Source organism: Vibrio sp. 10N.286.51.C3 (assembly GCF_003050065.1).
Lineage (GTDB): Bacteria > Pseudomonadota > Gammaproteobacteria > Enterobacterales > Vibrionaceae > Vibrio > Vibrio crassostreae.
On the sequence record NZ_PIGC01000026.1, the window covers coordinates 1 to 57,305 of the forward strand.

Consider the following 57,305-nt stretch of genomic DNA (forward strand, 5'->3'; position numbering starts at 1 on the left):
AGGCGGGTGGTTTAGGTAAATCCGGACCGCTACTAACGCTGAGATACGATGTCGAGCTACTACGGTAGTGAAGTCATTGATGCCATGCTTCCAGGAAAAGCCTCTAAGCTTCAGATTGTAAGGAATCGTACCCCAAACCGACACAGGTGGTCGGGTAGAGAATACCAAGGCGCTTGAGAGAACTCGGGTGAAGGAACTAGGCAAAATGGTACCGTAACTTCGGGAGAAGGTACGCTCTTATCAGTGAAGTCCCTTGCGGATGGAGCAGACGAGAGTCGCAGATACCAGGTGGCTGCAACTGTTTATTAAAAACACAGCACTGTGCAAAATCGTAAGATGACGTATACGGTGTGACGCCTGCCCGGTGCCGGAAGGTTAATTGATGGGGTTAGACTTCGGTCGAAGCTCTTGATCGAAGCCCCGGTAAACGGCGGCCGTAACTATAACGGTCCTAAGGTAGCGAAATTCCTTGTCGGGTAAGTTCCGACCTGCACGAATGGCGTAATGATGGCCACGCTGTCTCCACCCGAGACTCAGTGAAATTGAAATCGCTGTGAAGATGCAGTGTACCCGCGGCTAGACGGAAAGACCCCGTGAACCTTTACTACAGCTTGGCACTGAACATTGAACCTACATGTGTAGGATAGGTGGGAGACTTTGAAACCGCGTCGCTAGATGTGGTGGAGTCGTCCTTGAAATACCACCCTTGTAGTTTTGATGTTCTAACGTTGGCCCCTGAATCGGGGTTACGGACAGTGCCTGGTGGGTAGTTTGACTGGGGCGGTCTCCTCCCAAAGAGTAACGGAGGAGCACGAAGGTGGGCTAAACACGGTTGGACATCGTGTGGTTAGTGCAATGGCATAAGCCCGCTTGACTGCGAGAATGACAATTCGAGCAGGTGCGAAAGCAGGTCATAGTGATCCGGTGGTTCTGAATGGAAGGGCCATCGCTCAACGGATAAAAGGTACTCCGGGGATAACAGGCTGATACCGCCCAAGAGTTCATATCGACGGCGGTGTTTGGCACCTCGATGTCGGCTCATCACATCCTGGGGCTGAAGTCGGTCCCAAGGGTATGGCTGTTCGCCATTTAAAGTGGTACGCGAGCTGGGTTTAGAACGTCGTGAGACAGTTCGGTCCCTATCTGCCGTGGGCGTTGGAAAATTGAAAGGGGCTGCTCCTAGTACGAGAGGACCGGAGTGGACGAACCTCTGGTGTTCGGGTTGTCATGCCAATGGCATTGCCCGGTAGCTAAGTTCGGAATCGATAACCGCTGAAAGCATCTAAGCGGGAAGCGAGCCTTGAGATGAGTTTTCCCTGGCGCTTTAAGCGTCCTAAAGGGTTGTCGTAGACTACGACGTTGATAGGCAGGGTGTGTAAGTGCTGCGAGGCATTGAGCTAACCTGTACTAATTGCCCGTGAGGCTTAACCATACAACACCCAAGGGGTTTTGTGGACTCAAAGAAATACCAAACGCTTGAATGAGTTTGAAGAGATACTTTTATAGCTCTATTAAATAGAGAAGCAGCTTTCCGAATTTTAAAATTTGCTTGGCGACCATAGCATTGTGGACCCACCTGATTCCATGCCGAACTCAGAAGTGAAACACAATAGCGCCGATGGTAGTGTGGGGCTTCCCCATGTGAGAGTAGGACATCGCCAGGCTTTAAATTAAATCTTTAGGTTGACCAACCTGGAGATATGGACGCTCACTTAGTGAGTTGACCACTGCGGAGTGGTAGTTCAGTTGGTTAGAATACCGGCCTGTCACGCCGGGGGTCGCGGGTTCGAGTCCCGTCCACTCCGCCACTTATTAGAAAAGCCCTGCTAGAAATAGCAGGGCTTTTTTACATTTAAAGAAAAGTGTTTTGCCCTTCGGCCGAATGAGTTCCACAAAGGGTTTGCCAGAAGCCCACAATCTCGTCCATTCCGTTACTTATTAGAAAGCCTAGTCTGACGACTAGGCTTTCGTCGTTTCTGGGTTATGAGTTTTAACTCTTGGTTTTGATTTCCGTAAAAGGTTGTTTTGGTTAGTAATCGTTGAATCGACGATTGATTAGAAAGCTGTGTTAGCAATAGCCGGGCTTCGCGCTTATGGGCTCTAACATGACAAATTATTTTTAATCAATAAGTTAGCAGGGGTTTTCTAAGTAGCGGTGGCTTCTTAATTACTTCTGTTGAGTGATGATTAAGCCGCGCTTTAAACTTCGGAGTTTTGCTGTGTCTCAGAATTGATTTCGTCTAGAGTCTGAAACTCCGCTGCTATACATTCACTTCTTCAATCTTAAACCAATAGGTTGGTTACGGAGGTAGGCCAGATTTACGAGATCCAATACTTAGAGGTACATTACTTAAATGTAATTTTCATCTAATGATTCCAGTTGCTAAGCCCACTGTAATCTAGAGCTAATCTCTATCAAATGACAACTACTGCGAAACGTCTTTACTTTCTCTCGGTACAAATCCAACCAAGTTATCTGATCATTATTCCTTCAAAAATCTATATAAAGATTGTCAGTCAGCTCAAATGGATTCTAAACAGCTTGTTTTATAATTGGCTAAAACTACATACGGATAGCTCTAAAGTATCCCTCAGTGTTTTTTAGGAAACCTTGCGGGTGATTTCATGAGGATTTAACCTCATGACTTAAAATCAGTACTTATAAAGCATTAATAGCATTTGAAATCCAATGATCAAGATGTGTGACTTATGGATTGTTCCGAGCTAGGCAGGCCTTATTAAAAATGGACGGTGCTTCGGTCAGCAATAAGCTGGGTGTGGAGAAGGGATCTGGATGGAAGACCTTTACTACCATCTCTAGTGTTTGCTTATTGGTACTGAGGAAGTTATCCAAGGTAAACAGTAGATACAAAAAAGCCGATGCTTGGCATCGGCTTCATGATAGTTGTAACAGTTTAAGCTGGTTGAACGAGAGCGAGTGCCTTGCGAGAAACTTCGTGAGCAGCCTTCGTTAAGTTTTGCTTTTCTAGTGCATCAGATAAGTATCCGTAATCTGATACGTTTGAGCGAAGTGCTAGTGCTTTCTCGAAGTGGGTTTGTGCTTCTGACCACTTCTGTTCTCTTAGGTAGAACTGAGCCAATGCGCTGTGTGCTTCGGCATTGCCACCATCTTTACTGATGGCGCGCTCTAGCATCACAACGACTGGGTGGTGATCGGCAAGGTTAAGCTCTGGAAGCAACATGTAGAGCTCATTTGAACCACTCTTCGCAATGTTCTCTTTGATCACAGTGAAGGCTTCTGAGTCAGCTTTACGAGCGATCAGTTGCTTCACAAAGCAGGAAACAAGGTGAGAGCTTTGTTTCTGCTTTCTTGAAAGCTTGTTCCAATGGCTGATTAAACCTTCGCTACCTTGCTGCTGTGCCACATCGTGAAGCAAGCCGCATTGTGCTTTTTGTTCTAACTCAACTTGCTCATCAGCCGTAAGAAGCTTGTTTTTAGCTAGCTTAGGCGTTAACTCTAGTAATGGCTGCCAGAGTTTAAGCTGCATGTAGGTGGCTTTTAATAGGCCAAGTACAGCGGTGTTATTAGGGTATGTACCTTTTAAGGTCGAAAGTGTATCGAATGCGGCTTCGTAGTTCGACTCACTGATCTGTTGTTTTGCTTTAGTTAGCTCAACAGCCAGTAGAGAGTCGTCCTGCTGGCTAGCAAGCTCGATGTACTTATCACGCTCTTTCGTATTACCCTGTTCGTGAGCCGCTTGAGAAGCGACTAAATAACAAAGTAGAGGCATGTCGTGGTGATTCGCCCAGCGAGTTACCTTTTTCTCTGCGCCTTTCCAATCACCCTCAAGAAGCTTGATGATGCCTTCATTGGTATAACGACGCGAGCGTTTTAGTTTACGAACGCTGAACCAGTTCCAAGTTGTTGAGCTCGCGTACATAAGCTTCTTAAATAGGTACTCTAAGCCAAACAGTGCGGCCAAAAGGGCAATCACAAAGATAGCCATTGTTGTCACACTCATCTCAATCGTCTTATTGGCAATTGAGATCAGCACATAACCTTGTTGACCCGAGAACTGAGTACCGACAAACAGACCCGCACCGAGTACAAGGAAAAGAAAAATCAAACGAATCATTATTTCTCCTCCGAGGTCATTACCGTTACCTCACGGCGTAGACGTTCACGAATGACATCTGACAACTCATTTTGAGATTCAAGCTTTACAGGGTATTTCACAGAGATGTTCTGTTCACTTAACTGTTTAATTGCTTTCTCAAATTCAATCACTGAGTTGTTATCTTGGTTTAGATACGCTTTAGACCATTCGCTAGCGGTATTAAGAGCTGCGCTATAGAGTTCACCTTGTTCTTTGTAGACGGCGCGAATCGCGGTTTCTAATTTACCTTTGATGTTTTCACGCAGGTAGAAGTGCTGTTCTGGTGATAGTAGAGGGATAACTTCGCCATCACGACTGCGGAATGTGATGAAGTTTTCTGAGAAGTCTTTCATCGAAGTCATCAGGTTGTTCTGCCAATCATTAATATCTTGCGATACAGCTTTTTTCTCAACAACTGCGGCTTCAGGAAGAATCGCATTGGCAAGCGGAAGCGTATCGACTTGCTGTTGCAGACTTGTGATGCGGAGAACTAAACCGTCACGGTCGATCAGAGGAATTGTGCGAAGTTTAGTAATATCATTGGTCATTGATTGACGCAGTGACACTAAGCTAGGGTCGTTCAGTGCTGCGATACGTTGATCGGCACTTTCCATTAACTTGGTTGCGCTAACGGCATCATGCTCTAGGAACAGTTTACGTCCCGCTAGTTTCACAAGGTAATCGGCTTCGGCAAGTAACCAGTCATTCGGGCGGCGACCTTTAACGTCAGCCACTGCTAACTGTAGGCTTTGAATACTCTTCTGCTGTTGAGACTGTACGACCTGAGTTTTCTCCACCGCGTGTGACGCTTCTTGGATAGTCTCTTGCTTGATGGTTTGTAGGTCTTTATTTACTGCAGATTGGGTATTTTGAAGCTGTGCTTGAAGAGCGGCGATTTGAGCTGAATACTCAGCGCTCTTTTGCTGCATTTGAAATGCGATACCGCCACTGAAAATAATCGAAATAGCGATCGCAATAGCGCCTAGTTTGACACCGCGCTTACCTTGCTTTTCTGCTTTCTCTACTTGCTCTTTATGCTCAGTTTGAGGCTGTTCATTTTTAGCGGTCTTTGACGCAGAGGCGTCAAGCTTCTGTTCGGGCTGTTTTGTCTCTGTAGAGTCAGCTTTTTCGTTTTCAACAACTACTGGCTGAGTGTCTTGTTTCTTTTCAGGTTCAATATGCTCGTTATTTTTTTTGCTTGTCATGCTTATTTCCTGTTCTAGCTAGGGCCGGAGAGCAGCCAGTAATATTTGGTTCGTAGCACTGTGAGTATTGGTCACGTTCGAGAAGCCGAGTTGTTGTGCTCGTTCTACTATGCGCTGACTTGGGACAAATAGGTGTCTTGTTGAAAGCCAAGTCAAATACTCATCAGGGGTAATTGAGCAGAGATACTCCAATTGTTCCTGACTAGTGATGACAACTTTGGACGCTTTTTTGTTTATCCATGTTTGATAGGTATTGTGGTCGCTAATGGGAATATATTCTCTACGGTAGGTCTCACAATAAGAGACTTGTGCTCCTCGGTTGAGTAGAGAATCTCTAATGAGCTCACGCCCACCATTACCACGTAGTATCAAAATGGACTTATTTTCTACGCCATTAAGTTCAGTAAGTTTAAGAAGGTGTTCACTATCACTAACTTGAGGGTAGTTTACTTTTTGTTTACAGACTTTGCTTAAAACGTGCGCAGTTTTTTGACCAACGCCAAGATAAAGCGGCGAAGTAGGCCAAATGGATGAGGTTTTCGAAAGGATGTTTTGGGCAGCGGTCACGGCGTGGTGACTGACGGCGATGATGATATCGCTGTTACTGAGCTTGGTGCTTAAATCCGCAGAGTTTGGATTATCAACGATACGAATCAGCGGATGATGGATTGCTTGAATCCCTTCATCCGCTAGTTGTTGGCAAAGCGATTGCCCCTCTGAACCGGGGCGAGTCACCAACACTGTCATGATTATTCTTGGTCAGCGTAGAGCTTGGTTAGGATTTCTCTTGCACCATCATCCAGCAATTGATTTGCTAGAGTCACGCCAAGCGCTTCTGCATCCTTACGAGAACCAGAGATCTCACCACGAACCATCTTAGAACCATCCGGTTCACCAACTAATGCACGTAGCCAGATATTGTCGCCGTCTAATAGTGAATAGCTACCGATAGGCACCTGACAACCACCTTCTAGAGTAAGGTTCATTGCTCGTTCGCAAAGCACGCGATCGGCTGTGTCTTGGTGGTTTAGTGGTTCAAGAAGTTTAATCAGACGCTCATCATCAAGACGACATTCAATGCCAACAGCACCTTGACCGACAGCCGGTAGAGACTGCTCTGGTTCGATAAAGCTACGGATACGCTCTTCAAGTTCTAGGCGCTTAAGGCCAGCTGCCGCTAGGACGATAGCATCGTATTGGCCATCATCGAGTTTACCTAGGCGAGTACCAACGTTGCCGCGTAGCTCCTTGATGATTAAGTCGGGGCGAGACTCAAGTAATTGACACTGACGACGCAGGCTGCATGTACCAACGACAGCACCTTGTGGTAGCTCATCAATATTGTTGTAAGTGTTTGATACGAATGCGTCACGTGGGTCTTCACGCTCACAAATCGTTACCAGACCTAGACCTTCAGGAAAGTCGACAGGTACATCTTTCATTGAGTGAACGGCTAGGTCAGCACGACCTTCTAGCATTGCTACTTCAAGTTCTTTAACGAACAGTCCTTTACCGCCCACTTTAGCAAGAGGAGTGTCGAGGATGATGTCACCTTTGGTCACCATAGTTACCAACTCAACCTCTAAACCAGGGTGAGCAGCTTGCAGTGCATCCCTTACAAAGTATGCCTGCCAAAGGGCAAGAGGGCTTTTTCTGGTCGCGATACGGATTGGTGCTGAATTTGTCATGGTGGTTCCGATATAGGTTCTGTAATAGCCTAATCCTACCATTATGAGGCGAGAATTCTTACTGTTTGATCATTTGATACTTTGATAGCTCAGAGATTTTCATTAGTTCACCAAAATAGTGTGATTGGTATCTCATTTGAAACATGGGCTATTATTAGAAATAGTCAATAAAGAGGACACTACGGCGCCGTGAGTTTAACTTTCTGTCATCAAGGAATTGACCAGTATGACAGGTTCCTTTGCTTTACCATTAAGGCTAAAAGTGTTAAATTGATCACGTTTTGTTGCTGCTTTCGTTCAGTAACTAAACAGAACTGCACTTAACCTCAAACCAAGGACTTACCTTGCAGGCTTACACTCAAACTTTGATTCAACGATTAGACAATCTAAATCAGCAGCGCATTGATCGTGCGTTGGCGTTGATGAATGTGCAAGGCCAGCGAGTTTTCAACCTTATTCCCGCACTGCTTCACTTTAATCACCCGATGATGCCTGGTTATTACGACCAACAAGTTCCTTTTGGAATTCGTAGCTTCACGCTTAATGAATTCCAAAAGCAATTTGTCTCTGATACCGAATTAACGCTGGGTGGTAAACTTACCGAGGCTGCTGAACCTGCCATCCTTGGCTTGTACACCATGGGCAGTACTTCTTCTATTGGTCAAAGTACTTCAAGTGATCTTGATATCTGGGTATGTGTGTCTCCAGATATGGATGGCGCATCTCGCGACAGCCTAACCAACAAATGTCTGCTGATTACCGATTGGGCTGAAACCTTAGGGGTTGAAGCTAACTTCTTCTTGATGGATGAAGAGCGTTTTCGTTCGAACCATTCAGAAGAGATGACCGGTGATAACTGTGGCTCTTCGCAGCACTTGTTATTGCTTGATGAGTTCTATCGTTCTGCGGTTCGTTTGGCTGGCCAGCGCTTGTTGTGGCAAATCATTCCTCCAGAAATGGAAGAGTGTTACGACGAGTATGTTCAAGGCTTATGTCAGGATGGCTATCTTGACTGCTCACAGTGGATCGATTTCGGTAAGCTGAATCGTATTCCCGCTGAAGAGTACTTTGGTTCTAACCTGTGGCAGCTCTACAAGAGTATCGACTCACCGTATAAATCGGTGTTAAAGGCGATCTTGTTAGAAGCTTATTCATGGGAATACCCAAATACTCAATTGTTGAGTATTGATACCAAGCGCCGTTTCTTTGCGGATGAACCTGATCTGTATGGTATGGATAGCTACTATCTGATGCTAGAGAAGGTGACGCGTTACCTAGAGCGTATCAATGACCACACTCGATTGGATTTGGTAAGACGTTGTTTCTACCTAAAGACTCACGAGAAGTTGTCACGCGAAGCTGGCATTGGTTCTGTTGCATGGCGTCGTGAAGCCTTAACTGAGATGACTAAGTCTTGGGATTGGGGACAGGAAATCATTGCTGAGCTCGATAACCGCCGTAACTGGAAGGTTGAACAGGTTAAAGTGGTGCACCATGCACTACTTGATGCCTTGATGCTGAGCTACCGTAACCTGATTCAATTTGCGCGTCGTAATGACATCACTTCAGCCATCAGCCCACAAGATATCAGTATCTTGGCACGTAAACTTTACGCTGCGTTTGAGGTCTTGCCTGGTAAAGTGACGCTACTGAACCCACAAATCTCTCCTGATCTGCATGAACCCGACTTGAGCTTCATCGAAGTTCGTCAGGGTCAGTCGAATAAAGCCGGTTGGTACTTGTATAAACAGCCACTGGTAGCGCATCGTATTCTTGGTCAGCCTTCTCTGGAACACCATGAGTACTTGAGTAAGTTGGTTGCTTGGTCATTCTTTAATGGCTTGATTACTGAGTCGACACGTCTGCACTCTGTGGTGCGTGATGCCCATATTGATATCGATAAGTTCTATCAAATGGTGAGTGATCTGCGTAATACCTTCTCTTTACGTAAGCGTCGCCCAAGTATGCAGGCCCTGGCTAGCCCATGTGAGATTAGCCAGTTGGCGATGTTCATCAACTTTGAAAATGACCCGACTTCTGAATTAAGTGGTCGTGCATTAAAAGTGGATCTCAAGAATGCGGATATCTTCAGCTTTGGTGAAGAAGGTAAGAGTTTAGTCGGTAGTGTTGATTTGGTTTATCGTAACTCTTGGCATGAAGTACGTACGCTGCATTTCCAAGGTGATACGGCGATGCTGGATGCGCTTAAGACGGTACTTGGCAAAATGCACCAAGATGCGTTGCCGCCAGAGTCGGTCGATGTGTTCTGTTACAGCAAAAACCTGCGCGGTGTGATGCGTAACATGGTGTATCAACTGCTTGCCGAGTGTATCGACCTAAGATTGAAACCGATTGAACCAGAGAAGCGCCGTCGCTTTAAAGCCATTCGCTTAGCGAACAAGATGTTTGGCCTGTTTTTTGAGCGCCGTGGTGTGTCGGTTCAGATGTTGGAAAACTCGGTCGACTTCTACCGTAGTATCTCAACCAACAAGCTGAAGGGGTCGCCTTTACTGATGCTCGATAAAGAGCAAGAGTATCAACTGCCAGAAGTGGTGGATGGTTTTGCGAGTGAGGGCTTAATTCAGTTCTTCTTTGAAGATACCGATAAAGGTTTCAATATTTATGTATTGGATGAGTCGAATCAGGTAGAGGTGTATCACCAGTACAGCGGCGAAAAAGATGAGATGATCGCGAGTGTGAACTCTTTCTATACGTCGGTAAAAGATGAGTCGAAGATGTCGTCTAAGTTGATTAACTTTAATTTACCTCAGTACTACCAGATTGTTCACCCTGAAGAGGGTAGCTCCTACGTTGTGCCTTACCGTAACGATGCGACGTTAGCTTCTCGGAGTTCAAAGATAGTCAACATCTAGGCTTATTAAGACTGATTGATATTAAAAAAGGAGTGATTGATTCACTCCTTTTTAGTTTTGCTTACAAATGATTAGACCCAATCGATCTCTTCACCTGCATGCTTCACGCATTCTTCTTTCACCATCTCAAACAGCTCCATGCCCGTCTTTGAACATGTCCACTTGTCGTCAACTAGCTTGAAGTGAAAGCCACCAGATTTAGACGCTAACCAGATTTCTTTCATTGGTTCTTGGCGGTTGATAATGATTTGGCTGCGGTTCTCAAACTCGAGTGTCATTACGTTACCAGTCACTTCGTAATCAATATCTGCCTCTGATTCATCGATAGCTTCTTCGATGTTTTGCATCTGTATATCGACCAGTTGATGAAATTCAGTCTCGTTCATCCTTTCTATCCTATTGCTTTTCCTGAGTGTGGTGCGATTATAGGGGGCATTGAGTTAATAATCACGATATGCAAAATGAAAAAATTAATTACCGCTCTGTTTATGGTGTCCGTTATTGGACTTTCTGGTTGTGGTCAAACGGGTCCGTTATACGATCCTGATGAAGTTCAGCAGACTGAACAATCACAATAAGTGAAGCACGCAGAAATCGTTATTTATAAGGGATAAGAACTTTGGATTACTTCAACTATCAGGAAGATGGCCAGCTTTGGGCTGAGGACGTCGCACTTTCACAATTAGCAGAGCAATATGGTACACCGCTGTATATATATTCTCGTGCAACATTAGAACGCCACTGGAATGCGTTTGATTCATCGGTTGGTGAGCATCCACACTTGGTGTGTTATGCCGTTAAAGCTAACTCAAACCTTGGCGTATTAAACACTTTGGCTCGTTTGGGTTCAGGTTTCGATATCGTTTCAGGCGGTGAGCTAGAGCGTGTGGTTGCTGCCGGTGGCGATCCAGCTAAAGTTGTATTCTCTGGTGTCGGTAAAACAGCTGCTGAAATGAAGCGTGCGCTTGAGTTGAACATTAAGTGTTTCAACGTTGAGTCTGAGCCAGAACTTGAGCGACTGAATAAAGTGGCTGGTGAGCTTGGTGTTAAAGCACCGATTTCACTGCGTATCAACCCAGATGTTGATGCCAACACTCACCCTTATATTTCTACAGGTCTGCGTGATAACAAGTTTGGTATTGCTTTCGACCGTGCTCCTGCTGTCTATGCGTTTGCACAAACACTCGATAACTTGTCTATCCATGGTATTGATTGCCACATCGGTTCTCAGTTAACGGATATCGAACCTTTCATTGATGCGACTGACCGTTTGCTTGCTCTGATCGACCAACTACGTGCTGATGGTATTAACATTAAGCACCTTGATGTTGGTGGTGGTTTGGGTGTGGTATATCGTGATGAATTACCACCACAACCTTCAGATTACGCAAAAGCACTATTGGCTCGTTTAGACAATCATTCTGATCTAGAGCTGATTTTCGAGCCTGGAAGAGCGATTGCTGCTAACGCTGGTGTACTATTAACGAAAGTTGAGTTCCTCAAGCCAACAGAGCACAAGAACTTTGCCATCATAGATGCAGCAATGAACGACCTAATGCGCCCAGCACTTTACCAAGCTTGGCAGGATATTGTTCCTGTGAGCCCGCGTCAGGGTGAAGCGGTGACTTACGATTTGGTTGGCCCAATTTGCGAGACAGGCGATTTCCTAGGTAAAGATCGTGACCTTGTTCTTGAAGAAGGTGATCTGCTAGCGGTTCGTTCTGCGGGTGCTTATGGCTTCGCGATGTCATCTAACTACAACACTCGTTCGCGTGCGGCTGAAGTGATGGTGGATGGCGATAAAACTCACTTGGTTCGTCAGCGTGAAGAGCTTACGAGTCTGTGGGAACTTGAAAACATTCTTCCGGAGTAATTTTAAGCGTTATGCACTTCCACTTTTCTAAAATGCATGGTTTGGGCAATGATTTCATGGTCGTGGACTGCATTACTCAAAATATTTTCTTTTCTCCAGATTTGATCCGTCGTTTGGCGGATCGTCACACTGGCGTGGGCTTTGATCAGCTACTTGTGGTTGAGGCTCCCTATGATCCAGAAACTGATTTCCATTATCGCATATTTAATGCGGATGGCAGTGAAGTGGAGCAGTGTGGTAATGGCGCTCGTTGTTTTGCACGATTCGTTCGCATGAAAGGCTTAACGAATAAGTACAGCATCAACGTGAGTACCAAGAAAGGTAAAATGGTTCTCAAGATTGAAGAGAATGACTTGATCACGGTGAACATGGGCATTCCTGAGTTCGAACCTGGCAAGATTCCATTTAAGGCGAAGCAGCCAGAGAAGACGTATATCCTAAGAACGGATGTACACACTTTATTCTGTGGTGCAGTAAGCATGGGTAACCCGCATGTGGTGACTGTTGTTGATGACGTCGACACGGCTGATGTGGATACCTTAGGCCCGCTTCTTGAATCACATGAACGTTTCCCTGAACGTGTTAATGCTGGCTTTATGCAAGTAGTTAACCGTGAAGAGGTTCGCTTACGTGTTTATGAACGTGGTGCTGGTGAGACTCAAGCGTGTGGCAGCGGTGCATGTGGCGCGGTTGCGGTAGGCATTACTCAAGGCTTATTGGCTGAGAATGTAAAAGTTCGTCTACCTGGCGGTGACTTACACATTAGCTGGCAAGGCCCGGGAAAACCTCTGTATATGACGGGCCCAGCGACGCATGTGTTTGATGGTCAACTTTCTTGCTAATAATGATTTATAACCAATAGATTCATAAAATATAAAGGATAGGTTTTGTCTTACGTTGAAGCCGACGCACTCACCGCAGAAGTGGTCGCGGAATATTTACGTGATAACCCAGATTTTTTCCAAGACCGAAAAGATTTGGTTGATCGCCTTGCTATCAATAACGTTGAGCAGGGCGCTGTTTCTCTGGTTGAGGTTCAGCTTAAACGCCAGCGTCATCGAATCGAAGAGCTTGAAGAAGAGATCACTGGCTTGATGTCGTTGGCGGCAAATAACGATAAAACCTTCTATGAGTTTATGGATCTGCAAGCGCAAGTGCTGAAATGCAGTGACTTCATGCAGGTGATAAAAGCCGTTGAACAAAAAGCGTTAGATCTTGGGCTTAAAGCGCATGTTCGAATTCTTTCGCAACCGGGTTTTTATCAACTTAGTGCCGAGGGTTACTCGAAGTTTTCGCTTAACCATTTTAATGGCAAAGATGCTTATCTAGGACGCCTGAGAAAAGCCGATAGACACGATTTGTTTGGTGATTATCCAGTTCCAGAGCTAGGCTCTTATGTAGTACTACCGCTTGCTAAGCAGTCTCCATTGGGCTTGCTCGCCTTTTCTAGTGAAGATGGCGGACATTTCCAACCCCATATGGATACGCTCTTTTTACGCCATTTAGCACTTGTTGTCGCTCATTTGGCGGACACCTTACCTTGGCAGATAAATAATGAGCCTAGAGCCCAAAATACCTCTTCCTAACAGCCTTCAAAAGCCACTTTCTCGCTTCTATGAGTATCTCAGAAGCGAGAAGGGACTCAGCTTACACACCCAACGTAATTACAAACAACAACTTGAAACCATGGCCGGTCATTTAGTCACGCTAGGGCTAAAGGATTGGGGTCAAGTCGATGCGGCTTGGGTAAGACAACTTGCCAGTAAAGGCATGCGTGAGGGAATGAAAGCGAGCAGCATCGCAACGCGTTTGTCTTCACTACGCAGCTTCTTTGATTTCCTTGTGTTGCGTGGCGAAATGACCGCCAATCCAGCCAAAGGTGTCTCTGCACCTCGCAAGCAACGCCCTTTGCCTAAAAACCTCGATGTCGATGAAGTCGGTCAACTGCTTGATGTTAATGAGGACGATCCATTGTCTATTCGTGACCGGGCGATGATGGAGGTGATGTATGGTGCGGGGTTACGATTGGCAGAACTGGTCGGTATCAACCTGAAAGATGTGTTGGGTCGACAAGGCGAAATTCGAGTGATTGGTAAAGGCGACAAAGAACGCAAAGCGCCTTTTTCTGGTTTAGCTAAAGAGTGGGTCGATAAATGGCTCAAAGTCCGTGGTGAGTTGGCTTCACCGGGTGAAACCGCACTGTTTGTCTCTAAGCTCGGGACTCGTATTTCTCATCGAAGCGTGCAAAAACGTATGGAAGAATGGGGCAAGAAGCAATCTGTCGCGAGCCACATCAGCCCGCATAAACTGCGTCACTCCTTTGCAACGCATGTGCTGGAATCGAGCCAAAACCTTCGTGCTGTTCAAGAATTGCTTGGCCATGAAAACATCTCGACGACCCAAGTGTATACCCACTTAGATTTCCAACACTTAGCACAAGCTTATGATCAGGCTCACCCGAGAGCGCGTAAGAAGAACAAAGACTAGATTTAAGGGTTTATTATGCGAATTTATCGAGGGTTAAAGCCCATCAAAGCCATGACCTTTGACTTGGATGACACCCTGTATGACAACTGGCCTGTGATCATGAAGGTTGAGAAGGAGATGGCACAGTGGCTTTATCAAAAGCACCCAGTGTCGGCTTCTTTATCGCTCGAAGAGTGGCAGGGCATTAAGCAGCAAGTCGCATCTGAAAACCCAGCTTTGAAACATGATGTCACCGTGTGGCGTGAAACTCAGATTAAGAGTGGTTTGCTGCAATTGGGTTATTCTCAGCAGCAAGCAGAGCAAGCGGCTCGAGAAGGCATTGAGCATGCCTTGTGGTTGCGTAATCAAGTCGATGTGCCTGACGAAACACATCGAGTGATGACTGAGCTTAGCCAACGTATTCCTCTAGTTGCAATTACTAATGGCAATGTCGACCCGCACAAAATTGGCTTAGGGCTGTATTTTCAGTTAATCCTTAAAGCCGGCCCTGATGGCAGAGCTAAACCTTACCCAGATATGTTTGAAAAAGCTCAGCAGCACCTAGATTGTAATGCTGAGAATATTCTTCATGTTGGTGATCACCTCAAAACGGATGTCTACGGAGCCAAGCAAAATGGCTTCCAAGCATGCTGGTTTAATGACACTGGTTCCAATTTATACCACTCCCCGAAGGCGAGCCTGCTTCCTGATGTTGAAATAGACCAACTTAGCGATCTTATGCGACTAATTTAATGGCTAGGTAGGCTTATTGTGTCGCATTTATGATAGTGAATTGTTACATTAGTCGCCTATAAAAGCCTGATTAGGTTAGGATAATTGGCGACTACTTTTTAGCGATTCATTTCAGTCATAGCAGTGGTTGCGGGTTGTTACTTCACTCGATTTTGAACAAGGGTTGGCATGCAAACATTTACATTTCTCGCAAATACTGAGGCGTTATTTAGAGCTCAATTTGATCAGCGAGAATGGTGTGACAGCAAACAGTACCTTATTCAAATCTTCTCAGCTCAATCTTCAGATCTGGCTCGTCAAATCGCGAGTGTTGCCCTCAATCGCTTAAACAATGCGACGCTAATCGGTCAGAGTGCTCGTCATGTTATCTGTGACAACTGTCTTGAGAGTACATGTACTTTAGTCATCATCAGTGAGTTTAACGAAACCCATCTAACCTCTGCGGTTCAGCCGTTTACTGGCAATCCAACTCAAGACAGCCAAGCGCTTGCTTCTCAGCTAGGCCTAACCAAAGACACCAAAACCGTTATCAGCCTATGTGATCAGGTAGAAGGGCGTGATTACCCTATCTATAGCGCTTTTGAGAATTTGCCTTACGCCTTGCCGATCGCTGGTGGACTGTGTCATGAGAATGAATTTGGCCGTTGGGTTATGTATAACGAGCAAACCTACCAGCACGCCTGTGTTGCGGTGGCTCTGACTAACCCAAGATTGAAGGTTTGGTCGGACGCGTACTCTGAGTGGAACCCGATTGGGATGAAGCTACGAGTCACACACGCAGTTGGAAATCGCTTATACGCGTTGAATGACAAGCCGGCTATTGAGGTATTCAAACATTACCTTGCGGATGGCAAAGACCTTCCTTTTAGTCAACTGATGAGCTTTCCGCTTTATCGAGAGCTTGGCAGAAAGAAGGGTATCTCGACGCCTCTGCGTATTAATGATGATGGCAGTATCGAGTTTGATAGCCCTTGGCATGTTGGTGAAGAGGCGCAGTTTTGTTATAACCACCCCTCTTTGACCGCTGAAAAGGTACGTCATGGTGCCGAGATGCTTGCGATGCATCAGCCTGAATCGGTGATCATCTATAACTGTGTATCTCGACTTGAGTTTATCGACAGTAAACTTGAGCTCAAGCCATTTGAAGGGATAGTGAACACGTGTGGTGCCTACTGTATGGGGGAGCTATACCGTAATGAAGACCGTCAAGAAATACTGCATCACAGCCTGACTTATATTGCTATGCGCGAGTCTGACGAGATCAAAGAGTTTCATTGTGAAGACTTTCAGTGTGGCTCAACAGTGTCGCCATTACTTAACCTGGTCAGAAATGCAGTCGCTGATCTCGACAGTATGAATACTCAGATGGAAAAGAAGCTCCATCAACAAGCGCGTCGTTTAACCGAGAGCTATCGCATTGACTCACGCACTGGCTTGCCGAATCGTATCGTATTAAAAGAACGCCTCAATACGATTCTATTTAGTGAACACTTACTCACGTTAAAGCTAACGAACTTCCATCAAGTTAATGAAAAATACGGCTACCAAGTGGGTGACCAGTTACTGCTTGATCTGTCTAATCACTTTATCGAACGATTGCAGCTTCGTGTCGTGAAAGAGCCTCGCGTGAAGGTTGAGCTGTTCAGTATTGGTGTCGGAGAGTGGGCGATTATCTTTAATGCCAGTGTTGGTAGTGCGAGAATAAAAGAAGGTTTCGTTGAGTTCGCGGATGACATCGAACACATCAACTTTGAGCCGTATGGTTTGGCTGATATTGATTACCTGTCAGTTTCTTTGTGTGGCGGTTTTGCCAGTCGTTGTGATTTCTTAACCGACAGCGGTGACGAAATCTTATTGAAAGCGATCGAAGCTCGACGTTATGGGGTTCGGAACAATACCCACATCACCAATGCCAAAGACATCCAGGTGAGCGAAGAAGACCGCAAAGAGCAACTCGGTTGGTTGAGCTGTGTAAGTCGTGCGATTTTAGATCAGAACATCATCACCTACTCACAGCCGATTGTGGAATCGGGTACGCACGAAATGATTGGCCAAGAGTGTTTGGTCAGAATCATGGAGTCGGACGGTACCATTGTACCACCAGGAAAGTTCTTACCTATCATTGCTGACACCCATCTATACACGCGTCTTAGTCGACACATGATTAAGAGTACTATCGGCTACATGGCGGATAAGCAGAGCTCATTTTCTATCAATCTATCCCCACAAGATTTGTTGAGCGACAAGACGCTTGAGGTGCTCGAGGCTGCGATCAGTGGCATGAACGATCCCACTCGACTAGGTTTAGAGGTTCTCGAGTCAGAACAGATTAAAGATTATGGCCGCATGATCGAGGTGTGTGATCACTTCCGTGCACTCGGGGCGAGAATCATTGTTGATGATTTTGGCTCTGGTTACTCCAATATCGATGAAATCATCAAGCTAGAGCCGCAGATCATTAAGCTCGACGGTAGCTTGATTCGTAATATCGATAAAGACCAAAAACAAAGAAATATCGCCTCTCAGTTGGTTCGCTTATGCCAAGTGTTCAATGCCAAAACGGTCGCTGAATTTGTCCACAACCAACAAGTTTGTGAGATAGCAGAACAAATGGGTGTCGATTATCTGCAGGGTTACTACTTCGGTGAGCCTAAGCGACTGTTTTAGCTGTTAAAGCTTCCAGTATCAGTATAACTACTGACGATAAAAGTACTGCGCCGCCATTAATGACTGCTTTTTGGCGGAATGAATGATGTCTTACTAAGGTCACATTATTCATAGCACGATCGTAAGTATTCCGTGCAAGCCTTATCTATAATAAGCACAATAACAGATCATTAACGTAACGATTAATGTGAATATGCAGTCGACTTCTCTCCTGATACAAGACATTGAGCAAACCCAACTTGAATTGGAAAAGATAGATTTTCATCAACATGAAAGCCTACTGATTCAGGTGTTTTCGTCTTTCGAGAAAGGTTCTGTTTTGGCTGCCTGCCAAGTGATTCAATCGACATTCCCCAATGCCAAACTGATTGGTTGCAGCGCTAACCATTACATTAGCCAAGGTGTCATCCTACACCAAGGTCTTTATCTGATTGTTACCCGCTTTGACACGACGTCTTACTCCTGTGGTGTTGTCGAATATAGCGAACAACCATTGTCTGATAGCCACGCTATGTGGCAACAGCTTGAGTGCAATGATAATACTCAAAGCATCATTTGTTTCGCAGACCGCTTGCAGATAAATAACCGAGATCTATTTTCAGCATTTGAGCAGTCGAGGTATTCATTACCTATCTGTGGCGGTGCATCGACCATCACAGATAATGGGCGATGGGTGATGTTAGACGGCATTTGCTATGAAAATGCCTATGTGATGCTTGCGCTGCACAGTGTTGAGCTCGCAATCACAAAGGGTTACTTCACTGAGTGGAACCCTATTGGCCGGACTTTCCGAGTAACAGGTGCTCAAGATAACCGGTTGCTGGAGTTGGATGGCATGCCTGTTCGCGAACTCTATAATCGTTACCTCGCTGATGGTCTCGAAGTGCCTTTGGAACAACTGCATAACTTTCCGTTGATGGTCGGTGAGCCGAAAGAGCAAAACATTCACTTACCGCTCAAGGTAGCGGAAAGTGGAGAGATAGAATTCAGTGGCCAGTTTCAAGTGGGCGATGAGGTCCGGTTTTGTTATGACCATCCATCACTGACCTTAGAGCAGATACGACTGGGCGTGCAACAGATCGCCTCTCATAGACCAGAACAGTTCTTTATTTACAACTGCACCTCTCGCATCGACTTTATCGATGGCAACCAAGAGGTTGAGGTTTTTCAAAAATTGGCCGACAGCTATGGCGTTTACTGCATGGGAGAACTTTATCAAGAGAATAGCCAACAGCGAATCTTGCACCATAGCCTCACTTACCTCACGCTTAGAGAGGGCGAGGGTAAGGCGGTATTGCCGTTAGAGACACAACCCGCGACTAACATATCCCCTCTGTTTTCATTGATCCGAAATGCACTGCTTGATGTCGATGAAATGAACAACAGCATGGCGAGTAAGATTCAGCAGCAAGCTACTGCATTGACGGCGAGCTACCGAATTGATCACCGTACTGGCTTGCCCAATCGAAGTGTGTTGCGTGAGAAGCTGTCGAAGATGAGCAGTGACAGCCATTTGTTAGCTTTGAAGGTCACGACCTTTGGTCAGATCAATGAGAAGTACGGCTATCGAGTGGGTGACAAGCTTCTGCATGATTTGAGTGAGTACTTTCAAAAGGCGCTGTGGCAGTTCTTTGATGAGGGTTGTCAGCTTTACAGTATCGGTATTGGTGAGTGGGCGGTGGTGTTTGATAGCTGGGCGAGCCAAGAACATATTCATCAGCGATTTTCGGAATTTGCCGATCAAACCGAGCATGTAAATTTCGAGCCGACCGGTTTACCCGACATTGATTACTTGTCGGTGTCTATCTGTGCGGGTATAGCCAGCCGTCGAGATTTTCCTACTACCTCTATTGATGACTTATTGTTGAAGGCAATTGATGCGAGGCGCAGCGCAGTCAGCCAGAACAAACACTTAGTGAGCGCCAAGACGCTCATTCAATTGGAGAAGCATCGCCAAGAACAACTTGGTTGGTTGTCGTGCGTGAGTCGTGCAGTGCTCAATCAGAATATTGTGGCGTGTTCTCAGCCCATATTATCGGCACACAGTCATCAAGTAGAGAGCTACGAGTGTTTGGTTCGAATTGAAGAGGACGGTCAGTTGATTGCGCCGGGTAAGTTCTTGCCAATCATTGAAGGAACCCACCTCTATACACGCCTCAGTCGGCAGATGATAACGCGCACCTTTGATTTTATGAGTCAGCGAACCGATTCGTTCTCAATTAATTTAGCGCCACAAGATTTCAGCAATGAGAAAACCATTCTTCATCTTGAGCAAGCGATCAAGAAAATCAGTCACCCACAGCGTATTGGCTTAGAGGTGTTAGAAACGGAACAAATTCAGGATTACGGTCGTTTGATTGAAGTGTGTAATCACTTCCGCGATCTTGGTGTGAATATTATTGTCGATGACTTTGGTTCGGGCTATTCGAATATTGATGAAATATTGAAGTTAGAACCACAAGTGATAAAGCTTGATGGCAGTTTGATTCGCAATATCGATAAAGATAAAAAGCAACGCAAGATCGCTCAGCAGTTAGTGAGCTTATGTCAGATTCTGAATGCTAAGACGGTGGCTGAGTTCGTTCATAATGAGCAGGTGTGTCGTATTGCCGAAGACATGGGTGTCGATTACCTGCAAGGCTATTACTTTGGTCAACCTCAGCGTTTGTTTTGATGGAGCGAGCGTTTCACGTGAAACACTGGTTGGCTCAATAACTAAAGTGCGATGTAAAAAGGGTGAGCTTATGGCTCACCCTTTCTGTTTTCAGTACTTGTCTCGTCCTGAAATGTGTTTATTGCCTTCCTACGCGCCTACTTAGTCTATTTGAGGGCGTGGCCACACTTGTCGGCGTGGAAGACTTTTAGATAATGTTGGTAGTAGTCATCAATGAGCTTGGCAGGTTCACTTTCACCTAAAGATTTGAGTAACTCAATACCCACTTCACAAGTACACAAGTGGCCGCTGTCTTGATTGCGGCGCAAGGTGTATGAAGATTCGCTGGTAATGTCGAGGTGAACTTGCGGAACAGCTTGTAACCACGAGCTCTTGTTAAGCATCTTCTTCGCTTCTTGCCATGTGCCATCCAAGATGATGAATAACGGCTTATGACTCTGGGCTTGGGTCACTACGGCTTGCTGACACTCGATACTTTGATCATTTGGGAATAACAGAAACGGTTGTCGAGTTTTATCTTCAAGCAGTGCGATTAGCTCAGCTGGTGGTGTTTTCCTTTGCCATACAAGGGACCGACACTGATCAAGGGATTGCTGAAGCAGCTTTCCGGTATTGGTATCGCGCGATAGTTCATTCTCATGAGTGAGCAGTACCAGATCGATTTGGCTTTCGACACTAGGTATAAGGTGACAAATACATTGGTGAGTGAAGCCACAACCAGGGCAAGCTTGTTGGTTACTCATGTTTACAGCTTCACTCCACTTTGTGCGGGTGAGATACCATCAGCAAACAACACCACGTCGCTGATATCAGCATCATCTGCAACTGGAGCGACACTTGGGTTTAGCGGATAGCTGACACCAGAGTATGAAAGTGTGTGTTTCGCAGCTGTTGCACCGCCGCCACTGACGTTGAAGATCAGATCCTGCCAGCCGTGGTTTTGCGATTTACCTAAGCGTATGTCGCCCTTAACCAGTGTCACTCGGCTATTGAAGCGCCAGTTATCTTGATGGTTTTCGAAAATCAGCAGTGTACAGCCACCAGAACCACACCAATCGAGTTGGGCAAACAACTCTTCTTTGCCGTCACCATTGAGGTCGTAGGTGAGCCAGCGATACTTAGTATCATCAGGTGAGCTGTTGTTGATCTTAAAATATTCGCGGATCGCTTGGTCAACTTTTGGATCAAGTTGATCGCTGGAGTTCACCTGCTTTGCGTTTAGATCAACGTTAGTGATGGTGTTTACTTGCGCTTGCGCACTCTTAGCTTCGAATAGCACCAGACCGCCATTGGCAATCGGATAGACCACGTTGCCCACTTTCTCTTTTTCAGCGACCAGCTTGCCATTATCGAGTGTGAAGATACGCTCGGAGATCAAATACTGTTGCTGATGGCGAGTCATCACCACTTGTACCTGATTTTGGTTCAGTTGTTGCCAGAAGCCTTGCTCAACAATAGAAGGGTCTCCATTGCTGTATGAATAAGTCGTGATAGCACTGTGGTCATCGTTGAGTTCAAGGTTGATAGAGAACCCTGAGTTTTGCGTTGAGCTAGCGAAGTAGAGTCCGCTCCAGTCCAGCGTTGGATCTTGGTTAGAGAGCGTCGCACAGCCATTGTAGTTGCTGTCGTTGAAGTTGAGCTTGGCTTCCCAGCCATAGATAGAGTCGCTCATGCCGTCGCTACAGCTTTCTTTGATCAGGTTGAGTTCGCCTTGCGCTGATTGACCTTCTAGTTGGTAGTCACGAGTGCTTGGAGTGGTGCAGCTGGATTCAATGCTGAGGATCTGTGGCTGTTCGCCCATCTTGGTGTATTTCAGCTGATCTTTATCAAAAGTCGCTGACCAGAATGGTTCATTGCCGAACACACGAGTAGAGCGCAAAGGTTGGTCACAACGATCAGGGTTCTCTGCAGTGAGGATATTGACTTGGTCAACCACGAAGCGTGCGGTGAAGTCGGCATTGTATCCAGTTTGGCTTGGTACCGTTAGGTGACCGATGAGCTCACCATACAAGGCTTGATAAGGTCTGGTCGCTAAGCCTTGAGCCTCGAGTGCTAGCTCAGGCGATAAGTCTAACCAGTATTGTTGCTGGCTACCGCAAGGGGTAAAGGTTCGGCTCTCATGGCCAACCACAACCTGACCACGCATGATGAAGGTTTGCGGTTGAATGCTCAGTGGCTCGTCCAAGGTTGCTGGTGGAACTTCAGGTTGTTGCGGCGTATCTGGCGCCGTTACACAACCTTGTAGCGCGAATGCGACTAACCATGTCACTGGGTTTTTCATTACCTTCATGTTATATCTTCCTCGAAGCAACCGTTAATTGGATTTATTATGGCATATTGGTTATTTAAAACAGAACCCGACACCTTTTCTATTCAGACTCTGAGAGTACAAAAAACCTCTTGTTGGGAGGGTGTACGCAACTATCAGGCTCGAAACATGATGCGTGATGACGTCAAGCTTGGCGATCTGGTGATGATATACCACTCATCATGTAAAAAAGTTGGCGTAGCGGGGATCGCTAAAGTAACCAGAGAAGCCTACCCAGACCACTTTCAATTCGATCCTGAGAGTGATTACTACGATCCTAAGTCTTCACCCGATAATCCACGTTGGATAATAGTTGATGTCGAGTTTGTGCGAGTGACTGAGCGCTTGATTCCCTTGGCAACGCTTAAAGCTATGCCTGAACTATCAGAGATGCCATTGGTGAAGCGCGGTAATCGCTTATCTATCATGCCGGTTACCGAACAAGAGTGGCAGGCCATCTTAAGCAAAGAAGTGCTAGGTTCTCGATAGCGTTAGAGAGAGCTTTTTATGTAAGGTTCAAAAAAGGCAGCCAGTTGGCTGCCTTTATGTTTTATTGGGACTGCTTAGAGTAGGTTCTTTTCTAAGTAGTGAGCAACGGCATCATCTGCGTTGCTGCCAATCACTTCATTGTCTGGCAGAGCTTTCATCACTTTTTCATGTGATGTGCCCATGATTAGGCCTTTGCCCGCCATCGCCAGCATTTCAGCGTCGTTCATACCATCACCAAAGGCAACACAGTTATCCAGTGTCAGGTTCAATGATTTCGCAACAGCGTCTAAGGCGTGGCCTTTAGATACTTCAGCAGCCATCACTTCTAAGCACCAAGGTGTAGAGAAGGCGATGTTCAGTTTGTCGCCAAAAGCATCTCTTAGCTTTTGTTCAAACGTGACGAGATATTCGTGATCCTGATCTGGGTGTGTGAAGAAGACTTTCGCGATGCCTTCGCTTGGTGCGTTGTCAGCTTCAAAGCGTTTGTAACTAAAGCCAGATTCACTGTGGAACTTAGCCAGCATTTCATCTTCACGGTCTAGTAGCCAATCTTCATTCTGGTACATGTGAATAAAGAGGTTTGGATCTTGGCGAACGATATCAATAACAGGCTGAACGAGTTCCTGAGGTACGTTCTGGCTATACATCAATTGATCGTTCTGGTCATGCACACGTGCACCGTTTGATGTGATCATGTACGCCGGAATGCCTGCAATCTGACGAATACCCGCCACATCGACGTGGTGACGACCCGTAGCGAAGATGAAGGTATAACCTTGGTCGTGTAATTTCTTTAGCGTCAACTTGGTAAAGTCGCTTAGCTGATGGTTGGGAGCCAAAAGCGTACCATCTAAATCAGAAGCGACAATTTTCACGGAATCTTTAAGTGCAGGAATACTCATTTAACCCTCATTGCAAAATGCTGAATCAATATTGACGCTAGCCAACGCTAGAATCGTTTTAACTACAATATCTCTAGGTAGAAATTGTATGCCAAATTCATGCAAGAAAAGAGGGCAAAGCTCACTTACTTCTCTTCCTCTTTAGCGACTCTCTCTGCTGTCCGTTACTTTTCTTGTTGTCACGCTAACGCTAAGCAAAAAACTGAGTAATAGCCCCCAATGTTGGATTACGATACTCATCTTTCTCAAACAACACCTCATGTCTAGAACCTTCGATGACCTTAAATTGGCAATCCGAGTTGGTTTTCTTCAGCTTATTGATGAACTTCACTTGAGCATCGTTACTGACAATCTTCTCTTCCCCAGCTTGAATCAATAGTAGAGGGATTTTGATTTGGCGAGTTTGTTGAATCGCTTGCTTGGCTGCCATTAATCCTTGCCATACCCAGCGCGTACTTGGCCCACCCACCTGCAAAGAGGGTGACTCGTCATATAAGCGACGGAACCACTGATAGCGAACCTTGCTGTGGCTCAGTAAGTTGTTTTCGAAAGGCTTCGAGTAATACGCTTGCTGCCCCGGCGCGTAAACTGGCTTGGCGTGATATGCGGTAAGCACTTGTCCAACAATCATCGCGATAGGTTTTAGGTACCATTCAGTGTTGATGCCAAACATCGGCGCACACAGAGTGACCTTATCAAACGGATGGTCTGGATGAGTTTGTAGGTAGCGAGTCGCGATGGTACTGCCCATTGAATGCGCGAGCAGATAGCGATTGGAATACTTACTGAGATCAAAACTGGCAATGACGTCAGACATGTCAGATGCATAATCATCAAACTCATGAATGTGACCGATGTCAGAGTCTGTTACCATACGTTCAGACTGGCCTTGACCTTGGTGGTCAAATGAATAAACGTCATAGCCTTGTTGATAGAAATCATAAAAGAGTTCTTGGTATTTTTGGCAGCACTCGATACGGCCATTTGAAATAACAATCGCCTTGGTATGCGCCTCTGAAGTAAGGCTACACCAGTACAGCCTCTTTTTACCGGATGATGTTACATACCCATCTTTTCGTTGTTGCCAAAGGGTGGGGATCGGGTGTTTAATCGCTTGCTCGAATTGAGGTTCTTGCGTGTACGAAAACGGGGCGGCGCTGTGGTTTTCCATGGGAAATTACCTGAACTGGTGCATGTGAGAGCTTTATCGCTACTAATGTTGTTAGATTAAAGAACTAGTAAGGAAATGCAAATGGATACTCATGTTTGGCTTGCTTATGTCGTCACGGCGATTTTGTTCAGTTTGGCTCCGGGCTCAGGTACCGTTAACTCAATCAGTAATGGGCTAAGTTATGGCACTAAGAAGTCACTCGCGTCGATCGCAGGCTTACAGCTTGGCCTTGCATTTCACATCATGCTGGTGGGAGCGGGTATTGGTGCATTAGTCGCTCAATCTGCATTGGCGTTCACCATCATCAAATGGGTGGGGGTGGTGTATCTTCTTTGGTTGGGTATCCAAAAGTGGCGCGACAACTCTAGCTTAATGGCTTCTGAAGAAAGCTCAACGTTATCGAGTGGCAAGCTGCTAAGAAATGCGGTGCTGATTAACCTTACCAACCCTAAATCTATCGTGTTTTTGGTGGCTCTGTTCCCTCAATTTATCGATCCAACACAACCGCAAGCACCACAGTTATTAGTGCTAGGTGTGACGACGGTATTCATTGATAGCGTTGTTATGTTGGGTTACACCTCATTAGCGTCACAAATGGGACGTTTTATTCGTTCAGATCGCATAATGGGTAAGATAAATAAAATCTTTGGTGGTATGTTCATGGGCTGCGGCGCATTGCTGGCTGCCGCTAAAGCCTAGTGAAAGCAATAGAGTTATAGTTAAACCAATTAGAGTTATCAAGAAATGACCGCTACCTACGTTGCTCGACAACCTATCTTAAACCGAAACAAGAACACGCTTGGTTATGAGCTGCTGTTTCGTGACGGAGAAAGGAATGCCTATCCAGCGCATATAGAGTCTAATCGAGCAACGTATCGTCTGATTGTTGAGAATTTCTTGTCGGTTGGGCTTAATCCGTCGATCCCATCTTCACGTTGTTTTATTAACTTCCCGTATCAAAGCTTGATTCGTCGGCTGCCACTGAGCTTGCCGAAAGACAAGGTGGTGGTTGAGATCCTTGAAACCTGCCAACCGACCGACGAGTTATTAGAAGCCGTTAAAGAGCTCTACCAAGCGGGCTACATGATCGCCCTAGATGATTTTACTTCGACGCCAGAATGGGAACGTTTCCTCAGATATACGCATATTGTTAAGCTCGACATCATGCAGATGGGCTTAGACGAGGCGTGTGATTTGGTTAGGGCGCATCAAGGGAAGAAATTTAGCTTTCTTGCTGAACGAGTCGAAAACGAACAAGAATTCCAGCAAGCGAAAGAGGCGGGTTTTAAGTTCTTCCAAGGCTACTTCTTTAGCAAACCGGAAATCATCAAGACCAAGTACATCAGCCCTGAACAAGTGATTGCCATGGAGCTGTTCCAAGAAGTGTGCAAGCCGGATGTCGACTTTCAGCGTGTCGAGAGCATCGTCGCAAAGGATGTCGCTTTGTCTTATAAGCTACTGCGCTTTGTAAACACCATGTCGCCTCGTCTTGAGGTAACTATTTCGTCATTCCGTCAGGCCTTGGTTTACTTGGGGCAAGAGAAGCTGAAAATGTTTGTTTCGCTGGCGGTAGCGTCTTATGTTTCTGATAAAAAGCCGAAAGAGTTGTATGGCTTGTCTTTACAGCGAGCGCAATTTTGTCAGCGTATGTCTCGTTACCAAGCGTTTGAAGGGCACACTGAGCAAGCCTTTATGATCGGTTTGTTCTCGTTGCTGGATGCATTGCTCGACCTATCGTTAGAGAATTTAGTTGAGCAACTGCCTTTGTGTAAAAGTATCAAGGTGGCTCTGCTTCGTAGAGAAGGGCCATACGGTACCTTACTTGCGCTTGAAGAGAGCTTTGAACATGCCGATTGGCAACAGATTGATGAGCACTGCGCTGATTTAGGGTTAAGCGTGGATCAGGTCAAAACGGAGCTTACTGAAGCTCGCCGCTGGAGTCATACCGTGACCAACAAGCTCTGATGTTTATTCGTTAAACTTTTATGACAATTGAAACGCACGCCTTGACGTGCGTTTTTTTATAACTAATATATACGCATATCCATATATGAGTATGTAGTTATGCTTCCTCACCAATTTTTTAAATTACTGTCTGATGAAACGCGAGTGCGTTGCTTAATGATGATTGTGCGCCAAGAGTGCCTCTCTGTTGGTGAGTTGACACAGGCATTACAAGAAAGTCAGCCAAAGGTTTCACGCCACCTTGCGCAGTTGCGCTCAAACGGTATTTTGACTGACGTTCGCCAAGGGCAGTGGGTGTTTTACCGCCTGTCACAAGATTTACCGGGTTGGATGCTAAAGTTAATTGATGACCTTATCGCATCGAACTGTTTGAAAACTGAATACCAACAAGACATTGAGCGCTTAGAAGCAATGACTTCACGCCCTCAATGTTGCGTTTAATTGAATATTTTTAGATTCACCACTAGCTGAGAGAGCATACGATGACAGTTAAAGTAGGTATTAATGGTTTTGGTCGTATTGGCCGTCTAGCACTTCGCGCAGCATTCGACTGGGCAGAGCTAGAGTTTGTACAAATTAATGATGTAGCGGGCGATACCGCAACGTTAGCACATCTTCTAGAGTTCGATTCAGTTCAAGGTCGCTTTCACCACGAAGTAACTGCAGAAGGCGATGAGATGATCATTAATGGCCAGCGCATCAAGACCACACAAGAGCGCGACATCGATGCGATCGATTGGTCTGGCTGTGATGTGGTTATCGAAGCGACAGGTGTTCACCGTAAGACATCTTTCCTAAACAAATACCTAGAGCAGGGCGTGAAGCGTGTTGTGGTATCGGCGCCAGTGAAAGAAGAAGGCATCGCAAACATTGTTGTTGGTGTGAACGACAATATCTTCGACCCAGCAGTACACAAAATCGTAACCGCAGCGTCTTGTACAACAAACTGTATCGCGCCAGTGGTTAAAGTGATCAACGAGAAGCTTGGTATCGAGAATGCGTCATTCACAACGATTCACGATCTAACCAACACGCAAACTATTCTAGATGCACCCCACAAGGACTTACGTCGTGCACGTGCATGTGGCATGAGCCTTATCCCGACAACAACGGGCAGCGCTAAAGCGATTGTTGAGATCTTCCCTGAGCTTGAAAATCGTATTAACGGCCACGCGGTTCGTGTACCACTAGCGAACGCGTCTCTGACAGATATCATCTTCGAAGTGAAGCAGGATACAACAGCAGAAGAAGTTAACGCGATGCTGAAAGAAGCGTCTGAGAACGAACTGAAAGGCATTCTTGGCTTTGAAGAGCGTCCGCTGGTTTCTATCGATTACAAAGGCGACCAACGCTCAACCATCGTAGATGCACTATCAACTATGTTAGTGGGTAAGCGCATGGTTAAGATCTACGCTTGGTACGATAACGAAATGGGTTACGCGACACGTACGGCTGAGTTAGTTCGTACTGTCGGCCTTTCTAAATAAGAATCTGGGGAAGACACAATGACACATCCAACGTGGCAACTAGACCTTGAGAAAGGTGCACTTATCCTGACTCCATGCCCAGGCACTAAAGACGCAGACCTAGATGCATCTCTAGCTCAACTTAAAGCGCAAGGCGCAGAAGCAATTGTGACGGCTTTAGACAGTGAAGAACTGGCAAGCAAGAATGTTTCTGAGCTAGGCGAGAAAGCACAAGCACTAGGCATGCAATGGTTCCAAATTGAAATCGAAGATGATTGTGCACCGGGTGCTGACTTTGCGCAGAAGTGGCAAGCAGCAAGCCCAGAGCTACATCAAGTTGTGGATAATGGCGGTAAGGTAGCGATGCACTGCATGGGCGGTTCTGGCCGTACAGGTTTATTCGCAGCTCATCTGCTTTTAGAAAAAGGCTGGGACCTCGATAAGATCGTTCAAGAAGTTCAGGCACTGCGTCCAGGTGCCTTCACTAAATCTATCCAGGTTGAGTACATTAATGGCGTAGCGAATAGCTAATAGTCATCAGTGTTAGACAGGGAGCTTTTGGTATCTGGAGTGTTGAACTTATCATGATCCAAAAGCTCTTTTTGTTTTGGTTGCAGAGATAGCATTATGTTTTCAAATCTAAGTAAGAGCGTTCGCCAATACATGTTGGTGACCTTCAACTACTGGAACTTCACCATTACTGATGGTGCACTTCGTATGCTGGTGGTTTTGTATTTTTACGACCTTGGCTACAGTTCGTTAGAGATCGCCTCGCTGTTCCTTTTCTATGAATTCTTTGGTGTGGTGACGAACCTAATCGGTGGTTGGTTGGGCGCACGTCTTGGCCTCAATAAGACCATGAACATTGGTTTGGGGATGCAAGTTGTCGCCTTGGGTATGCTCGCGGTGCCAACGGCGATGTTGACTATTCCTTGGGTAATGGCGGCGCAGGCCTTGTCTGGTATCGCTAAAGACCTCAATAAGATGAGCGCCAAGAGCTCAATTAAGACCTTAGTGCCGGATGAGCAGCAAGGCGCGCTGTATAAGTGGATTGCAATTCTGACAGGCTCTAAGAATGCCCTGAAAGGTGCAGGCTTCTTTATTGGCGGTTTACTGCTTTCAACGATTGGCTTCCAATATGCAGTGCTTGCGATGGCAGCTGTGCTGACTTTGGTCTTCATTGGCAGTGTGCTGAGCTTAGAAGCGGACATGGGTAAAGCGAAAGCCAAGCCTAAGTTCAAACAGATCTTCTCTAAATCTGAATCCATCAACATCCTATCTGCAGCTCGCATGTTCTTGTTTGGTGCTCGTGATGTGTGGTTTGTGATTGCTTTGCCAATTTATCTCGGCAGCGTGTTTGGTTGGGATCACTCATGGGTTGGCGGTTTCTTAGCGGCTTGGACTATCGCTTATGGCTTTGTACAAGGCATAGCGCCGAAGATTACGGGTAAAGCTCAGGGTAAGGTGCCAGATGGGCATGCCGCGCTGTTATGGGCTGGTGCGTTGGCTATCGTGACCGCTGCCATTGCTTATGCGGTACAGATTGGTTGGCAACCAGAGCTAGTTATCGTGGGTGGTTTGATGGTGTTTGGTGCTATCTTTGCGGTGAACTCATCACTTCACTCATATTTGATTGTGAGTTATGCGAAAGGCGATGGCGTTTCTCTTGATGTCGGTTTCTACTACATGGCAAATGCGATGGGCCGTTTGATTGGCACGATATTGTCGGGCTTGGTATTCCAAATGGCAGGTTTGTCTGCGTGTTTGTGGGTTTCCTTCGCATTCTTAGCGATAACGACGGTGATCTCTCTGCGTTTACCTAGGATACCGCAAATCTCAGCAGCATAAGCTTCAGCTGCATGAGCTAAATTCGCGATAAGCATCTCCTTTAACACTAAGCTGACTTGGTATTTATTCCGGTCAGCTTTTTTATTGCTATAGTAGAATGATTGAATATTAATCAGGCATTTACATGAAGCAGCGAATTCTCTTTTTTGATTTAGCACGATGTGTCGCGGCCGTAGCGGTTATCGCGATTCATGTTTTGGCGCCTTATCGCAATGAGTTAGGAACCGTTCCTTTCGGCGAATGGTTAACAGCAATCAGCGTCAATGGCTTCAGCCGCTGGGCTGTACCTGTCTTTATATTGATAACGGGTGCTTTGATGTTAAGCGATCAGCGCCCGTTTGACGCTAAGTACTACCTCAAGCGACGCCTAGGCAAAGTATTGATACCTTTCATCGTTTGGTCGCTTTTCTATACCTACCTATCTGGTTGGTCTGCGATGGGCTTTGATGCCGACGTCAGTTGGGACGTGTTGCTCAATAGCTATCATCATTACACCTATTACCACCTCGGTTTCTTCTATTACTTTATCCCGCTCTACTTTGTGATTCCGTTCTTGCAGATCATGGTCAGAAAGTACGGTGATAGATCGGTCTATGCCTTTACGGCGGTATGGCTGCTCACAACATTACTGTTCTTACTGAGAATCGACGGTCCTTGGAGCCACGAATTGTGGCTGTACACCGGTTACTTACCATTGGGATACTTGCTGTATAAGATTGTGCCACTTAACAAGGTGACAGTCGGCGTGAGTGTGTTACTGGGTGGGTTAGCGTTACTAACCACGGTTTACATGGTAGTTGATGCAAGCTTGGTAGCAGAAGAGTACACGGTGGGGCGCTGGTTATCTTACAAGACGTTGAATACGGTATTAGCAGCGAGCATGGTGTTTATGCTGTGTCGTTATTACGGAGAAGGATTATCTGAGAAAAGTAACCAAGTGGTTGGCTTTATCAGTAAGCACAGTTTAGGTATCTACCTGCTGCATCCTATCTTCTTGTGGCCAATGAAAGAGTTTGGTTGGTACCAGGGACACCCTGCGTGGGTTATCCCATTATGGATTGTGATCAGTGGCGCAGGTGCGCTTTGGATGAGCTGGATGGTATCTAAGTCTGAGAAAACGCGTTGGTTATTGCCTTAGTCGTTAATACTAAAGCCATTAGTTATTATCGCTGATGGTCGTTTTTTGATGAATCGTTGAAGCGGCTTACGATTAGCGTTTCAACGCAAAGTGTAAGAACTTATCGCCTTGGTAGGTTAAGGTTCCTTTGTCGCCGGGGTTAAGGGCGTGGAAATAGTGGATTCCGACTTGGAATTCGCGTTTCGGACCAACCACACCACGTTGAACGTAAATCCAGTACTCTTGATCTTCTTGGCCAGGTTCTGCGTCAGGAAGGTCGATGGATTGTTTGTCTAACACAGTGACATTCACTTTCTTCTCTGGCGCATTTTCACCTTGCGAGTGTTTTCGATAGAAACCAATAAATACCCAAGCCGCTAGAGCAGCGAGTGCAAAAATGGCAAAAAAGAGTGAATTAGGCATATAACCTCCATGTAGTCGTGATGGTTATTCTAGTCTTTCAGGCAATAAGGATATGTGTTTAAAGCCGTTATTCGTGAACTGTTGTAAGCCAAGCTGATTATTTTTCGGCGGACATCACATTTAATGGCCAGTTTGGGATAAAGCATTGTTATTTATTGTCTCTTTCTCTCGTAAATAACAGTGATTTTGTATAAGAATAGGGAAATGCTCGACTAGAATTATAGTGTGGAGTGGGAGGGCCAAGATGACCGATATTGAAAAAGTGGTGACAAGAACTCGCAATATAGAGAAATTATTGAGGCTTCAATATCATGCCGAAGGCGAAGGATTGCATGAGCTTGTAACAAGCTGTGAAGAAAGGCTACCGCACGATATGGTGAGCAAGCTGCGTTATATCGCAACGTGTCGTAACAAGGTAGTCAATGAACATGAGGCTAAGTTGGAAGACCAACATAAGTTCATCATGATGTGTAACGACTGTGAGAAGGAGCTGACTCCACGTAGTGGTCGTTTTATTTGGCGAGTTGCGATCTTACTAATGATGGCAATGACTTTGGCTGCCGCAGGTTTCTATTATGCGAACTGGGATGCGCTAACACTGCATCTGTTTTCGAAATGAAAAAATTGAACAAAAAAAGGGACGCTCATGGCGTCCCTTTTTTTATCTGTAACTTGCTTAGTACATCATCGGTAGTGTCATTAGACCTACAACTACCGCGATCATTACAAGTCCTTGTCTTTGCGAAGATGAAATCATAACACTACTCCTAAATTTGGTTGTCTCTCGCTATGTTTTAAAGAATAGCACTACTTATGGCTTTAGATCAATAATTACTTTCGAAAGCTTTAAAAGTAGTAGAAAACTATGAGTTTTTTGCTTGTTTGAGTGTATTTAACTGTGTTTTATGGTGTGTTCTTATTTTGTTCGTTGTGATTTATGTTTGTTCTAATTTGGTTTAACCTGTTGTTTTTCAATGGTTGTTTTGTGTAATTTATATTGTTAAAGGTTGTTAAACTGTATTAATAAGGGTTGGCGGTGGCTAGGTTTGTTTTGGTTGATTTTTTAAGTTTTCGACTTGGTTTTTGTGGCGGTTTTTACCGGGGGCTTGAAATAACCTGACAAAACTGGGTTCTAAAAAAGAAAACTGGCTACTTTACAAGTCTAGGGTTGGTCGGAGTTTTTATTTCCCTATTAAGCTTGAGTTTGTTTGTTTAAGTTATTGTTATTGTTTGCTTTAAATGTATTGATTTTAATTTTTTAAGTGTGGTATTTGCCGGAATTTGGCCAGTTTTTATGGAGCCAATAGGTTAGAATTGACCAAAATTCAAGTATGGCGACTCTAATGCCAGTTTGAATAGGTTTTATGATGATTTGCTCTAGTTTTAAACGAATAGTCATTGTCACTGTGGTAATTGTTACGACTTCAATCTAAAGAGACTCTTTTTAGTGGAAGCGTAATCAAGATCCAATTTTGAGGGGCTGAGGCTTTACATCAACACTCGTGTGCCTAGACTGGCGACGATTTAAAGCAATAGGGCAAATGGTATGTGGAGTTGGTTGGCGGTTTCCTTGTCTGGTATCGGAGCAATAGCAGGAACGAAGCATGGACATATCGGTCAGGCCTTATCGTATAAGGTTTTTACCTTTGTATTATTAGCGACCATTGCTTTAACTCAATCTGTCGTTGCTGATTTTACCTATTGGGTCGTTGCTGGGTTGGCGGTTTCTGCGATCGCAGATGTCTTACATACTGTTACTCAAAAACGTCCTCTGCATTTTGTTTGCTTCTTGCTGGCTCAGCTCTGTTACAGCAAAGCATTTTGGTTACAGCTATCAGGAGAAATGGTCTGGTGGTTGTTCGCACTCCTGTTAGCGGCTTGTGTCGTTGCTTTCTTCTTACTTCTGCCTCGCTTAGACAAACTCGTCTTTCCTGTGGTTATCATGGGTATCGTGCTTATTCAGCTTGCATGGGCTTCTGGTGAGCTCTGGTTGCTTGATCCTCAACTGTCGCATGCGGTGGGTTTTGCTGGTTGTGCCGTGTTGCTGCTTTCTGCATTAGCATACGCGCTAAACTTCTATCGTAGCCCCATTAAGGGTGCCTACTTTTGGGTGACGGGCAGTTACTTTCTGGCTCACGCTCTCATTGTTGCTTCCCTTACCATTTAGGGTAGAGCTAGCTTAACTCTGAGCTACATCAAGGCAGCTAAGATGAAAGTAGGTAATCTACGTCTACTTCATTAAACATGAGATAGAGTTATGACTACCGAAATTCATGCACACAACGTTTTAAACCTACTGAGTGAAAAGCCACTGACTTGTGAAGAGTTGACGCAAGAGCTTGCTCAAACTTATGGCGCAGAAGCTCGTTTCCATACCTGTAAGCTGAACGGCCTGGATTTAGATGGATTGCTGAAGTTTTTCCTGAAGATGGAAAAGGTCGTAGTTATTGATGACAAGCTTTGCACTAATCGCGAACGTGTGTGTAACCACTAACTCCCAGTGACTTGGTTTCAGAGCCTTTTGGCTTTTATAGATTAAGAAGAGTGGATGCTATGTTTCGGCTTCACTCTTTAAATTCTCTTTTTACTTTTCTCCTTTCTACTTTTCTATTTGCTCTCGCAAAATTCCCTTCTAATTAGATAAGTTAATCCTTTTATTACTGCGTTCGAAAATCAATGTTGAGGCTGCTATACTCCGCGCACTTACGCTTTTCGAGACAAACTTATGGAAATTTTATCTGCAGCAACCATGCTGTTTCTTATTATGGACCCGCTTGGCAATCTACCAATCGTGCTCTCTATCCTTAAGCATATTGATCCGAAGCGTCGTCGTATTGTTCTTGTTCGTGAACTGATGTTTGCGCTGATTATCCTGCTGTTGTTCTTGTTTGCTGGTCAAAGCATTATGAACTTCCTGCATGTGCAGCCTGAAACCTTGAGTATCTCTGGCGGTATTATTCTGTTCATCATCGCGATTAAGATGATTTTCCCAAGTGCGGGTAGTATTACTGGCCTCGCGGCGGGTGAAGAACCGTTTATTGTGCCGATGGCGATCCCAATGATTGCTGGCCCTTCAGTGATTGCGGCATTAATTCTGTTGTCGACACAGCACCCTGACAACATGTTAGAGCTTTCAGCCGCGGTGATGTTGGCTTGGGGCGCTACCTTCTTCATTCTGATGTTTAATGGCTTCTTCCTGCGAGTGTTGGGTGAGAGAGGCCTTAAAGCCATCGAACGCTTGATGGGCTTGTTGCTGGTTATGCTGTCGACGCAAATGTTCCTAGATGGTGTGAAAGGCTACATGGGTTAACATCAGTATCATCGCTGAATAAAAAAACGCCGCTCAAATGAGCGGCGTTTTTGTCTCTACTGTTTCTGTCATGATGTTTTCTGTAGCTAAGCGTTTTATATCTGAGCTTAAGCTTGATTACATCATGTGCTTGCGTCGGATATCGAGTAGGGCAAAGACACCGAAAATCAATATTGACCACTTCTCCCAACGTGACATTTCGATCTTGTCGCCGAAAGCACCGATAAAAATCAGCATCTGCAGGCCGTGCATGAAGAACAAGAACGCTGTCATGATATAAAGCGCAATCGCCGCATTACCCGGGAACGGGTAGAAAATATTTACGATTAAGATAAACCAAACAAAGGCGATGGCTGCTTTTGCTAGTGGAAGCAAGAACTTCATTCAATAACTCCTATTCTTCAGTGATTCGATTGAACAGTCGGTAACTTGACTGTCCGGTAGTCTTATCGCGATGCAACTCCCAGTTCTCTGGCATAGCTTCGAGTTTCAGCTCTTTCTCTGTCTCGACGTAAATGATGGCATCGTCTGCAAGCCAACCGTTACTCTCAAGCAGTTGTACTGTTTCTGCCAATAAGCCTTTACGAAATGGTGGATCAAGGAAAACCATATCGTAAGGGGTGCCTGGCTTCTTAAGGAAAGAGATAGCGTCAGTATTTACAACATTGATGTTGTCTGCTTTGAGCTCTTTCGCGTTATCAGAAAGTTGTTTAGCAGCCTTTTGGTTCATTTCGAGCAGCGTCACCATTTTTGCTTGGCGAGAAGCTGCTTCAAAACCTAAACCGCCAGAACCGGCAAATACATCCAAGCAAGTTGAATGTGGGATATCTTGAGCCACCCAGTTAAAGAGTGTCTCTTTTACTCGGTCAATGGTTGGGCGTAATCCTTCTAAATCATGGACGGGCAGTTTTCTACCTCTCCATGAGCCACTAATAATTCGAACAAAGCCTCCGGATGGCTTTTTTTGTGATGTGTTTTGCTGGCGACGTCTTACCATAGATTTTTTGACCGCTAATAAAGTGATACTATACCGAGCCCAATTTAAGTGGGTTCGTGTATTAAATAAATTTGCAATGACAAAGTGTATCAAGCTAAAAGCAAACTTATCACTGCTTTGTCATTTTTCTTTACTATTCGTTTGTACAAGCTTGTATTGTATAACAATAGCAAAGAGTCGACGTGTATTAAGTCAATACAGCTAATTAGTAGATCTAGGAAACTCCTCTGATGACGGAAAAAAAGAAGCGCGGATTATTATCGTGGCTTGGTTTTGGTGAAGAAGAACAAAGCCCAAAAACTCAGAATGAAGCGAACGTAGAAAGCGTTGAAGATCAAACTGAAGTTGAATCACAAGTTGAGGCTGAACAGGTCGCGCCTGAAGCTGAAGTCGCTAAGCCAACTGCATCTGAGCAAGCGCTTGAAGAAGCTCAACAAGAACAGCAACCTGTCGCAGCAGAAGCAGAAGCAGAAGCAGAAGCAGAAGCAGAAGCAGAACAGGAAGAAGTGGTTGTTCCTCAAGCTAAGGTTGAAGAAGTACAAGAGAAGCCAACAGAAAGCTTCTTTGCTCGCCTTAAGCGCAGCCTAAGCCGCACTAAAGCAAACATCGGCGCCGGTTTCTTCGGTCTGTTCAAAGGCAAGCAAATCGATGAAGATCTGTTTGAAGAGCTAGAAGAGCAACTTCTGATCGCTGATGTGGGTATGAATACCACGGTTAAGATCATTGAAAACCTGACAGAAAAAGCATCTCGCAATGACCTAAAAGACGGTGAAGCGCTTTATGGTCTGCTCAAAGAAGAGATGGCAGACATCTTAAGCCAAGTAGAACAGCCACTGGTTGTTGATACCACTAAAACACCTTACGTTATCTTAATGGTTGGTGTGAACGGTGTAGGTAAGACAACTACGATCGGTAAACTGGCAAAACAATTCCAAAATGAAGGCAAGAAAGTGATGCTAGCGGCGGGTGATACCTTCCGTGCTGCAGCCGTTGAACAGCTTCAGGTTTGGGGTCAGCGTAATGATGTGCCGGTTATCGCTCAGCACACAGGTGCGGATAGTGCGTCTGTTATCTACGATGCGATTGAAGCAGCGAAAGCACGTGGCGTTGATGTTGTGATTGCCGATACAGCGGGTCGTTTGCAGAACAAGAGCAACTTGATGGAAGAGCTGCGTAAGATTGTTCGTGTAATGAAGAAGATTGATGACTCTGCACCACACGAAATCATGCTAACGCTCGATGCCGGTACGGGTCAGAATGCTATCAGCCAAGCGAAACTATTCAGTGAAGTGGCTCCAGTAACCGGTATTACACTGACTAAGTTAGATGGTACGGCGAAAGGTGGCGTAATTTTCTCAATTGCTGACCAGTTCCAGATTCCAATCCGCTACATTGGTGTGGGTGAAGGTATTGATGACCTGCGCCCATTTGAATCTAAAGACTTCATTGAAGCACTATTTAGCCGCGAAGAGTAACGCGAGTAGCAAAGTGGTTTATCCTTAATCTGCTACCGTTTTTAAATTTGATATTAGTGATCGTAAGAGGAATTTTCGGTGATCAAATTTCAGCAAGTGAGTAAAGCCTACCGAGGTGGAAGACAAGCGCTCCAAAAAGTGGACTTTCACCTGAAACGTGGAGAGATGGCTTTTTTGGGTGGGCACTCTGGGGCTGGTAAAAGTACCTTGCTGAAGTTGATCTGCGCGATAGAGCGTCCAACCGATGGACGTGTCTGGTTCAACGATCACGATATCACTCGTATCCCAGCCAAAGACATCCCTTTCTTACGCCGTAATATTGGGATTGTTTTTCAAGACCATCGCCTGCTGATGGACCGTTCGATTTTCGATAACGTCGCTCTGCCTATGCGTATTGAATCTATTTCTGAAAACGAAATAAAACGCCGAGTCAGTGCTGCGTTGGATAAGACAGGCCTATTAGATAAAGCCCGTTGTTTGCCAAGCCAGCTTTCTGGTGGTGAACAGCAACGTGTGGGCATTGCTCGGGCTGTGGTGAACCGTCCAACCCTACTGCTTGCGGATGAGCCGACGGGTAACCTAGACCCTGAATTATCTAACCGTGTGTTGCGATTATTTGAAGAGTTCAACCGCGCAGGTGTGACGATCATCCTAGCGACGCACGATATCGGGTTAGTGAACACTCGCCCTCAGTACCGCCATCTTGAATTAAACCAAGGATTTTTGAGTGAGGTTGAAGACTATGGCCGCGAATAAGCGCATCAAAAAACCTCAATCTAATCGAGCAGCAAACCGCGCTTCAAGCGACGGCTTCTTTGTTGTTCACTGGAAACAAGCCAAGTCATCGTTCTCGCAAATGTGGCAGCGCCCGTTAGGCAACTTGCTGACCCTTGCGGTGATCTCTATGGCGTTGGCGATGCCAGCTTGTTTGTACCTGTTGGGTAAAAATGTGGGTGAAGTAGCGCAAGATGTCACTAGCCCGTCACAAATAAGTGCTTATGTAGAGGATGGTATTCCTGAGCCACGAGTAATGGTGCTCAAGGATGAAATCGAAAGTTGGGATCAAGTTGAGCTGGTGGAGTACATATCTCCGCAGCAAGGGCTTGCAGACCTCAGCCAGTATTCTGGTTTTGAAGACGCCCTAACTATCCTAGATGATTATTCACTGCCAGGTGTGCTGGTGATTACGCCAAGCGTACACAGCGATACCTTAATTAAAGAACTGGCAGGCACAGTTAAACAACAAGAATTAGTAACCGATGTTCGTCTAGACGAAGATTGGTTAGCTCGATTAGATGCGATCAAAGCACTCGCGGCTGTCATCGTGATTACCTTAACGGTATTGATGTTGGGCGCGGTATTTCTGATTATCGGCAATACACTACGATTTAATGTGTTGGCGCATAAAGAAGAGATTCAAACCATGAAGCTGATTGGTGCGACCGACAGCTACATTCTTCGACCATACCTTTATGCTGGGATGTGGTTTGGCGTATTAGGTTCGATTAGCGCTTGGGTAATGACGGCATTAATTACCGTATTACTGAACAGTGCAGTGGATGACTTGGCTCAGTTGTATGACAGCCACTTCCGCTTAATTGGCCTGAGCTGGGATGAATCTTTACTGCTTTTGATCGTCGGAACTCTGCTTGGTAGTGTGGCTGCGAAGCTTTCTGCACAGCGTCACCTAAAAGAAATTGAACCAGTTTAGGTGAATAGAGTCATATTTAGACGAAAAATAGGCACTTCTTAACCAGTTTTTGCCTTGTATAGACGAATTGATTATGCATAATTACTTCCCCCTCCTTGAAACCTGTTCATTTTAGGTTCAAGATTGTCGGGTTTTAATAGATGTATTACTCCAGATCAGAGATTGATGAGGAACCGAATGGCAAACCAAGCGTATCAAATGGCTTTAGTCACACAAGATAGTTTAGATAGCTATATCCGCTCAGCGAACAGCTACCCAATGCTGACACCTGAAGAGGAACGTGGACTTGCAGAGCGATTACATTACAAAGGTGAGATCGATGCTGCGAAAGGCTTGATCCTTTCCCACCTACGATTCGTGGTGCACGTCGCAAGAGGCTACTCTGGCTACGGGCTGCCAATGGCTGATCTCGTCCAAGAAGGTAACATCGGCTTGATGAAGGCTGTTAAGCGCTTCAATCCAGAAGTTGGTGTTCGATTGGTTTCTTTCGCAGTTCACTGGATCAAAGCTGAAATCCATGAATACGTTCTGCGTAACTGGCGCATCGTTAAAATTGCGACAACTAAGGCACAGCGTAAACTGTTCTTTAATCTTCGTAAGTCTAAAAAGCGTTTAGGTTGGTTTAATAACGGTGAAGTTGAGACAGTTGCTCGTGAACTGGGCGTTGAGCCTTCTGAAGTTCGTGAAATGGAATCTCGCTTAGCGGCACAAGACGCGACGTTTGAAGCGCCTATGGACGATGACGACGGCGGTTCTGCTTACACAGCTCCAGTTTACTACCTAGAAGACAAAGCATCAGACGTTGCTGAAACGGTAGAAGCGGCTAACTGGGAGTCACACACCAATAATCGCCTAGGACTCGCACTAGCAAGCTTAGACGAGCGTAGCCAACACATTGTTCGCTCACGTTGGTTAGACGACAACAAAGCAACCCTGCAAGACTTAGCGGATACCTACAGCATTTCTGCAGAGCGTGTTCGCCAGTTAGAAAAGAATGCGATGAAGAAATTGAAGCAAGCCGTTGGCGATTTCTAATAGCATCTAGTTTCTATTAGCTTCAGAGCTAGCAAATAACTGAATTTTGAAAAGGCCGAGATCGAGAGATCTCGGCCTTTTTATTTTGGATCGATTTCTCAACTTTTGCGATCGAAATTTGCAAAATGATTTTGTGGATAACTCTGTGAGAAGTTTATTCGTCAGCTGTCTAAAAGCAGGGTGTAGTAAGGCTTTGACGGGGTTTTTCGAGTGGGGATATTTTTCAGTTAACCCACAGTTAGATCAGGATCCTTACTACATGTTGTGGATCTATTTTTAAAAAGGCACTTTATTCACGCAATTCACAGATTTATCCACAAATGGTGTAAAAGTGATCGCTGGTGGATAACCTTATTAAGTGGATGTGAATGTTAGCCTTGGGATAGGTTACAATGGCAGCAAAGTAAATCAGTATAAAAGAGAAAGTCATGGACCAGTTTAAACATATCGATGTTAAAGGCGCTCAAGCCCTCATTGAACAAGGCAACGCTCGACTTGTCGATATACGTGACCCGCAGTCTTTTGCGGTTGCCCACTCACAAACAGCCTACCACCTGACTAACGATACGATGGTGTCGTTCATGGATGAGGTTGAGTTCGAACAACCTATCTTGGTGATGTGTTACCACGGTATTAGCAGCCAAGGTGCAGCACAATATTTAGTGAACCAAGGCTTTGAAGAGGTATATAGTGTAGATGGCGGTTTCGAAGCTTGGCACCGTGCTGAACTTCCTGTGATTGCTGGTTAATTACCTTTATCGCTCCAAGCATCTCTCATAGTATGAATAGGAAGTACCAATGATTAGATTGATGGTGTTAGACAACCCACGTCTTGCTCAAGCATTTATTGATTATATGGCGTCTCGTCAGATCCCTATTCAGATGTCTCCTGAGGGGGAAGGGCGTTTTGCGCTTTGGCTTATTGATGGTCAATTTCAAGTTGAAACCGAAGCTGAGCTCAATCGCTTCTTGTCGGAACCCAATCATAAGCGCTATCAAGCGGCGTCTTGGGACATGGCAGAGACCAGGAAGAGCAACTTTCATTATCATACACCAAGCTTCATGGGCATGATAAAAGCCAAAGCAGGCCCTGTGACACTCAGTATCATGCTGGTATGTGTGGTGATTTTTGCTCTGCAGCAGATAGGTTTCGGGCAGGCGATTTTTAACACCTTACATTTCCCTGCGGTTGATGGGCAGCAATGGCAATTATGGCGCTGGCTCAGTCATGCTGTTTTGCATTTCTCGGTTATGCACATCGCATTCAACATCTTGTGGTGGTGGCAACTGGGCGGAGATATTGAGAAAAAGTTAGGTGGTCTTAAGTTACTTCAGATCTTTGCCGTATCTTCAGCGATTTCTGGTGCCGGACAATACTGGGTCGAAGGGGCGAACTTCGGTGGTTTATCTGGAGTAGTGTATGCCTTGGTTGGTTACTTATGGGTTGTCGGAGCAAAGGCGCCGCAACTCGGTTTAGGTATCCCAAGACAGATCGTTGGCTTTATGTTGGTGTGGTTAGTTCTTGGATACATGCAGCCATTTATGGCCATCGCTAATACCGCTCATTTGGCAGGTTTAGTCGCAGGTGTGATTATCGGCTTTATAGATTCAATGAAAGCGCCGAAATCGGCAACAAGCTAGCGCGTTAGTTACCGAGAATCGATAGATACAAAAAAGCGGCCAGATGAGCCGCTTTTTTATTAGGATTCGTTTTTACATCATTACTGATAAAGGTATTTGGTAAACAGTAAGTCAGCAATCAGGGTTTTGCCCGTCTCAGGCAGAAGAATCTTGTTGAGGTGTTCAACCAAAGTCTTTCTCAAATCTTCACGACCAGACAGAGACTTAATCGTTTCTTCGTTTTGTTTACCAAGTAATTCAATCACGGCATCGCGGATTAATGGTTGGTGATGCTCAATGGCAGCTAGGTCATTGCTGTTCGCAACCATAATATCGAGGCGAACCTGAATGTAGCCCAGTTTTTTACCTTTAGTGTAAAAATTGGTGGTCAGGTCTGGCTCTAGCGTGAAGTAGGCTAGTTTGGGTGCCAATTCCTCTTCAGCGAAACTTGATGCTGAAAAGAGTAGGGTAATCGCAAGAATTATTTGGGCTACATAACGTTTGTGCATATTTGTGACTTTTCTTTAGTTTATTCGCGATATTCGAAACGCATTAGTCTTGTTACAATGAGCGGTCTAAATCTAAATACGTTTACAATTCGAAGAGCGCTTTAATTTTGTTCGAAAGTTGAAGCTTTATTGTACGTGTAAAGTCACCTATTGAATACTAGTATGAATCAGCCAATATCGCTGTATCTTAATTCGTTAATGAATGTAGATTGGCAAAGTACAGAAACATTTGATTTTCCTAATGAAACCACCAAAGAGTGGCTTATGGAGCAAGGTTCTCTTTCCCGCAAGTTGGGTAAGAGCTGTCAGCACCTGTCTGTTGAGTTGCTTCATAATCAAGTTGTAGAACGCTCAAGGCTACAACAAGACGAGGAACATCTTTTATCATCGTTTGATTGCTTACTGCGTAAAGTGATTTTAAAGGGTGATGATGAACCGTGGGTGTTAGGTCGAACCTTGATTCCCCGAGTCACGCTAGAAGATCATCAGCACTCTGACCTTTCTCAACAAGGTAATGTCCCGCTTGGATTGACCGTTTTCAGTGCTGAGAACGTGGAGCGAGATGCGCTGCAAGTCGGTTGGGTTATCGCGGGCGATGAGCAATTACTCGCACGTCGTTCTCGATTATGGATGAACCATAAACCGATGCTTGTGGCTGAACTGTTTTTACCAACATCACCCATTTACTCTAAGGAGAGTGTGTAAATGCTTGCCACCAAAGCGAAGGCGTATTGGCAATTAACGCGAATGAATCGCCCGATTGGTACCCTGTTACTTCTTTGGCCGACCTTGTGGTCACTGATTATCGCCGCACAAGGTATGCCTGATTTTTATGTCTTGGTTGTTTTCGTACTCGGTGTGGTGTTGATGCGTTCGGCTGGCTGTGTGATCAATGACTTTGCTGACCGTAAAGTAGATGGTCATGTTAAACGTACCAAGCAGCGTCCATTACCTTCAGGTTTGGTTTCCAGTAAGGAAGCGATTCTGCTCTTTTTAGTGCTAGCCGTGGTTTCCTTCTTGCTGGTACTGACCATGAATCCACTGACCATTAAGCTCTCATTTATTGGTGTTGGTCTGGCGTTCATTTACCCTTTCATGAAGCGTTTTACGCATCTTCCACAGTTGTTTCTCGGCTTAGCGTTTAGTTGGGCGATACCAATGGCTTGGGCGGCACAAACCAATGAACTGCCAAGCATTGTGTGGTTTATATTCGTGATTAACGCGTTGTGGACGATTGCTTACGACACGCAATATGCGATGGTTGATCGAGATGACGACCTGAAGATTGGTATTAAATCGACGGCGATTTTATTTGGTCGCTTCGATAAACTGATTGTTGGCTCTTTGCAACTCGTCACCCTAGCGATGCTGATTGCGTTAGGCATGCATTACCAACTAGGTGATACCTTCTATTGGGCATTGTTGGTAGCGGGAAGCTTGTTTGTGTATCAACAACACCTGATGCGCCACCGTGATCGAGACCTTTGTTTCCAAGCATTTCTCAACAATAATTATGTTGGAATGGCAGTGACTGTAGGCTTATTCATTACCTTCTGGTAAGCATCAGCTTTTCGAGTTAACGAACGCTAAAGAAAAAGGCACCCAGTGGGTGCCTTTTTTGATCGTGTTTCACTTTGCTATGAAAGCGACGCCAAACGGATTGTTACTCTGCTTGGTGGATACTCTCTTGAATCGTCAAACGTACTTCTGGGTAAAGCATTGAGTAGAGAAGCTTAGCGAATTGCTGAGTCTTTTCTAAATCACAGTTACCATCGTTATCCAGATATTGCTGCTGTTTCAGAGTTGCAAACATCGATGCAAACACGCCTTTATCGAAGAACTCTGGTGCATTGATGCCTTGTAGACGACCAAGTCGCTGTGCAATGTCTTGGCTCTTCTGTTCAAGATCGGATTTATCCAGGTCAGGATTCTCTGCCAACAGGTTTAGAGCAATCGAGTAGCGCTGTAGCGTCTCTGAAATCGTACGACCTAATAGCATCAGTGCTTGGCTGTTTGATTGGTTGATGGTGACTTCGTTATCAGAAATCACAAGCATACCTTGGTTAACCAGCTCTTCAATGATGTTAGAAACCACGCCTTCAAGCTTGTCTTCTTCGTAGCTTAGGAATAGCTCTTTCTTCAAGAACGGGTAGATAGCAGCAACGTTCTCTTGAATCGCGTCAATCGATAAACCGCGCTGACGAATGGTCATCTGTGCAATTAACGATGGCAGAGCAAACAAGTGAATGATGTTGTTTCGGTAGTAGGTCATCAGAATTGACTGGTGACGGTCTAGTGAAATGATGTCGCCCATTGAGTCTGATTCAATCAAGAACTTGTTCAGTGATTCAGCATGTTTTACCAATTCTTCAGCGCTGTCTTTTGGCACAGTGAACGTTGCCGAATATGGAACGTTCTTAAGCAGAGACAGGTAGCAATTGATCTGAGAAACCAAAGAGTCACGAGACAATGCGCGCTGTCTTGAAGCCAATAGTGCCGTTGCACAAAGGGTCAGGGCATTGGTTGCTGCCGCATCGTTAATGTGCGTCATCATTTTGGTCGCTAAGTCATTAACCACTGGGTTCATCCATTGTGGCTTGCTGGTGCCCATTGGGTCGATATCTTTGGTCCACTCTGGTGAGTGCTCATTCAGGTATTGGTTCAGTTGAATCGGCTCACCGAAGTTCACGTAGCCTTTACCAAAGTTACGCAGCTTACGAATGGTACGAATCACCAAGCTCGCGTTTTCTTTCTCTTTACGCTTACCTCGAAGCTCTTTCGCGTAAGTCGCTACTTCCATAACGTGCTCGTAGCCAATGTACACAGGAACCAAAGTCACCGGACGGTTCATACCGCGCAGCATTGCTTGGATTGTCATCGCTAGCATGCCCGTTTTCGCTTGCAATAGACGACCAGTACGAGAACGACCACCTTCACTGAAGTACTCTACTGAGTAACCTTTAGCGAACAATTCCGCTAGGTATTCACGGAAAATCGTCGAGTACAGCTTGTTGCCTTTGAAACTACGACGAATAAAGAACGCACCACCATGACGGAAAATAGGACCGGCAGGGAAGAAGTTCAGGTTAATACCCGCAGCGATATGCGGAGGAACCATGCCTTCATGATAAAGCACATAAGAAAGCAGCAAGTAGTCCATGTGGCTACGGTGACAAGGCACGTAAACAATCTCGTGACCATCTTGAGCCAGCTTACGAACCGTTGAAGCGTTACTGATATGTAGGCCTTGGTACAGCTTATTCCACAGCCAGCCAAGAATCTTCTCACCACGCTTGATCAGCGAATAAGAGAAGTTCGCAGCAATCTCGTCCATGATGTCTTGAGCTTCTTTGCTCGCTTTCTCGATCGAGATGTTCTTTGCTTGTGCTTCGTCTTCAATCGCTTTCTTGATCGCTTCTGATTTTAATAGGCGATCAAACAGAGCTTGGCGGCTTGGCAGGTTAGGACCTGATGCAGCAAGCTTTTGGCGAGAGAAGTGAATACGTGCCACGCGCGCCAATTTGTGCGCGATGGTGCTGTCGGTACCGTGTGAGTTAGCCATGTAGCGTAGAGAAACCACTGGGCTGAAACGAACCAGACAGTCACGACCGGCTAGCAATACAGCTTTTGATTTCTCTAAGCCGTTCATTGCCTGTAGGTAAGGCTTCTGGTTATTCTCTTTACCAGGCTTACGTCCCCACAGCACTGTAGCAGGGATAACTTGAACATCGAGTTCAGAGTCGTCAGCGTGCAGTGAAAGCAATTCAGAGAACACTTCAATTGAAGAGCTTGGTACATAATCATCGTCTTGCAGCAGAGTTTTGCGAGAAGAGATGAAAACGTAGCGTTGCAGTGATTTGCCGTTGATTTCAAGCTTGCTCAACGGATCAGGTAGGCCTAATTCAAGTGCATGTTTTTGCAATGTAAGAATGTCTACACTTGAGCGAAACGGTAAGGCGTATACAATCGGTTTGCTCAAATCAATGTTCAAATCCTCAACAGGGTTTGAAGGAATTGATGTGCCCTTTACCAATAGGGATAAAGGTAGCTTCATTAATGAACGTGAAAAAGATTGTCCAGAAGACATATAGGTTCACTGCCTCAATAGTTATTTCAATGTGCTGAAGCGTATCTCTATTTCTATGATAAAAAGGATAAATCCTATGAGTGAAATAGGGATAAGCCTAGGCGTAAATTTAATCGATGCAAGAATACCAGAAACTGGTCTAACCTTTTAATGGAAATAGTCATATTGCCGTTAAGTTTGTGGAAAATCATTCATCGACTGATTGAGTATAGGGTTAAAAATGACCAAAAAATCAAACACCGGATTCAAACGCATCATCAAAGCAGCAGGCTTTTCATGGCAAGGCATTACGAGTTCGTTTAAAAACGAGGCTGCATTTCGACAAGAAGTGTTCATGGCGGCCGTGCTTATTCCGTTGGCATTTTACCTGGATGTAAGCCAGGTTGAACGAATCTTAATGATCTCATCTGTGGTATTGGTGATGGTTGTCGAGCTAATCAATACCGCGATTGAAGCGGTAGTCGACCGAATCGGAAGTGAACATCATGAGCTTTCTGGGATGGCAAAAGATGTCGGTTCGGCGGCGGTTTTCATCTGTTTAGCACTAGCAGGTTATGTGTGGCTTGATATCTTGTTTTTGTAATTCGTTAAAAATGAACTAAAAACAACCAATTGCTTTGCTTTTGTTCAGTTACTGGATATACTCACAGTCAACTGTATAAAAAGACAGGTGAATCATGAAGCCGTTAACGCCCCGCCAGCAACAAGTCTTTGACCTTATTAAAGGTAAGATCGAAGATTCCGGTATGCCACCGACACGTGCAGAAATCGCGCGTGAACTAGGCTTCCGTTCTGCTAATGCTGCAGAAGAACATTTGAAAGCTCTTGCTCGTAAAGAAGCGATTGAGATTATCCCGGGTGCGTCTCGCGGTATTCGTATTTTGCTTGAAGATGCAGCAAACGAAGAGCAAGGTTTACCATTAATAGGTCAGGTTGCCGCAGGTGAGCCTATTCTGGCTCAAGAGCATGTAGAAATGCATTACCAAGTTGACCCAGGCATGTTTAAACCACAAGCTGACTTCTTACTTCGTGTGAATGGCGAAAGTATGAAAGACATCGGTATTATGGATGGTGATTTATTGGCTGTTCATAAAACTCAAGATGTTCGTGATGGTCAGGTTGTCGTGGCTCGTGTCGATGATGATGTAACGGTAAAGCGCCTAGAACGTAAAGGTTCAACGGTTCTGTTACATGCTGAAAATGAAGAATTTTCTCCAATCCATGTCGATCTTGAATCTCAACACTTGTCTATTGAAGGCCTTGCGGTTGGTATCATTCGTAACACCGACTGGATGTAGCCATTACAAATAGATTATTGATATTCATTCTCAATAACTTGTTATTGTAATTGATATTCATTATCATCTTCTTTGTCGAGATACAAGGAAGATGATGATGCCAAACCCAACCAAACCTCAAATGAAGCTGCTTGCTCGTAAGCCGCGCTCCTCTGTTCAAAAGGCTTCTTCTGAACAAGGGTCTGCACACCAAGAATTCCAAGTTCCGACCAATCTCGTTCAACATCTTTGGTTTCGTAGTCGTGAAAGCCTAGCCGATGACGGTCTCGTTTATGATCCTATCGCAGCTCAAGCCTGCAAGCGTTGCCAGCTCGCACCAGAATGTCTTACTGGTGAGCTCGATCAGCAACAACTTCTCTACGCAACACTGACTCAACTTTGTGACTCTCAAGTTCAACAATTTCTATCTCACAACCCAGATGCTTGGATCATCAATGTTGGGGCTGGGCTCGACACCCGTTTCTACCGTTTAGATAATGGCCGCTGTCATTGGGTTGAGCTCGATGTGACCGAGAATCTGCTTTGGCGACAACGTTTGTTCCACAAAAATGAACGCTATCGTTTGGAGTGTGGCTCTGTTGATGACTTAACTTGGTTAGATGAACTTAACATCCCAGAGCAAGCGTCGGTGATGGTGGTATGTGAACATGCTTTGCTGGATTGTAATGAACAACAGACGGCGAACTTTATTCAGTCTCTCAGCCGCTACTTTACTCATGCACATGCGTGTTTAGTATTAGCTGGAGATAAAAGCTCTAGCGCTCTTGGGCAAAAGCTCGGTTCTGGAAAGTATGCGCATGGCCTATCTTCTCCGGTAGACAGCGTTCTTAATTGGCTGCCATGGACGCAATGGGTAAAAGCGTTTTCTCCACTAGACCAGCAATGCAATCGTTGGAAATTGTGGCAGCGACTTCTTTGTAAGATCTCTCAGGTCAAAAAACGTTTAACGCCGCAGTTAGTACTCGTTAAGTGGTAAACCTAGTGGTTCTGTATTTCGAGTAATTGAGTACATAGCCGGTATAAGTAAAATTCCACAACATAGTGAAAGCCCACCCACTAGGTTAAACTATCGCCTCTAATCTAAGAGGTGATCGTGAAGCTATTTAATCCCCAAACTATTTTTCAAACTCTATCCAATCAGGCGATGCACAAAAAAGTGCTGTTGCTCGCGATCCCGATGGTTCTCTCTAATATTACTGTTCCACTGCTGGGCTTAGTCGATGCGGCGGTTATCGGTCACTTAGAGCATTCTTGGTATCTCGGTGGTGTGGCATTAGGTGGCACAATGATCAGCGTGACCTTTTGGCTGCTCGGTTTCTTACGCATGTCGACAACAGGGCTAGCCGCACAATCTTATGGTGCGAATGATGGAAAGCAACTTGGCTTAGTCTTCGTGCAAGGCGTGACCATGGCCTTAGGGTTTGCTGGTGTCTTCTTGCTTTTACACAGTCTAGTCGCCGATTTAGTTTTCTCATTGAGTAGCGCCAGTGAGCAAGTTAAGCACTATGGTCAGCAATATTTCTCAATTCGCGCTTGGAGTGCACCTGCTGCGCTCACTAACTTTGTGATTCTAGGTTGGCTACTTGGAACCCAAAATGCCAAAGCGCCAATGTGGATGGTGATCATCACCAATATCACCAATATCGTTTTGGATATCGTTTTTGTTATCGGTTTAGGGTGGCAAGTGGAAGGTGCAGCATTGGCGTCTGTAATGGCCGATTATGCCGGTCTAACATTTGGCTTGATTTGTGTTTATCGAATCTGGATTAAGAGACAACTGCCTTCGCCATGGGATTTGCTTAAGAAAACCAGTCAAGGCTTGAGTCGTTTCGTAAAATTGAATCGCGATATCTTTCTCCGTTCATTGTGCCTGCAAGCTACTTTCACTTTCATGACTTTCCAAGGAGCAAGCTTTGGCGATGATGTCGTGGCGGCTAATGCGGTATTGATGAGCTTTTTGATGATCATCTCTTATGGGATGGATGGCTTTGCTTACGCGATGGAAGCGATGGTCGGTAAGGCGATAGGAGCGAAAGATAAAGATGAGTTAAATCAGTCGTTGATTGGCACCTTCTTTTGGAGTTTCAACATCTGTTTGGTACTCACTATCGTGTTTGCGAGCGCCGGGTCTAGCTTGATTAATATGATCACGACAATCCCAGATGTAAAAAGCCAAGCTGAGGTGTACCTACCTTGGTTGATCGCAATGCCACTGGTTTCAATGTGGTGCTTCTTACTCGATGGTATTTTTGTTGGAGCAACTAAAGGCAAGGACATGCGTAATAGTATGTTTGTCGCGACCTGCAGCTTCTTTGCTATTTTCTTCCTAGCGTCCAGTTTAGAAAATCATTCTCTGTGGCTTGCGATGCTGAGTTTTATGGCAATGCGTGGTATTGGTCTTGGTGTGTTATTTGTTTCTCAGTGGAAGAAGGGCGAATTCCTCGCTTAGTTCTAACGGGTACAAATAGAAGATGTACAGACTAAATAGCATTTAGAACATCATGATCTAATTACTTTAGTTGCTATATTTTTCAATGGCTTAAATGAAAACAGCAAGCTCATGGCTTGCTGTCTATGTATTTAGCCTATGGGTGGTCAAATACTCCTGTTAGTTCTTTATTTAGAACAAACGGTTAAGGCCGTTAAGAGCGGCAACACGATAAGCCTCTGCCATCGTTGGATAGTTAAAGGTGGTATTTACAAAGTACTCGATGGTATTTGCTTCACCTTTCTGCTCCATAATCGCTTGGCCGATATGGATGATTTCAGCGGCACGCTCACCAAACACGTGGATACCCAAAATCTCTTTGGTTTCACGGTGGAATAGGATCTTCAAGCTACCAATATCTTTACCGGCGATTTGAGCTCGAGCTAAGTGTTTGAATGAAGAACGTCCCACTTCGTACGGTACTTTAGCTGCGGTAAGCTCTTGCTCGGTTTTACCTACTGAGCTGATCTCAGGGATGGTGTAGATGCCGGTTGGAATGTCTTCAATTAGGTGACCTTCAGCTTCGCCTTTGACAATAGCTTGGGCAACAAATCGACCTTGGTCATAAGCCGCGCTCGCTAGGCTAGGGTAGCCAATCACATCACCGACAGCGTAAACATGGTCAATATTGGTTTGGTAATTAGTATTTACTGAGACTTGCCCACGCGAGTCCGCTTCTAAGCCAACAGCACCAAGGTTCAGTTTATCGGTATTACCCGTTCGACCATTAGCATACAGCAGGCAATCAGCACGCATCTTTTTGCCAGATTCTAAGTGAATAATCACGCCATCATCAGTGCCTTCAATTTTCTCAAAGGTTTCATCGTTACGAATCACGACGCCACTGTTCCAGAAGTGATAAGAAAGTGCATCTGAGGTTTCATTGTCTAGAAATGACAACAGACGATCACGAGTATTGATAAGATCGGTTTTTACGCCTAAACCGCGGAAAATCGACGCGTATTCACAACCAATAACGCCAGCACCATAGATGATGATGTGTTGCGGGTCGTGTTTAAGAGAAAGAATCGAGTCGCTGTCGTAAATACGTTCATGCAGGAAATCGACATTATCTGGTTGGTAAGGACGAGAACCCGTAGCGATAACAAATTTGTCTGCACTGTAATGTTCTTCAGTGCCATCGCTTTGCATTACTGAGACAGTGTTGGTATCAATGAAGCGCGCCGTACCAAATACTAGTGTGCATTGGTTACGGTCGTAGAAGCCTTGGCGTAATCGAGTCTGCTTGTCGATTACGGATTTAGCATGACCCAAAATGTTGGAAAACGTTGAGTGAATGCTTTTGTTGTTCTGACAAAACAGTGGATTGTTGTTGAATTCGATAATACGGCTTACGGCATGACGCAGTGCTTTGGAAGGAATGGTTCCCCAGTGAGTACAACCACCACCAACACTGCTCTCTTTCTCAATGATTGCAACGTTCAACCCGGCTTTGGTTAATCCCATCGCTGCCCCTTCTCCTCCGGGGCCACTACCAATTACGATTACATCAAAGTGGTTGGAGTGCGGCATAGATATCTTCCTTGTTATATTTGATTAACATTGCTTTAGCGAGATTTTAACTGATTCTGTTCTTTGGTACATGAAAAGGGCATCAGAGAGTCGGTGGGATCACGCAGTGTTATCGAAAAAATAATATTTGGTATGTCGTATGTCTCCAAATGACAGTGTGGATATTGAAATTTTTTCTTTGAACGTATTTACTTCGGTACGTGAACAAAGAGGTATGTTTAGTGTCTTATATAACCAGAGTGCCTTATATAAATAAGTGATTCGCGTTATATTGAACAGAGTATTAGACATGCCTGTTTAGGCTGTAAAAGAAGAAATTGATAAAGTATGAAACCAATGGGCATTCGCGCACAGCAAAAAGAAAAAACTCGTCGCAGCTTAATCGATGCTGCATTTAGCCAACTCAGCGCTGATCGTAGTTTTTCCAATCTAAGCTTGAGAGAAGTCGCTCGTGAGGCTGGAATAGCACCGACTTCCTTTTATCGTCACTTCAAAGACATGGATGAGCTTGGCTTAACCATGGTTGATGAAGGTGGCTTACTGTTGCGCCAGTTAATGCGTCAAGCTAGGCAGCGCATAGTAAAAGAAGGCAGTGTGATTCGTACATCGGTTGAAACCTTTATGGAATTCATTGAAAGCAGCCCTAACGTATTCAGACTGTTATTGCGAGAGCGCTCAGGAACTTCATTTGAGTTTCGTGCAGCGGTAGCTCGTGAGATACAGCACTTCTCTGCTGAGTTAACCGAATATTTGATAACGACTGGCATGACAAGGGACGAAGCTTTCACTCAAGCTGAAGCCTCGGTCATCTTAGTCTTCAACTCAGGGGCAGAAGCATTAGATTTAGATCGACGTCAGCGAGATGAATTGGCTGAACGCTTGATCATGCAATTGCGAATGATGGCCAAAGGAGCTTTTTGGTATCGTAAAGAACGTGAACGTAACCGATTAAAAGGCGGGATTGAATAATGTCGAATGAAAATAATACTGTAAACCGTGGTTCTGAAAGAAAGACACTCGTACTTGCTGTTGTAGCCGGTGTGTGTGGTGATGCATTGTTATCTTGGGTAACAATGAGCGAAGTGGGCTTCTCTATTTTTCCGCTTATCGCTTTAGTTTTGGCTGTACAAGCGCTTTACCAAGAATACCTAACTAACCCAGTATCTGAAGATATTCCATTAGTAGGTTTAGCTTGTTTCTTCGTGGGTGCATTTGGTCACTCGGCTTTCGTGAAGGCACAACACCCTGATGCTGGCTCAAACTTCTTTGCGATTATTGTCGCGATGTTGCTTCTTGCATGGGTAGGTAAGAAACTCGGCTTTATCGGCAAAACGGCTTAAGCTGATTTAGAAATTAAAAAAACGAGCCAATGGGCTCGTTTTTTTGTATTTGCTGTTTGCCTTAGACCGAGAAAGCGAGACTTATGCTTTGCGCTCTAAGAATACACCCGCTTCCATGTGGTGGGTGTAAGGGAACTGGTCAAACAGAGCAAAACGAGTGATATCGTGTGTTTCGCTTAAGATCTCTAGGTTCTCTTTCAACGTTTCAGGGTTACAAGAGATGTACATGATACGCTCGTAGCCTTGAACCATCTTACAAGTATCTACATCCATACCTGAACGCGGTGGATCAACAAAGATAGTGTTGCAGTTGTAGCTCTTAAGATCGATGTTCGCTTGCTGTAGACGACGGAATTCACGCTTGCCTTCCATTGCTACGGTAAAGTCTTCCGCAGACATACGAATAATCTGAACATTATCAATCTTGTTCGCCGTGATGTTGTATTGCGCAGATTCTACTGACGGTTTCGCCAGTTCAGTTGCCAGTACACGCTCGAAGTTTTGTGCTAGCGCTAATGAGAAGTTACCGTTACCACAGTAAAGCTCAAGCAAGTCGCCTTTGCTGTCCTGAGTACAGTCGACAGCCCATTCCAGCATTTTCTCTGCTACTTTGCCGTTTGGTTGAGTAAAGCTGTTCTCTACTTGTTGGTAGATGTAGCTATCACCATTCACGTCTAGCTTTTCAATTACATAGTCGCGATCCAGTACAATTTTCATCTTACGCGCACGACCAATCAGGTTTAGGTTAAAACCTTCATCGTTTAATTGCTGCTTAAGTGCTTTAGCATCTTGAATCCACTGTTCACCTAATTGGCGATGGTAAAGCAGTGACACCAAAATCTCGCCGCTTAATGTAGAAAGGAAATCTACTTGGAATAGCTTATGGCGTAGAGAGTGGTTGTCCTTCATTGCATCTGTTAATAGAGGCATTAGGTCATTGATAAGACGGCTAGCTGCAGGGAACTGGTCTACGCGGTATTTTTCTTTAGTCTCTTGATTGAACATGACGTAATACATATCGTCACCTTCATGCCACACGCGGAACTCAGCACGCATGCGGTAGTGTTGTTCTGGAGATTCATACACTTCCAGCTCAGGCACATTATATTCTGAGAACATTTCAGTAAGACGTTCAGTCTTTTCTGCCAGTTGTTCTTGGTAGCGTTGCGGGTTTACATCTAAATTCGCCATTGTTATGCCTTTTGCTGTCGTGCTTTTAAATCAAGAGCGCAGATTTTATTCAATCACAGGCGCTTGTCCAGTGTTGAGAGCCAATCAGTGTAAATAGGCCATGAAAACTATAGCTTATAACTATCTTAGACTAGACAAATGATTCAGAGGTCAATACTATCTTCGGCAAGCTGGTGCCATTTGGATGTATAGATGGCTGAAGAGGGAATCTGGTGCGAATCCAGAACTGACGCGCAGCGGTAAAAGAGAACAAGTATTCATAAGACACTGCAAATAGCTTTTTGTGGGAAGTCGAATACAAGGTAACCATAAGGTTGTGCTCTTGAGTCCGAATACCTGCCAGCGGCCAAACCATAAATGTGGTTTGGTAGGACTTTACGCGATTTAGGATCACAACATGAACAAATCCCTTTTAGCGGTTGCTGTAGCATCGCTGCTTTCACCTATCTCCAATTTACACGCCCAACAAGCATCTGCCGACGAAACCATGGTGGTTACGGCTAACCGTTTTGAGCAAAGCACCGAAAGTGTTGTCGCTCAAGTTGAGGTTGTGACACGTCAAGATATAGCTCGTATTCAAGCTAAGTCACTAACTGATGTATTCAAACGATTAACGGGCATTCAAGTTACACAGAATGGTGGTAGAGGCCAGCAAGCTTCGATCTTTGTTCGAGGTGCTAACTCTGATCAGGTTCTTGTGTTAATTGACGGCATTCGTTTTGCTCGCGCTGCAAAAGGTGGTGTCGATTTCAGCCAGCTGCCAATCACATTTGTTGACCGAGTCGAGTATGTACGAGGCGCTCGTGCTGCTATGTATGGTTCAGAAGCTATTGGTGGTGTGATTAATATCATTACAGTTGCCAGTTCTGACAATGAAGAAACGGTAGTGAGTGCGGGATTAGGCAGCCGTGATTATGAAGAGTTAAGTTTTGTTAGTGGTACAAAAGTTGGCGAAAATGGTCATTTGAATGTATCGGTTGGTTACGATTCTGATGAAGGCTATAACGTTCACCCCATGCCCGGAGTAAACGATGGCGACCGTCATGGGTTTGAATCACGTAATGCTTTGATCGGGTACGTACATAACTTCGACCAACAGTGGAGTGGCTTTGCGAACTTCCGCATGTTTGAAACCATTTCTCAATATGATGGTTCGTATGTTGATTTTAATACCGGTAACCCAGTCCATTCTTACAAAGAAGCTGAAGTTCAAAATTCTACCTTTGCTACTGGTGTTAAATATAGTGGCAGTGAACTTAAGTCTGATTTCCTAGTTAACTATCAGAATCAAGATAACTGGAACTACGAACAGTCTTTAGGCAAGAACTCGGCGTCAGCAACATCTGATGAGCTTGAACAGCTAAATGTTCAGTGGGTTAATTCATACAAACTAACTTCGGCACTGACTCTTAGTGGCGGTGTAGATTGGCGTGATGAGGCTTATATTGTTAAGCCTTCGAATACTGAATACGACAGAACGAATGTTGCGTACTTCGCTGCATTAAACGCAGATGCGGATAAAGTGTTTGGCGAGCTGAGCGTCCGTGTGGATGACAATGAACAGTTTGGTACCGAAACCACTTACAACACAGGGTTAGGCTATCGTTATGCTGAGTGGCTTGTCGTGAAGGCAGCTTATGGCACATCCTTCAAGGCACCTAACTTATATCAACTATACAGCTACTACGGTAATGCACAGTTAGAAGCTGAAAAGGCAGATTCATTCGAGCTGACTTTTGGTGGCTTAATCAAGGATGTTGATTGGTCGATTACTGGCTATGACACGAACGTCGAAGACTTAATTGATTACAACTACGCGACAAGCAAGTACTACAATACCGATGGCGAAAGCCAACTACGTGGTGTGGAAATGGTCGTTGGATTTGATACTAGCTTTATTAATCATCAAGTGAGCGCTAACTTTCAAGACCCAGAAGATCAATCTGGTGATCAATTGATACGCAGAGCTAAGAAGATTTACAAGTATAATGCAGTGGCTAGTTTCGATGAGGTTGATGTTTCGCTAGGCTACCAATATGTAGGTGAGAGACCGGACTTCTCTGAAGATCTTGCTGCGTATGGTCTGTTTGATGTTTCGGTGAATTACTATGCGAATGAAAACCTTACTTTAAATGGTCGAGTGGATAACTTAACTGACGAAGAGTACGAGACTGCTGGTGGATACCCATCACCAGAGCGTACATATTACGTAAATGCTACTTACCAATTCTAATTAACACCTAAACCGCCTTCGGGCGGTTTTTTCTTATTGGGTATATCAATGAAAAAGAAAGTCGTCATAAGCTGGTCATCAGGTAAAGACTCTACCTTAACCCTAGAGCGTTTGCTTGAGAATGCCGAGTATGAAGTTGTTGCTCTCTATACTACATATGTTGGAGATGAAGTGCCTTTCCAGGTAACTCCTATTGATGTGGTTGCCATGCAGGCACAATTAATCGGTTTGCCACTCATCACCATAGAGCTTCCGGAAGTCTTCCCAAGCAATGAGATTTACCAAAGTACGATTGTCTCAGCATTGAAAGGGTCTGGCTTATCAATTGATGCCGTGGCATTCGGCGATATGTTTTGCAATGGTATTGCTGACTACCGAAGAAGTTATATAGAACCTGCGGGTTGGGAGTGTGTATTTCCTCTAATGGGAGAGAGTAGCCAAGCGCTGGCTCAAGAAATCATAAATAGAGGAA

The 57,305-nt window shown here is 45.0% G+C and carries 53 protein-coding genes, 1 tRNA gene, 2 rRNA genes and 1 riboswitch (1 of these 57 running past the window's edge); of the genes, 40 read left to right on the top strand and 16 right to left on the bottom strand.

Features of this window, described 5'->3' with window-relative positions; translation table 11 throughout:
* The 3 genes from CWO27_RS21440 to CWO27_RS21450 form a co-directional block, all read left to right on the top strand.
* Window positions 1–1,432: ribosomal RNA gene (locus tag CWO27_RS21440) — 23S ribosomal RNA — on the top strand; the annotation flags it as partial.
* A 116-nt stretch (window positions 1,433–1,548) separates the two neighbouring features.
* Window positions 1,549–1,664 (top strand): 5S ribosomal RNA (gene rrf / locus CWO27_RS21445).
* A gap of 67 nt (window positions 1,665–1,731) precedes the next feature.
* Window positions 1,732–1,808, top strand: a tRNA-Asp gene (locus CWO27_RS21450).
* A 1,107-nt stretch (window positions 1,809–2,915) separates the two neighbouring features.
* Here the strand turns inward: CWO27_RS21450 and CWO27_RS21455 are convergent.
* The 4 genes from CWO27_RS21455 to hemC are packed head-to-tail and all read right to left on the bottom strand — an operon-like array spanning window position 2,916 to window position 7,011.
* On the bottom strand, window positions 2,916–4,097 hold the full coding sequence (locus CWO27_RS21455) for a heme biosynthesis protein HemY (protein WP_102432581.1): 1,182 nt from the start codon (window positions 4,095–4,097) through the stop codon (window positions 2,916–2,918).
* A complete protein-coding gene (locus CWO27_RS21460) occupies window positions 4,097–5,323 on the bottom strand; it encodes a uroporphyrinogen-III C-methyltransferase (protein WP_048658902.1) in 1,227 nt (408 codons plus the stop codon). The genes CWO27_RS21455 and CWO27_RS21460 overlap by 1 nt, the downstream gene beginning before the upstream one ends.
* 18 nt (window positions 5,324–5,341) lie before the next feature.
* The gene (locus tag CWO27_RS21465) at window positions 5,342–6,070 is read right to left on the bottom strand and encodes a uroporphyrinogen-III synthase (protein ID WP_048658901.1); all 729 of its coding nucleotides are present in this window, start codon (window positions 6,068–6,070) and stop codon (window positions 5,342–5,344) included.
* A gap of 2 nt (window positions 6,071–6,072) precedes the next feature.
* Window positions 6,073–7,011: a hydroxymethylbilane synthase gene (gene hemC, locus CWO27_RS21470; RefSeq protein WP_048658900.1), complete on the bottom strand. Its 939-nt coding sequence runs from the start codon at window positions 7,009–7,011 to the stop codon at window positions 6,073–6,075.
* 344 nt (window positions 7,012–7,355) lie between these two features.
* Between hemC and CWO27_RS21475 the strand changes: the two genes are divergently transcribed.
* On the top strand, window positions 7,356–9,884 hold the full coding sequence (locus tag CWO27_RS21475; RefSeq protein WP_048662861.1) for a class I adenylate cyclase: 2,529 nt from the start codon (window positions 7,356–7,358) through the stop codon (window positions 9,882–9,884).
* A gap of 71 nt (window positions 9,885–9,955) precedes the next feature.
* Here CWO27_RS21475 and cyaY read toward each other — a convergent pair whose 3' ends face one another.
* Entirely contained in the window at window positions 9,956–10,270 is a 315-nt protein-coding gene (gene cyaY, locus CWO27_RS21480; RefSeq protein WP_048658898.1) for an iron donor protein CyaY, read from the bottom strand.
* A 75-nt stretch (window positions 10,271–10,345) separates the two neighbouring features.
* On the opposite strand from cyaY, the gene lptM reads away from it, so the two are divergent.
* The 8 genes from lptM (at window position 10,346) to CWO27_RS21520 (ending at window position 20,317) form a co-directional block, all read left to right on the top strand.
* The gene (gene lptM, locus CWO27_RS24010; RefSeq protein ID WP_407829960.1) at window positions 10,346–10,462 is read left to right on the top strand and encodes an LPS translocon maturation chaperone LptM; all 117 of its coding nucleotides are present in this window, start codon (window positions 10,346–10,348) and stop codon (window positions 10,460–10,462) included.
* A 41-nt stretch (window positions 10,463–10,503) separates the two neighbouring features.
* Entirely contained in the window at window positions 10,504–11,757 is a 1,254-nt protein-coding gene (gene lysA, locus CWO27_RS21490; RefSeq protein ID WP_102432583.1) for a diaminopimelate decarboxylase, read from the top strand.
* Window positions 11,758–11,768: 11 nt separating this feature from the next.
* Window positions 11,769–12,599, top strand: a complete 831-nt coding sequence (gene dapF / locus CWO27_RS21495; protein WP_048662862.1) for a diaminopimelate epimerase — start codon at window positions 11,769–11,771, stop codon at window positions 12,597–12,599.
* Window positions 12,600–12,644: 45 nt separating this feature from the next.
* On the top strand, window positions 12,645–13,343 hold the full coding sequence (locus CWO27_RS21500; RefSeq protein ID WP_048662863.1) for a DUF484 family protein: 699 nt from the start codon (window positions 12,645–12,647) through the stop codon (window positions 13,341–13,343).
* Complete coding sequence (gene xerC, locus CWO27_RS21505) at window positions 13,312–14,244, top strand: tyrosine recombinase XerC (protein ID WP_017061015.1); 933 nt, start codon at window positions 13,312–13,314, stop codon at window positions 14,242–14,244. The genes CWO27_RS21500 and xerC overlap by 32 nt, the downstream gene beginning before the upstream one ends.
* 15 nt (window positions 14,245–14,259) lie before the next feature.
* The gene (gene yigB / locus CWO27_RS21510; protein WP_102432584.1) at window positions 14,260–14,976 is read left to right on the top strand and encodes a 5-amino-6-(5-phospho-D-ribitylamino)uracil phosphatase YigB; all 717 of its coding nucleotides are present in this window, start codon (window positions 14,260–14,262) and stop codon (window positions 14,974–14,976) included.
* A 168-nt stretch (window positions 14,977–15,144) separates the two neighbouring features.
* Entirely contained in the window at window positions 15,145–17,643 is a 2,499-nt protein-coding gene (locus tag CWO27_RS21515; RefSeq protein WP_102432585.1) for a bifunctional diguanylate cyclase/phosphodiesterase, read from the top strand.
* Window positions 17,644–17,836: 193 nt separating this feature from the next.
* Window positions 17,837–20,317 (top strand): bifunctional diguanylate cyclase/phosphodiesterase, encoded by a 2,481-nt coding sequence (locus CWO27_RS21520; RefSeq protein WP_107899483.1) that lies wholly within the window; start codon window positions 17,837–17,839, stop codon window positions 20,315–20,317.
* A 146-nt stretch (window positions 20,318–20,463) separates the two neighbouring features.
* Here the strand turns inward: CWO27_RS21520 and CWO27_RS21525 are convergent, their stop codons facing one another.
* Both CWO27_RS21525 and CWO27_RS21530 read right to left on the bottom strand, forming a co-directional pair.
* On the bottom strand, window positions 20,464–21,060 hold the full coding sequence (locus tag CWO27_RS21525; protein ID WP_102432587.1) for a tRNA-uridine aminocarboxypropyltransferase: 597 nt from the start codon (window positions 21,058–21,060) through the stop codon (window positions 20,464–20,466).
* Window positions 21,061–21,062: 2 nt separating this feature from the next.
* Window positions 21,063–22,607: a COG3650 family protein gene (locus tag CWO27_RS21530; RefSeq protein ID WP_107899484.1), complete on the bottom strand. Its 1,545-nt coding sequence runs from the start codon at window positions 22,605–22,607 to the stop codon at window positions 21,063–21,065.
* Window positions 22,608–22,646: 39 nt separating this feature from the next.
* On the opposite strand from CWO27_RS21530, the gene CWO27_RS21535 reads away from it, so the two are divergent.
* Window positions 22,647–23,114, top strand: coding sequence for an EVE domain-containing protein (locus CWO27_RS21535; protein ID WP_107899485.1), 468 nt, complete (start codon window positions 22,647–22,649; stop codon window positions 23,112–23,114).
* 74 nt (window positions 23,115–23,188) lie between these two features.
* Here the strand turns inward: CWO27_RS21535 and CWO27_RS21540 are convergent, their stop codons facing one another.
* Together CWO27_RS21540 and CWO27_RS21545 are read right to left on the bottom strand one after the other, a co-directional pair.
* Window positions 23,189–24,016 carry a Cof-type HAD-IIB family hydrolase gene (locus CWO27_RS21540; protein ID WP_102432589.1) on the bottom strand — a complete coding sequence of 276 codons (828 nt, stop codon included), beginning with the start codon at window positions 24,014–24,016 and terminating at the stop codon, window positions 23,189–23,191.
* Window positions 24,017–24,206: 190 nt separating this feature from the next.
* Window positions 24,207–25,187: an alpha/beta fold hydrolase gene (locus CWO27_RS21545; protein WP_048662871.1), complete on the bottom strand. Its 981-nt coding sequence runs from the start codon at window positions 25,185–25,187 to the stop codon at window positions 24,207–24,209.
* A gap of 81 nt (window positions 25,188–25,268) precedes the next feature.
* Here CWO27_RS21545 and rhtB point away from each other — a divergent pair, with 81 nt between their 5' ends.
* The 7 genes from rhtB to CWO27_RS21580 all read left to right on the top strand — a co-directional run bounded on the left by rhtB (window position 25,269) and on the right by CWO27_RS21580 (window position 31,604).
* Entirely contained in the window at window positions 25,269–25,886 is a 618-nt protein-coding gene (gene rhtB / locus CWO27_RS21550) for a homoserine/homoserine lactone efflux protein (protein WP_048662872.1), read from the top strand.
* A gap of 45 nt (window positions 25,887–25,931) precedes the next feature.
* Entirely contained in the window at window positions 25,932–27,152 is a 1,221-nt protein-coding gene (locus tag CWO27_RS21555) for an EAL and HDOD domain-containing protein (protein ID WP_055318280.1), read from the top strand.
* 99 nt (window positions 27,153–27,251) lie between these two features.
* Window positions 27,252–27,593, top strand: coding sequence for an ArsR/SmtB family transcription factor (locus tag CWO27_RS21560; protein WP_048658886.1), 342 nt, complete (start codon window positions 27,252–27,254; stop codon window positions 27,591–27,593).
* Between the two features lie 41 nt (window positions 27,594–27,634).
* Window positions 27,635–28,639, top strand: a complete 1,005-nt coding sequence (locus CWO27_RS21565) for an ArsJ-associated glyceraldehyde-3-phosphate dehydrogenase (protein ID WP_107899486.1) — start codon at window positions 27,635–27,637, stop codon at window positions 28,637–28,639.
* An 18-nt stretch (window positions 28,640–28,657) separates the two neighbouring features.
* Entirely contained in the window at window positions 28,658–29,149 is a 492-nt protein-coding gene (locus CWO27_RS21570) for a cyclin-dependent kinase inhibitor 3 family protein (protein ID WP_048658884.1), read from the top strand.
* A 96-nt stretch (window positions 29,150–29,245) separates the two neighbouring features.
* Window positions 29,246–30,466, top strand: coding sequence for an organoarsenical effux MFS transporter ArsJ (gene arsJ / locus CWO27_RS21575; RefSeq protein ID WP_102478822.1), 1,221 nt, complete (start codon window positions 29,246–29,248; stop codon window positions 30,464–30,466).
* 124 nt (window positions 30,467–30,590) lie between these two features.
* Entirely contained in the window at window positions 30,591–31,604 is a 1,014-nt protein-coding gene (locus CWO27_RS21580; RefSeq protein WP_102478821.1) for an acyltransferase, read from the top strand.
* Window positions 31,605–31,676: 72 nt separating this feature from the next.
* Here CWO27_RS21580 and CWO27_RS21585 read toward each other — a convergent pair whose 3' ends face one another.
* Window positions 31,677–32,006, bottom strand: a complete 330-nt coding sequence (locus CWO27_RS21585) for a DUF2500 domain-containing protein (protein ID WP_017061032.1) — start codon at window positions 32,004–32,006, stop codon at window positions 31,677–31,679.
* Between the two features lie 244 nt (window positions 32,007–32,250).
* Here CWO27_RS21585 and CWO27_RS21590 point away from each other — a divergent pair, with 244 nt between their 5' ends.
* The 4 genes from CWO27_RS21590 (at window position 32,251) to CWO27_RS21610 (ending at window position 35,316) form a co-directional block, all read left to right on the top strand.
* Window positions 32,251–32,625 (top strand): DUF4145 domain-containing protein, encoded by a 375-nt coding sequence (locus CWO27_RS21590; protein WP_107899487.1) that lies wholly within the window; start codon window positions 32,251–32,253, stop codon window positions 32,623–32,625.
* Between the two features lie 927 nt (window positions 32,626–33,552).
* Window positions 33,553–34,173, top strand: a complete 621-nt coding sequence (locus CWO27_RS21600; RefSeq protein ID WP_048658881.1) for a lysoplasmalogenase — start codon at window positions 33,553–33,555, stop codon at window positions 34,171–34,173.
* A 90-nt stretch (window positions 34,174–34,263) separates the two neighbouring features.
* The gene (locus CWO27_RS21605; protein WP_102432594.1) at window positions 34,264–34,500 is read left to right on the top strand and encodes a YecH family metal-binding protein; all 237 of its coding nucleotides are present in this window, start codon (window positions 34,264–34,266) and stop codon (window positions 34,498–34,500) included.
* A gap of 231 nt (window positions 34,501–34,731) precedes the next feature.
* On the top strand, window positions 34,732–35,316 hold the full coding sequence (locus CWO27_RS21610; RefSeq protein ID WP_048658880.1) for a YhgN family NAAT transporter: 585 nt from the start codon (window positions 34,732–34,734) through the stop codon (window positions 35,314–35,316).
* Between the two features lie 117 nt (window positions 35,317–35,433).
* Here CWO27_RS21610 and CWO27_RS21615 read toward each other — a convergent pair whose 3' ends face one another.
* Window positions 35,434–35,700 (bottom strand): DUF1145 domain-containing protein, encoded by a 267-nt coding sequence (locus tag CWO27_RS21615; RefSeq protein ID WP_016784000.1) that lies wholly within the window; start codon window positions 35,698–35,700, stop codon window positions 35,434–35,436.
* Between the two features lie 10 nt (window positions 35,701–35,710).
* Window positions 35,711–36,313 (bottom strand): 16S rRNA (guanine(966)-N(2))-methyltransferase RsmD, encoded by a 603-nt coding sequence (rsmD, locus tag CWO27_RS21620; RefSeq protein WP_048658879.1) that lies wholly within the window; start codon window positions 36,311–36,313, stop codon window positions 35,711–35,713.
* 230 nt (window positions 36,314–36,543) lie between these two features.
* Here rsmD and ftsY point away from each other — a divergent pair, with 230 nt between their 5' ends.
* The 6 genes from ftsY to glpG all read left to right on the top strand — a co-directional run bounded on the left by ftsY (window position 36,544) and on the right by glpG (window position 42,175).
* The gene (ftsY, locus tag CWO27_RS21625) at window positions 36,544–37,788 is read left to right on the top strand and encodes a signal recognition particle-docking protein FtsY (protein ID WP_107899488.1); all 1,245 of its coding nucleotides are present in this window, start codon (window positions 36,544–36,546) and stop codon (window positions 37,786–37,788) included.
* Between the two features lie 78 nt (window positions 37,789–37,866).
* On the top strand, window positions 37,867–38,544 hold the full coding sequence (gene ftsE, locus CWO27_RS21630) for a cell division ATP-binding protein FtsE (protein WP_004736585.1): 678 nt from the start codon (window positions 37,867–37,869) through the stop codon (window positions 38,542–38,544).
* Window positions 38,531–39,499: a permease-like cell division protein FtsX gene (gene ftsX, locus CWO27_RS21635; RefSeq protein WP_017061038.1), complete on the top strand. Its 969-nt coding sequence runs from the start codon at window positions 38,531–38,533 to the stop codon at window positions 39,497–39,499. The genes ftsE and ftsX overlap by 14 nt, the downstream gene beginning before the upstream one ends.
* A gap of 177 nt (window positions 39,500–39,676) precedes the next feature.
* A complete protein-coding gene (gene rpoH / locus CWO27_RS21640; protein ID WP_017055518.1) occupies window positions 39,677–40,534 on the top strand; it encodes an RNA polymerase sigma factor RpoH in 858 nt (285 codons plus the stop codon).
* A 428-nt stretch (window positions 40,535–40,962) separates the two neighbouring features.
* The gene (glpE, locus tag CWO27_RS21650; RefSeq protein ID WP_048658877.1) at window positions 40,963–41,283 is read left to right on the top strand and encodes a thiosulfate sulfurtransferase GlpE; all 321 of its coding nucleotides are present in this window, start codon (window positions 40,963–40,965) and stop codon (window positions 41,281–41,283) included.
* Window positions 41,284–41,332: 49 nt separating this feature from the next.
* The gene (gene glpG, locus CWO27_RS21655; protein WP_107899489.1) at window positions 41,333–42,175 is read left to right on the top strand and encodes a rhomboid family intramembrane serine protease GlpG; all 843 of its coding nucleotides are present in this window, start codon (window positions 41,333–41,335) and stop codon (window positions 42,173–42,175) included.
* An 80-nt stretch (window positions 42,176–42,255) separates the two neighbouring features.
* On the opposite strand, the gene CWO27_RS21660 is transcribed toward glpG, so the two are convergent.
* Complete coding sequence (locus tag CWO27_RS21660) at window positions 42,256–42,663, bottom strand: flagellar basal body-associated protein FliL (protein WP_048662879.1); 408 nt, start codon at window positions 42,661–42,663, stop codon at window positions 42,256–42,258.
* 162 nt (window positions 42,664–42,825) lie between these two features.
* Here CWO27_RS21660 and CWO27_RS21665 point away from each other — a divergent pair, with 162 nt between their 5' ends.
* Window positions 42,826–43,368 carry a chorismate lyase gene (locus tag CWO27_RS21665; protein WP_165886754.1) on the top strand — a complete coding sequence of 181 codons (543 nt, stop codon included), beginning with the start codon at window positions 42,826–42,828 and terminating at the stop codon, window positions 43,366–43,368.
* Complete coding sequence (ubiA, locus tag CWO27_RS21670) at window positions 43,369–44,223, top strand: 4-hydroxybenzoate octaprenyltransferase (protein ID WP_107899490.1); 855 nt, start codon at window positions 43,369–43,371, stop codon at window positions 44,221–44,223.
* A gap of 103 nt (window positions 44,224–44,326) precedes the next feature.
* Here ubiA and plsB read toward each other — a convergent pair whose 3' ends face one another.
* Window positions 44,327–46,750 carry a glycerol-3-phosphate 1-O-acyltransferase PlsB gene (gene plsB, locus CWO27_RS21675; RefSeq protein ID WP_065677837.1) on the bottom strand — a complete coding sequence of 808 codons (2,424 nt, stop codon included), beginning with the start codon at window positions 46,748–46,750 and terminating at the stop codon, window positions 44,327–44,329.
* 220 nt (window positions 46,751–46,970) lie between these two features.
* On the opposite strand from plsB, the gene CWO27_RS21680 reads away from it, so the two are divergent.
* From CWO27_RS21680 to dinF, 4 genes are all read left to right on the top strand, one after another.
* Entirely contained in the window at window positions 46,971–47,333 is a 363-nt protein-coding gene (locus tag CWO27_RS21680; protein ID WP_102319726.1) for a diacylglycerol kinase, read from the top strand.
* Between the two features lie 94 nt (window positions 47,334–47,427).
* On the top strand, window positions 47,428–48,048 hold the full coding sequence (lexA, locus tag CWO27_RS21690) for a transcriptional repressor LexA (RefSeq protein WP_019820514.1): 621 nt from the start codon (window positions 47,428–47,430) through the stop codon (window positions 48,046–48,048).
* 97 nt (window positions 48,049–48,145) lie between these two features.
* Window positions 48,146–49,024, top strand: a complete 879-nt coding sequence (locus tag CWO27_RS21695; protein ID WP_107899491.1) for a class I SAM-dependent methyltransferase — start codon at window positions 48,146–48,148, stop codon at window positions 49,022–49,024.
* Window positions 49,025–49,141: 117 nt separating this feature from the next.
* Window positions 49,142–50,497: an MATE family efflux transporter DinF gene (gene dinF / locus CWO27_RS21700; protein WP_170960829.1), complete on the top strand. Its 1,356-nt coding sequence runs from the start codon at window positions 49,142–49,144 to the stop codon at window positions 50,495–50,497.
* A 171-nt stretch (window positions 50,498–50,668) separates the two neighbouring features.
* Here dinF and sthA read toward each other — a convergent pair whose 3' ends face one another.
* Window positions 50,669–52,069, bottom strand: coding sequence for a Si-specific NAD(P)(+) transhydrogenase (sthA, locus tag CWO27_RS21705; RefSeq protein WP_102431404.1), 1,401 nt, complete (start codon window positions 52,067–52,069; stop codon window positions 50,669–50,671).
* 327 nt (window positions 52,070–52,396) lie between these two features.
* Here sthA and fabR point away from each other — a divergent pair, with 327 nt between their 5' ends.
* Together fabR and CWO27_RS21720 are read left to right on the top strand one after the other, a co-directional pair.
* The gene (gene fabR / locus CWO27_RS21715; RefSeq protein WP_010438693.1) at window positions 52,397–53,038 is read left to right on the top strand and encodes an HTH-type transcriptional repressor FabR; all 642 of its coding nucleotides are present in this window, start codon (window positions 52,397–52,399) and stop codon (window positions 53,036–53,038) included.
* On the top strand, window positions 53,038–53,409 hold the full coding sequence (locus tag CWO27_RS21720) for a YijD family membrane protein (protein ID WP_004736696.1): 372 nt from the start codon (window positions 53,038–53,040) through the stop codon (window positions 53,407–53,409). The genes fabR and CWO27_RS21720 overlap by 1 nt, the downstream gene beginning before the upstream one ends.
* 81 nt (window positions 53,410–53,490) lie before the next feature.
* Here CWO27_RS21720 and trmA read toward each other — a convergent pair whose 3' ends face one another.
* Complete coding sequence (gene trmA, locus CWO27_RS21725) at window positions 53,491–54,600, bottom strand: tRNA (uridine(54)-C5)-methyltransferase TrmA (RefSeq protein ID WP_107899492.1); 1,110 nt, start codon at window positions 54,598–54,600, stop codon at window positions 53,491–53,493.
* 154 nt (window positions 54,601–54,754) lie between these two features.
* A riboswitch (cobalamin riboswitch) is annotated at window positions 54,755–54,958 on the top strand.
* 39 nt (window positions 54,959–54,997) lie between these two features.
* On the opposite strand from trmA, the gene btuB reads away from it, so the two are divergent.
* Both btuB and CWO27_RS21735 read left to right on the top strand, forming a co-directional pair.
* The gene (btuB, locus tag CWO27_RS21730) at window positions 54,998–56,833 is read left to right on the top strand and encodes a TonB-dependent vitamin B12 receptor (RefSeq protein WP_102431402.1); all 1,836 of its coding nucleotides are present in this window, start codon (window positions 54,998–55,000) and stop codon (window positions 56,831–56,833) included.
* A 48-nt stretch (window positions 56,834–56,881) separates the two neighbouring features.
* On the top strand, window positions 56,882–57,305 hold the 5' portion of the coding sequence (locus CWO27_RS21735; protein WP_102431401.1) for an ATPase. 242 nt of this gene lie beyond the right edge of the window; 424 of the gene's 666 nt are visible here — the first part of the coding sequence; it begins with the start codon at window positions 56,882–56,884; its stop codon lies beyond the right edge, outside the window.

What these genes read in the sequence shown, in the direction of transcription:
- CWO27_RS21455 (WP_102432581.1), bottom strand. Translation starts at nt 4,097, where the DNA reads ATGATTCGTTTGATTTTTCTTTTCCTTGTACTCGGTGCGGGTCTGTTT.
- CWO27_RS21460 (WP_048658902.1), bottom strand. Translation starts at nt 5,323, where the DNA reads ATGACAAGCAAAAAAAATAACGAGCATATTGAACCTGAAAAGAAACAA.
- CWO27_RS21465 (WP_048658901.1), bottom strand. Translation starts at nt 6,070, where the DNA reads ATGACAGTGTTGGTGACTCGCCCCGGTTCAGAGGGGCAATCGCTTTGC.
- hemC (WP_048658900.1), bottom strand. Translation starts at nt 7,011, where the DNA reads ATGACAAATTCAGCACCAATCCGTATCGCGACCAGAAAAAGCCCTCTT.
- cyaY (WP_048658898.1), bottom strand. Translation starts at nt 10,270, where the DNA reads ATGAACGAGACTGAATTTCATCAACTGGTCGATATACAGATGCAAAAC.
- lptM (WP_407829960.1), top strand. Translation starts at nt 10,346, where the DNA reads ATGAAAAAATTAATTACCGCTCTGTTTATGGTGTCCGTTATTGGACTT.
- dapF (WP_048662862.1), top strand. Translation starts at nt 11,769, where the DNA reads ATGCACTTCCACTTTTCTAAAATGCATGGTTTGGGCAATGATTTCATG.
- xerC (WP_017061015.1), top strand. Translation starts at nt 13,312, where the DNA reads ATGAGCCTAGAGCCCAAAATACCTCTTCCTAACAGCCTTCAAAAGCCA.
- yigB (WP_102432584.1), top strand. Translation starts at nt 14,260, where the DNA reads ATGCGAATTTATCGAGGGTTAAAGCCCATCAAAGCCATGACCTTTGAC.
- CWO27_RS21515 (WP_102432585.1), top strand. Translation starts at nt 15,145, where the DNA reads ATGCAAACATTTACATTTCTCGCAAATACTGAGGCGTTATTTAGAGCT.
- CWO27_RS21520 (WP_107899483.1), top strand. Translation starts at nt 17,837, where the DNA reads ATGCAGTCGACTTCTCTCCTGATACAAGACATTGAGCAAACCCAACTT.
- CWO27_RS21525 (WP_102432587.1), bottom strand. Translation starts at nt 21,060, where the DNA reads ATGAGTAACCAACAAGCTTGCCCTGGTTGTGGCTTCACTCACCAATGT.
- CWO27_RS21530 (WP_107899484.1), bottom strand. Translation starts at nt 22,607, where the DNA reads ATGAAGGTAATGAAAAACCCAGTGACATGGTTAGTCGCATTCGCGCTA.
- CWO27_RS21535 (WP_107899485.1), top strand. Translation starts at nt 22,647, where the DNA reads ATGGCATATTGGTTATTTAAAACAGAACCCGACACCTTTTCTATTCAG.
- CWO27_RS21540 (WP_102432589.1), bottom strand. Translation starts at nt 24,016, where the DNA reads ATGAGTATTCCTGCACTTAAAGATTCCGTGAAAATTGTCGCTTCTGAT.
- CWO27_RS21545 (WP_048662871.1), bottom strand. Translation starts at nt 25,187, where the DNA reads ATGGAAAACCACAGCGCCGCCCCGTTTTCGTACACGCAAGAACCTCAA.
- rhtB (WP_048662872.1), top strand. Translation starts at nt 25,269, where the DNA reads ATGGATACTCATGTTTGGCTTGCTTATGTCGTCACGGCGATTTTGTTC.
- CWO27_RS21555 (WP_055318280.1), top strand. Translation starts at nt 25,932, where the DNA reads ATGACCGCTACCTACGTTGCTCGACAACCTATCTTAAACCGAAACAAG.
- CWO27_RS21560 (WP_048658886.1), top strand. Translation starts at nt 27,252, where the DNA reads ATGCTTCCTCACCAATTTTTTAAATTACTGTCTGATGAAACGCGAGTG.
- CWO27_RS21565 (WP_107899486.1), top strand. Translation starts at nt 27,635, where the DNA reads ATGACAGTTAAAGTAGGTATTAATGGTTTTGGTCGTATTGGCCGTCTA.
- CWO27_RS21570 (WP_048658884.1), top strand. Translation starts at nt 28,658, where the DNA reads ATGACACATCCAACGTGGCAACTAGACCTTGAGAAAGGTGCACTTATC.
- arsJ (WP_102478822.1), top strand. Translation starts at nt 29,246, where the DNA reads ATGTTTTCAAATCTAAGTAAGAGCGTTCGCCAATACATGTTGGTGACC.
- CWO27_RS21580 (WP_102478821.1), top strand. Translation starts at nt 30,591, where the DNA reads ATGAAGCAGCGAATTCTCTTTTTTGATTTAGCACGATGTGTCGCGGCC.
- CWO27_RS21585 (WP_017061032.1), bottom strand. Translation starts at nt 32,006, where the DNA reads ATGCCTAATTCACTCTTTTTTGCCATTTTTGCACTCGCTGCTCTAGCG.
- CWO27_RS21590 (WP_107899487.1), top strand. Translation starts at nt 32,251, where the DNA reads ATGACCGATATTGAAAAAGTGGTGACAAGAACTCGCAATATAGAGAAA.
- CWO27_RS21600 (WP_048658881.1), top strand. Translation starts at nt 33,553, where the DNA reads ATGTGGAGTTGGTTGGCGGTTTCCTTGTCTGGTATCGGAGCAATAGCA.
- CWO27_RS21605 (WP_102432594.1), top strand. Translation starts at nt 34,264, where the DNA reads ATGACTACCGAAATTCATGCACACAACGTTTTAAACCTACTGAGTGAA.
- CWO27_RS21610 (WP_048658880.1), top strand. Translation starts at nt 34,732, where the DNA reads ATGGAAATTTTATCTGCAGCAACCATGCTGTTTCTTATTATGGACCCG.
- CWO27_RS21615 (WP_016784000.1), bottom strand. Translation starts at nt 35,700, where the DNA reads ATGAAGTTCTTGCTTCCACTAGCAAAAGCAGCCATCGCCTTTGTTTGG.
- rsmD (WP_048658879.1), bottom strand. Translation starts at nt 36,313, where the DNA reads ATGGTAAGACGTCGCCAGCAAAACACATCACAAAAAAAGCCATCCGGA.
- ftsY (WP_107899488.1), top strand. Translation starts at nt 36,544, where the DNA reads ATGACGGAAAAAAAGAAGCGCGGATTATTATCGTGGCTTGGTTTTGGT.
- ftsX (WP_017061038.1), top strand. Translation starts at nt 38,531, where the DNA reads ATGGCCGCGAATAAGCGCATCAAAAAACCTCAATCTAATCGAGCAGCA.
- rpoH (WP_017055518.1), top strand. Translation starts at nt 39,677, where the DNA reads ATGGCAAACCAAGCGTATCAAATGGCTTTAGTCACACAAGATAGTTTA.
- glpE (WP_048658877.1), top strand. Translation starts at nt 40,963, where the DNA reads ATGGACCAGTTTAAACATATCGATGTTAAAGGCGCTCAAGCCCTCATT.
- glpG (WP_107899489.1), top strand. Translation starts at nt 41,333, where the DNA reads ATGATTAGATTGATGGTGTTAGACAACCCACGTCTTGCTCAAGCATTT.
- CWO27_RS21660 (WP_048662879.1), bottom strand. Translation starts at nt 42,663, where the DNA reads ATGCACAAACGTTATGTAGCCCAAATAATTCTTGCGATTACCCTACTC.
- CWO27_RS21665 (WP_165886754.1), top strand. Translation starts at nt 42,826, where the DNA reads ATGAATCAGCCAATATCGCTGTATCTTAATTCGTTAATGAATGTAGAT.
- ubiA (WP_107899490.1), top strand. Translation starts at nt 43,369, where the DNA reads ATGCTTGCCACCAAAGCGAAGGCGTATTGGCAATTAACGCGAATGAAT.
- plsB (WP_065677837.1), bottom strand. Translation starts at nt 46,750, where the DNA reads ATGTCTTCTGGACAATCTTTTTCACGTTCATTAATGAAGCTACCTTTA.
- CWO27_RS21680 (WP_102319726.1), top strand. Translation starts at nt 46,971, where the DNA reads ATGACCAAAAAATCAAACACCGGATTCAAACGCATCATCAAAGCAGCA.
- lexA (WP_019820514.1), top strand. Translation starts at nt 47,428, where the DNA reads ATGAAGCCGTTAACGCCCCGCCAGCAACAAGTCTTTGACCTTATTAAA.
- CWO27_RS21695 (WP_107899491.1), top strand. Translation starts at nt 48,146, where the DNA reads ATGCCAAACCCAACCAAACCTCAAATGAAGCTGCTTGCTCGTAAGCCG.
- sthA (WP_102431404.1), bottom strand. Translation starts at nt 52,069, where the DNA reads ATGCCGCACTCCAACCACTTTGATGTAATCGTAATTGGTAGTGGCCCC.
- fabR (WP_010438693.1), top strand. Translation starts at nt 52,397, where the DNA reads ATGAAACCAATGGGCATTCGCGCACAGCAAAAAGAAAAAACTCGTCGC.
- CWO27_RS21720 (WP_004736696.1), top strand. Translation starts at nt 53,038, where the DNA reads ATGTCGAATGAAAATAATACTGTAAACCGTGGTTCTGAAAGAAAGACA.
- trmA (WP_107899492.1), bottom strand. Translation starts at nt 54,600, where the DNA reads ATGGCGAATTTAGATGTAAACCCGCAACGCTACCAAGAACAACTGGCA.
- btuB (WP_102431402.1), top strand. Translation starts at nt 54,998, where the DNA reads ATGAACAAATCCCTTTTAGCGGTTGCTGTAGCATCGCTGCTTTCACCT.